Annotated in this window: 42 protein-coding genes and 8 pseudogenes (2 of these 50 cut by a window edge); 20 read left to right on the top strand and 30 right to left on the bottom strand. The window is 32.9% G+C overall.

Annotated features, from left to right (window positions below; translation table 11 throughout):
* Positions 1–153, top strand: the end of a protein-coding gene (locus OOK99_RS01315; RefSeq protein ID WP_211907805.1) for a CvpA family protein. 435 nt of this gene lie to the left of the window's left edge; 153 of the gene's 588 nt are visible here — the last part of the coding sequence; its start codon lies beyond the left edge, outside the window; it ends in the stop codon at positions 151–153.
* Positions 154–284: 131 nt separating this feature from the next.
* Here the strand turns inward: OOK99_RS01315 and OOK99_RS01310 are convergent, their stop codons facing one another.
* On the bottom strand, positions 285–1,610 hold the full coding sequence (locus OOK99_RS01310; RefSeq protein ID WP_264719950.1) for a phosphomannomutase/phosphoglucomutase: 1,326 nt from the start codon (positions 1,608–1,610) through the stop codon (positions 285–287).
* Between the two features lie 129 nt (positions 1,611–1,739).
* On the opposite strand from OOK99_RS01310, the pseudogene OOK99_RS01300 reads away from it, so the two are divergent.
* The 4 genes and pseudogenes from OOK99_RS01300 (at position 1,740) to OOK99_RS01285 (ending at position 7,191) form a co-directional block, all read left to right on the top strand.
* A pseudogene (locus OOK99_RS01300) lies at positions 1,740–3,744 on the top strand (hypothetical protein).
* Between the two features lie 190 nt (positions 3,745–3,934).
* The gene (locus OOK99_RS01295) at positions 3,935–5,476 is read left to right on the top strand and encodes an actin-bundling T4SS effector WalE1 family protein (RefSeq protein WP_264719946.1); all 1,542 of its coding nucleotides are present in this window, start codon (positions 3,935–3,937) and stop codon (positions 5,474–5,476) included.
* Positions 5,477–5,701: 225 nt separating this feature from the next.
* Positions 5,702–6,409, top strand: coding sequence for a uroporphyrinogen-III synthase (locus OOK99_RS01290; RefSeq protein ID WP_264719945.1), 708 nt, complete (start codon positions 5,702–5,704; stop codon positions 6,407–6,409).
* Positions 6,409–7,191: an exodeoxyribonuclease III gene (locus OOK99_RS01285; protein WP_017532452.1), complete on the top strand. Its 783-nt coding sequence runs from the start codon at positions 6,409–6,411 to the stop codon at positions 7,189–7,191. The genes OOK99_RS01290 and OOK99_RS01285 overlap by 1 nt, the downstream gene beginning before the upstream one ends.
* Positions 7,192–7,199: 8 nt before the next feature.
* Here the strand turns inward: OOK99_RS01285 and OOK99_RS01280 are convergent, their stop codons facing one another.
* Positions 7,200–8,084 (bottom strand): hypothetical protein, encoded by an 885-nt coding sequence (locus OOK99_RS01280; RefSeq protein ID WP_406719361.1) that lies wholly within the window; start codon positions 8,082–8,084, stop codon positions 7,200–7,202.
* 696 nt (positions 8,085–8,780) lie between these two features.
* Here OOK99_RS01280 and OOK99_RS01275 point away from each other — a divergent pair.
* Positions 8,781–9,800 (top strand): IS110 family RNA-guided transposase, encoded by a 1,020-nt coding sequence (locus tag OOK99_RS01275; RefSeq protein WP_114517104.1) that lies wholly within the window; start codon positions 8,781–8,783, stop codon positions 9,798–9,800.
* Between the two features lie 561 nt (positions 9,801–10,361).
* Here OOK99_RS01275 and OOK99_RS01270 read toward each other — a convergent pair.
* Positions 10,362–10,925 (bottom strand): annotated as a pseudogene (locus tag OOK99_RS01270) (transposase); the annotation flags it as partial.
* A gap of 279 nt (positions 10,926–11,204) precedes the next feature.
* On the opposite strand from OOK99_RS01270, the gene OOK99_RS01265 reads away from it, so the two are divergent.
* The 6 genes from OOK99_RS01265 to OOK99_RS01240 all read left to right on the top strand — a co-directional run bounded on the left by OOK99_RS01265 (position 11,205) and on the right by OOK99_RS01240 (position 16,528).
* Positions 11,205–12,319, top strand: a protein-coding gene (locus OOK99_RS01265) for an IS3-like element ISWpi17 family transposase (protein WP_214303219.1) whose coding sequence is annotated in 2 segments (ribosomal slippage) — positions 11,205–11,478 and positions 11,478–12,319 — 1,116 coding nt in all. Because the reading frame shifts where the segments join, the coding sequence is not laid out codon by codon here.
* Between the two features lie 124 nt (positions 12,320–12,443).
* Positions 12,444–13,481, top strand: a complete 1,038-nt coding sequence (locus tag OOK99_RS01260; protein ID WP_319803439.1) for a recombinase family protein — start codon at positions 12,444–12,446, stop codon at positions 13,479–13,481.
* A gap of 79 nt (positions 13,482–13,560) precedes the next feature.
* Positions 13,561–14,148 carry an L-threonylcarbamoyladenylate synthase gene (locus OOK99_RS01255; RefSeq protein ID WP_006013379.1) on the top strand — a complete coding sequence of 196 codons (588 nt, stop codon included), beginning with the start codon at positions 13,561–13,563 and terminating at the stop codon, positions 14,146–14,148.
* A 17-nt stretch (positions 14,149–14,165) separates the two neighbouring features.
* On the top strand, positions 14,166–15,017 hold the full coding sequence (locus tag OOK99_RS01250; protein ID WP_264719944.1) for a DNA polymerase III subunit delta': 852 nt from the start codon (positions 14,166–14,168) through the stop codon (positions 15,015–15,017).
* 36 nt (positions 15,018–15,053) lie between these two features.
* The gene (locus OOK99_RS01245) at positions 15,054–15,848 is read left to right on the top strand and encodes a hypothetical protein (RefSeq protein ID WP_064085273.1); all 795 of its coding nucleotides are present in this window, start codon (positions 15,054–15,056) and stop codon (positions 15,846–15,848) included.
* A 29-nt stretch (positions 15,849–15,877) separates the two neighbouring features.
* Positions 15,878–16,528 carry a VirB8/TrbF family protein gene (locus OOK99_RS01240; protein WP_063631112.1) on the top strand — a complete coding sequence of 217 codons (651 nt, stop codon included), beginning with the start codon at positions 15,878–15,880 and terminating at the stop codon, positions 16,526–16,528.
* Here the strand turns inward: OOK99_RS01240 and OOK99_RS01235 are convergent.
* Positions 16,506–18,008 (bottom strand): proton-conducting transporter transmembrane domain-containing protein, encoded by a 1,503-nt coding sequence (locus OOK99_RS01235; protein ID WP_264337249.1) that lies wholly within the window; start codon positions 18,006–18,008, stop codon positions 16,506–16,508. The two genes, OOK99_RS01240 and OOK99_RS01235, sit on opposite strands and share 23 nt — an antisense overlap.
* Positions 18,009–18,296: 288 nt before the next feature.
* Between OOK99_RS01235 and OOK99_RS01230 the strand changes: the two are divergent.
* Positions 18,297–19,158: pseudogene (locus OOK99_RS01230) on the top strand (transposase); the annotation flags it as partial.
* On the opposite strand, the gene OOK99_RS01225 reads toward OOK99_RS01230, so the two are convergent.
* From OOK99_RS01225 to OOK99_RS01185, 9 genes and pseudogenes are all read right to left on the bottom strand, one after another.
* Positions 19,131–20,171, bottom strand: coding sequence for a hypothetical protein (locus OOK99_RS01225; protein WP_264719942.1), 1,041 nt, complete (start codon positions 20,169–20,171; stop codon positions 19,131–19,133). The pseudogene OOK99_RS01230 and the gene OOK99_RS01225 sit on opposite strands and share 28 nt — an antisense overlap.
* A 202-nt stretch (positions 20,172–20,373) precedes the next feature.
* Positions 20,374–20,478: pseudogene (locus OOK99_RS01220) on the bottom strand (Rpn family recombination-promoting nuclease/putative transposase); the annotation flags it as partial.
* A gap of 112 nt (positions 20,479–20,590) precedes the next feature.
* A pseudogene (locus OOK99_RS01215) lies at positions 20,591–21,510 on the bottom strand (IS3 family transposase); the annotation flags it as partial.
* 6 nt (positions 21,511–21,516) lie between these two features.
* A protein-coding gene (locus OOK99_RS01210; RefSeq protein WP_264719384.1) for an IS630 family transposase occupies positions 21,517–22,528 on the bottom strand; the annotation gives its coding sequence in 2 pieces (ribosomal slippage) (positions 21,517–22,065 and positions 22,067–22,528; 1,011 coding nt in all).
* A gap of 77 nt (positions 22,529–22,605) precedes the next feature.
* Positions 22,606–22,812: pseudogene (locus OOK99_RS01205) on the bottom strand (transposase); the annotation flags it as partial.
* A gap of 48 nt (positions 22,813–22,860) precedes the next feature.
* Positions 22,861–23,043 carry a helix-turn-helix domain-containing protein gene (locus tag OOK99_RS01200; RefSeq protein WP_264719940.1) on the bottom strand — a complete coding sequence of 61 codons (183 nt, stop codon included), beginning with the start codon at positions 23,041–23,043 and terminating at the stop codon, positions 22,861–22,863.
* Between the two features lie 34 nt (positions 23,044–23,077).
* A complete protein-coding gene (locus OOK99_RS01195; RefSeq protein WP_264719938.1) occupies positions 23,078–23,410 on the bottom strand; it encodes a helix-turn-helix domain-containing protein in 333 nt (110 codons plus the stop codon).
* Between the two features lie 103 nt (positions 23,411–23,513).
* Positions 23,514–24,173, bottom strand: coding sequence for a JAB domain-containing protein (locus OOK99_RS01190; RefSeq protein WP_264719936.1), 660 nt, complete (start codon positions 24,171–24,173; stop codon positions 23,514–23,516).
* 127 nt (positions 24,174–24,300) lie between these two features.
* The gene (locus OOK99_RS01185) at positions 24,301–24,771 is read right to left on the bottom strand and encodes a hypothetical protein (RefSeq protein ID WP_019236353.1); all 471 of its coding nucleotides are present in this window, start codon (positions 24,769–24,771) and stop codon (positions 24,301–24,303) included.
* A gap of 75 nt (positions 24,772–24,846) precedes the next feature.
* Here OOK99_RS01185 and miaA point away from each other — a divergent pair, with 75 nt between their 5' ends.
* Positions 24,847–25,731, top strand: a complete 885-nt coding sequence (gene miaA, locus OOK99_RS01180) for a tRNA (adenosine(37)-N6)-dimethylallyltransferase MiaA (protein WP_264719934.1) — start codon at positions 24,847–24,849, stop codon at positions 25,729–25,731.
* A 366-nt stretch (positions 25,732–26,097) separates the two neighbouring features.
* On the opposite strand, the gene murE is transcribed toward miaA, so the two are convergent.
* From murE to OOK99_RS01155, 5 genes are all read right to left on the bottom strand, one after another.
* Complete coding sequence (gene murE, locus OOK99_RS01175; protein ID WP_264719932.1) at positions 26,098–27,681, bottom strand: UDP-N-acetylmuramoyl-L-alanyl-D-glutamate--2,6-diaminopimelate ligase; 1,584 nt, start codon at positions 27,679–27,681, stop codon at positions 26,098–26,100.
* Positions 27,656–28,897: a cystathionine beta-lyase gene (gene metC / locus OOK99_RS01170; RefSeq protein ID WP_264719931.1), complete on the bottom strand. Its 1,242-nt coding sequence runs from the start codon at positions 28,895–28,897 to the stop codon at positions 27,656–27,658. Before metC ends, murE begins: the two co-directional genes overlap by 26 nt.
* Before the next feature lie 7 nt (positions 28,898–28,904).
* Positions 28,905–29,189 (bottom strand): BolA family protein, encoded by a 285-nt coding sequence (locus OOK99_RS01165; protein WP_226080382.1) that lies wholly within the window; start codon positions 29,187–29,189, stop codon positions 28,905–28,907.
* Positions 29,190–29,261: 72 nt separating this feature from the next.
* A complete protein-coding gene (gene dnaK / locus OOK99_RS01160; protein ID WP_264337021.1) occupies positions 29,262–31,175 on the bottom strand; it encodes a molecular chaperone DnaK in 1,914 nt (637 codons plus the stop codon).
* Between the two features lie 73 nt (positions 31,176–31,248).
* Positions 31,249–32,997 (bottom strand): Rne/Rng family ribonuclease, encoded by a 1,749-nt coding sequence (locus OOK99_RS01155; RefSeq protein WP_264337020.1) that lies wholly within the window; start codon positions 32,995–32,997, stop codon positions 31,249–31,251.
* A gap of 149 nt (positions 32,998–33,146) precedes the next feature.
* On the opposite strand from OOK99_RS01155, the gene rpmG reads away from it, so the two are divergent.
* Positions 33,147–33,347, top strand: coding sequence for a 50S ribosomal protein L33 (gene rpmG, locus OOK99_RS01150; protein ID WP_012481745.1), 201 nt, complete (start codon positions 33,147–33,149; stop codon positions 33,345–33,347).
* A 709-nt stretch (positions 33,348–34,056) separates the two neighbouring features.
* A complete protein-coding gene (locus tag OOK99_RS01145; RefSeq protein WP_007302708.1) occupies positions 34,057–34,353 on the top strand; it encodes a hypothetical protein in 297 nt (98 codons plus the stop codon).
* 360 nt (positions 34,354–34,713) lie between these two features.
* On the opposite strand, the gene OOK99_RS01140 is transcribed toward OOK99_RS01145, so the two are convergent.
* Positions 34,714–35,589 (bottom strand): zinc ABC transporter substrate-binding protein, encoded by an 876-nt coding sequence (locus OOK99_RS01140; protein ID WP_264719927.1) that lies wholly within the window; start codon positions 35,587–35,589, stop codon positions 34,714–34,716.
* Between OOK99_RS01140 and OOK99_RS01135 the strand changes: the two genes are divergently transcribed.
* Positions 35,581–36,312, top strand: a complete 732-nt coding sequence (locus OOK99_RS01135) for a metal ABC transporter ATP-binding protein (protein ID WP_007302706.1) — start codon at positions 35,581–35,583, stop codon at positions 36,310–36,312. The two genes, OOK99_RS01140 and OOK99_RS01135, sit on opposite strands and share 9 nt — an antisense overlap.
* Positions 36,309–37,730: a 2-polyprenylphenol 6-hydroxylase gene (ubiB, locus tag OOK99_RS01130; protein ID WP_012481747.1), complete on the top strand. Its 1,422-nt coding sequence runs from the start codon at positions 36,309–36,311 to the stop codon at positions 37,728–37,730. The genes OOK99_RS01135 and ubiB overlap by 4 nt, the downstream gene beginning before the upstream one ends.
* 143 nt (positions 37,731–37,873) lie before the next feature.
* On the opposite strand, the gene OOK99_RS01125 is transcribed toward ubiB, so the two are convergent.
* The 7 genes and pseudogenes from OOK99_RS01125 to OOK99_RS01095 form a co-directional block, all read right to left on the bottom strand.
* Positions 37,874–39,364 carry a TomO hydrophobic C-terminal domain-containing protein gene (locus OOK99_RS01125; protein WP_264719925.1) on the bottom strand — a complete coding sequence of 497 codons (1,491 nt, stop codon included), beginning with the start codon at positions 39,362–39,364 and terminating at the stop codon, positions 37,874–37,876.
* A gap of 91 nt (positions 39,365–39,455) precedes the next feature.
* A complete protein-coding gene (trxB, locus tag OOK99_RS01120) occupies positions 39,456–40,403 on the bottom strand; it encodes a thioredoxin-disulfide reductase (protein WP_264719923.1) in 948 nt (315 codons plus the stop codon).
* Positions 40,390–40,989: a peroxiredoxin gene (locus OOK99_RS01115; RefSeq protein WP_010401485.1), complete on the bottom strand. Its 600-nt coding sequence runs from the start codon at positions 40,987–40,989 to the stop codon at positions 40,390–40,392. The genes trxB and OOK99_RS01115 overlap by 14 nt, the downstream gene beginning before the upstream one ends.
* A gap of 157 nt (positions 40,990–41,146) precedes the next feature.
* Positions 41,147–42,331 (bottom strand): hypothetical protein, encoded by a 1,185-nt coding sequence (locus OOK99_RS01110; protein WP_264719922.1) that lies wholly within the window; start codon positions 42,329–42,331, stop codon positions 41,147–41,149.
* A gap of 237 nt (positions 42,332–42,568) precedes the next feature.
* Positions 42,569–43,593: pseudogene (locus OOK99_RS01105) on the bottom strand (IS481 family transposase).
* A 206-nt stretch (positions 43,594–43,799) separates the two neighbouring features.
* Entirely contained in the window at positions 43,800–44,687 is an 888-nt protein-coding gene (locus OOK99_RS01100; protein ID WP_264719921.1) for a hypothetical protein, read from the bottom strand.
* 35 nt (positions 44,688–44,722) lie between these two features.
* On the bottom strand, positions 44,723–45,331 hold the full coding sequence (locus tag OOK99_RS01095) for a hypothetical protein (RefSeq protein ID WP_264719920.1): 609 nt from the start codon (positions 45,329–45,331) through the stop codon (positions 44,723–44,725).
* Positions 45,332–46,108: 777 nt separating this feature from the next.
* Between OOK99_RS01095 and OOK99_RS01090 the strand changes: the two genes are divergently transcribed.
* Complete coding sequence (locus tag OOK99_RS01090; protein WP_264719919.1) at positions 46,109–51,835, top strand: OTU domain-containing protein; 5,727 nt, start codon at positions 46,109–46,111, stop codon at positions 51,833–51,835.
* Here the strand turns inward: OOK99_RS01090 and OOK99_RS01085 are convergent.
* A pseudogene (locus tag OOK99_RS01085) lies at positions 51,832–52,023 on the bottom strand (Rpn family recombination-promoting nuclease/putative transposase); the annotation flags it as partial. The gene OOK99_RS01090 and the pseudogene OOK99_RS01085 sit on opposite strands and share 4 nt — an antisense overlap.
* A 73-nt stretch (positions 52,024–52,096) precedes the next feature.
* Here OOK99_RS01085 and OOK99_RS01080 point away from each other — a divergent pair.
* Positions 52,097–53,211, top strand: a protein-coding gene (locus OOK99_RS01080; RefSeq protein WP_214303219.1) for an IS3-like element ISWpi17 family transposase whose coding sequence is annotated in 2 segments (ribosomal slippage) — positions 52,097–52,370 and positions 52,370–53,211 — 1,116 coding nt in all. Because the reading frame shifts where the segments join, the coding sequence is not laid out codon by codon here.
* A gap of 197 nt (positions 53,212–53,408) precedes the next feature.
* Here the strand turns inward: OOK99_RS01080 and OOK99_RS01075 are convergent.
* The 3 genes from OOK99_RS01075 to OOK99_RS01065 all read right to left on the bottom strand — a co-directional run.
* Positions 53,409–53,579, bottom strand: coding sequence for a hypothetical protein (locus tag OOK99_RS01075; RefSeq protein WP_264719918.1), 171 nt, complete (start codon positions 53,577–53,579; stop codon positions 53,409–53,411).
* A 51-nt stretch (positions 53,580–53,630) separates the two neighbouring features.
* On the bottom strand, positions 53,631–55,874 hold the full coding sequence (locus OOK99_RS01070; RefSeq protein WP_064085298.1) for a coiled-coil domain-containing protein: 2,244 nt from the start codon (positions 55,872–55,874) through the stop codon (positions 53,631–53,633).
* A gap of 579 nt (positions 55,875–56,453) precedes the next feature.
* Positions 56,454–57,671, bottom strand: the 3' portion of a protein-coding gene (locus tag OOK99_RS01065) for a hypothetical protein (protein WP_264719917.1). The gene runs 969 nt beyond the window's last position; 1,218 of the gene's 2,187 nt are visible here — the last part of the coding sequence; its start codon lies beyond the right edge, outside the window; the stop codon is at positions 56,454–56,456.

The raw sequence follows: 57,671 nt of genomic DNA, 5'->3' as shown, positions 1-57,671 counted from the left end.
TGGATAATAAATTCACACTCTTATCAGGCTTTATTTGTGACAACAGAAGAAGTAATTAACATGTATGTGCCAGAATCATTGATACTAAAAATAAAAGAGATCGGTGAGGAAATGGTTGATCAAGAAAAACCTCAAAACAATAAAGAAAAGTGAGTGTTGATTTTCTATAGCTAAACTAGCGTAGACAGCTATTATCCACAGCAATTCGCCATAGGTTACCAATTCCTATGACTAATCAAACAAAACTGCAAACATTGACGAATAAGTAAACCATCAAAAAAAATTTAAATGTATAATTTTAGTGCATCAATGTAATAAAACAAAACTTTTTTAGTGAGTTCAAAATCTTCTAAGGTATTTCCTTCACATCTTGCTGTAATGCAGTTTTGCGTATTTGATACTCTAAGAAGCCACCAACCTTTATTATCGGTTACCTTAATACCATCAAGCTCTGAAAATACAATATTTTTCTGCTTTAGTGTCTCCTTTACTGACTCAATTATTTGAAATTTTTTCTCATCCTTCACTACAATTTTCACTTCATGAGTGATATATAACTTTGGCAAATCTTCAATCATCTCAGATAGGCTGTGGTTTTTCTTAAGTAAAATGTTAATGACTTTAACAGCAGAATATAGTCCATCATCGAAACCCAGCTCAGAAAAGAAAAAATGCCCACTGAGTTCACCGGCAAATTTTGCCCCTTCTTCTACCATCTTTTTCTTAACTAGTGAGTGTCCAGTGGCACAGGTAATTACTTGCCCCCCTAATTTGCTAACGAAATCATGCACTTTCATACTCATTTTTACGTTGGCAATAACTTTGCTTTTTGGGTGTTCCGCCAATACTTCACGTGCAAAAATCATAAACAAGTGATCATTGGAAACAACATTACCTTTATTATCAATCAAGCGTACCCTATCACCATCACCATCAAGTGCAATACCAAGATCACATTTATCTTTCTTGACAATATCTATTAACTGAGCAAGATTTTTCTCTTCTATGGGATCTGGGTCGTGCAGTGGAAACGTTCCATCGATAGAATTATTGGTTATGATGTGTATATGACTTGGTAAAACTTTTTCAATATACCTTACAATTGTTGGACTATTGCCAAAATCCCAGGCTATTTTTAGTTTTTGTGTAGCGTTATTCTTGAGCACATCTTTTAATATGTTAACGTACTCACTATATATATTCGTGTTAATTAAGCTTCCAATTTTCGTGCTGTTTTTAATTGTATTGCCTATAATTTCCTTCATTTCTTGATCTGAGTAAACTTTTTTACTACTGAAAAATTTAAAGCCGTTATATTTTCTGGGATTATGAGAAGCAGTGATCATAATCCCAAGATCTGCATTCATTGTTGCAGCATAGAGCATAGGTGAAGAACAGAGACCAACTCGTATAACATTTGCACCGGATAAAATTAAGCCTCTGATCAATTCTTTTTCTATGCTTGGTGAATCTATCCTGCTGTCATAGCCTACACAAACGTTAGCTGCAGTTTGACCGAATTTTCTACCTATTTCATACCCATCACTGATTTGCAGATCTCTGCCTACCACACCTCTAATATCGTATTTTCTTATAATAGTATTATCCATAGTGCACTTCTTGGAGTAGTTAATATATAACATTCCCGACAAATACTCAAGTTTATTTAACTATAAGATTAGTTGATTTTTTAAGAAAATATGCTAATATTATAATACAATTCTCTAAAAATAGAAATTATGCTAAAAGAAAACTTATTTATAGCTGAAAATCAAGGTTTAGATGTAGATGAGCAAAAGAAAAATGATATTTTAAGTTTCATTAAATCTTGCAAAAATTTTCAGGATTTTATCAGAAAAGTAGAAGAAGAAAATTTAATCTGGTACTTTATTGGTCCTTTACACAAAGATGAGAACATTAAAGAACAGGTAAGTTCAAAGTGGAAAGAGGAGTTTCAAAAGTTTGAGCAATCAATAAATGCAACACATAAAAAATTCGCAGAATCTCTACCAAGTGAAAATTTCTTAGTATATACAACACAAGATAATGAATTTAAAATTAGATTTGAAAATAAAGAAAAACCAATAGAGATTAGCACCCTTTTAAGAGCCAGTGACGAAGGCAAGGTTTATAACCTATCTTTAGGGAAAGATAGTCAAATAACTGCAACCAAAAAAGGCAGCGAAAGGCACTATGATTTTACTGGTTCAAGCTCATGTGAGATGACCATTAACTGGCAATAAGGATTCTAAAGGCAATAGCATAGATTGTAGCATGACTGTAGAAGTAAGTTCTAAGGGCATAAAAAGAGTGATTGATGAACCAAAATTTGGAGAAATAACTGACCCAGAAGAGGTATTAAAATTAGTTGAGCAGAATAAAGAAGTTTTTATCAACGGAAAAACTCTGCATCAAGCTTTTACTGACATGGGCAAAAGTGTGAACAATCAGCAAACACCAGCAGAGGAAACATTTACAAAAGATTCACTGCAGTCACCTATACCAAGTAGCAGTGGGTATTCTTCTCTTAGTACACCTTCTTCACGCAGAAGTTCTTTGTCTATTAGTAGTGAATTTAATGGTGAAGATGAAACATTTGAGAGCAACACGTTTGATGAAGAAGAGAACAAACAAGAAGGAAATGAGTTAGAGGATAGAATAGGGGAATTAGAGGAAGAAAACACATATCTCAAGGAGCAAAGCGCAAAGTTAAAAAAACATAATACAAGGATAACAGAAGAAGGTGATGAGGAACTAAATAAATTAACCAAGGAAAAGCAAGATTTGGAAAAAGAAGTCACAAGACTTAAAGATGAATTGAAAAGAAAGGAAAAAGAGTTAGCTGAAAAGGATCAAGACATTAAGCAATTAGAACGAAAGGTAAGCACACTAGAACAAAGTCAAAAAAATAAAAATGCTAGAATAACAAATTTAATTAATCAATTGAAAGATAAAAAAAGTGAGGTTCAGTCAACAAATAGAACAAATGAGGAACTACAGAAAAAATTGGAGCAAAGTGAAGCCAAGTTAAGTGCACTAGAAAGAAAGAATGCAAATTTGGAAAATGATCTAAAGAGAATATTGGCAGAAGGTTCAAAGGATAATCATGAAAGGCAGTTGGCAGAACAATTGACGGAAGCAAAAGAGAAAAACAATACATTGACTAAAGAGCTGAAACAATTGTCTCAAGAATTCAATGAACTAAAAAAAAGAAATGAAAATTTAGAGAGGGAAATTTGGCAACTTGAATCTGGAAAATCACTTGCAGATGAGATGAGTGAGATAAATACGAATGAAGAAATAGATAAGCTTAAACAACAGTTTAAGGCAAAGGAGGGTATGTTACAAGAAGAGCTGAAGTCTGTTAAAGAAGCTCTAGAGAAATTGCAGGACATATTACAGCAGGAAAAAGATCTGGCAGCTATCTCAACTCAAACTGAAGTTGAATATAAAAGTAGAGGAATAGAGGCAAGTGATCACGAAACTACAGTTCCTAAAACACAAGACCAAGGTACAAATGCAGGTGTTGATGCATCATCTTCAACAGATCAAAAAGAGGCTAAGGAAGAAGAAGCTCGAACAAACATACCACAAAACATTATGGATTGGCCTGTTCCAATTCCAGACGATAAACCAGAAGAGCAGCGAATTCCATTAGAGCCAACTAAGGTAAATACAGAATTATCAGATCCAAAATCAACCCCTGCTAAGGTTCCAGAAAAATCTACTCCTTCAAAAGGATGAGTTTTTGCTTCAGCTATAGCCAGTCCAAACGAGATATTATATTGCAACAATCACTAATTTTCTGTGCTTTCAAAAAAACACATCAAGTAAAATCATTTGAGAGTAAGTGGACATTGTTAGATGAATTAACCCTAACTTAAGAATCAGATATATACAATATTAGTATATTTAATTAATAGTGAGGTTAAAAATGTTACCTAGTGCAATAAAATCTAACTCACGTCCTGTTGAAGCTCAACAAGATAATTTTGGTGTTAGTACAATTATGAAAGATTCATTAAGTGCAGATATTGTTCATGATTCTAAAAAACTAAAGGAAAGAATTACTGACTTGTTAAAAGGAGATACAGAATTCTCCAAGATGAAAAAAGGAGATCAGGCTCTTGTAGTAGGTACAGCAAGTGGATTATTTGCAGCAGTGCTACCACTTTTGGCAGTTGGTGCAACGCTTGCTATACCAGGTGCTATAGTTGGTCTTACTTTATTTTTCGCTGCGAAAGTTGCTGTAAAAGCAGTTCTATCTGGATATAAAGGACTCAAATGGTCAGCAGAAAAAACAGTTGAAGGAGCGAAGCATATTGGCGGAAAAATCAAAGATGGTGCTGTATATGCCAAGAATTCGGTAAAAGAAACTGCAAGTTCTGTAAAACAGGCAACACAAGAGAGAGCTAGCTCTACATTAAGAAAAATGGGGGATAACATTCAAAACCTTGGAAGGAAGATGAGTGATAGTGGTGCAAGCATGTCTAGTTTAGATGGCATCGCATATTCAATAGGTAATGAAGATCAAACTGTTATTTTGAAAACAAAAGAAAAAACGAGAAGTTTTAATAGTGTAAAGGAAATGTTTGTCAAGGAAGTTTTTGAAGACAAAGGTGTGAATAGCTCTGCTTTAACTAGGAAAATATTTTCTAAGCTGGGGGAAAAAATATTAGAGAAAGCTTATTCTGTTGATGGTCAACACAGTGCCAAAAAGGACCAGTTGATCAACCGATTGAAGCAGCAAATAGATTTTATCAATAAATTAGATGCTAAGAAGTTGCAACATTTGTTAGCTAAAGATAATAGCAGCCTATATGAAATTTTTTCTGAACATCATAATGAGATTAAGGAAGTTATTAGAGAATGCAAGGAAGAGCATACTCGTTTTAATACTTTAGAAAGGCTTAATAAGTTAGCAAAAAGGCATAAAGCAAGTTCTATGAATTCACTGGAAAATAGCTTATCAGGAAGTAGTTCAATGAATTCTTTAAGTAGTTACAGCACTACTAGCAGCGAAGCGGAGTTGTTAAACCCTAGTGAGCACAAGGAAGTAAAAGCACCTACTTCATTCTTTGGTAGGATGTTCTCGTCAAAAGGTAGCAAAAAGCCAGAGGAAGTTACTTATATAAGATATCAAGATTCTGAGTTGGATCAGATACAATCTGCGGAGATAGGAAATAGCCGTTTTTATGTTGCTCCGGAGAAATCGCCAAGAAGCAATTCAATGGGTTCTTTAAGCACTGACAGTACTGCTACAACTTCTAGCTTTGCCAGTTACCGTCGTAATTCTGATAGTGGGTTCAATTCACCAAGTTCTTCTACTCCACAAAGACACAGTCCTTCTCAAGAAACAAGATTTGGTCTAGGAGTTACGGAAGAGCTCACTGAGAAGTTGGCAAAACGACGTGCGATTGTAGATCAACCAAACGTAGAATCTGTTCAACAAAAAGCTGAGCCTAGTAAAGGATAAACAAAACCGCTTATCATTCTAAAAGGATGTTACTCAATGAGTAACATCCTTTTTCCATTTGATCAAAATGTTCGCTTATTTAAGATCAGTTTTCTAGCACTGGGCCAATTATTGAGTTTCTCTTGCCTTTTTTTCTAGGTTATGCAAGAAACTTGAAAAATAAAATTTTTATTCAATAATTTGTGTATAAGGGATATCATTTTACTGCTAGCGAAATAAACCAGAATGAAGTCTATTTTATTGACAAGGCCTTTATTAGATTCGTTGAGCACAAGAAGCACGCTAAAAAAATATGGATACAAAGTTTTTATAGAGCCAGTATTCACAATAAAGTACTTAAATCCTGATATATCTACGTATGAATTTGACGTTGTGATATCTACAAGTAAAAACAGTGTAAAGGCTTTCAGTCAAATATGCAAAGAGGATAACTTTTCGATTATTACAGTTGGTAATTCAACTATGCAGGCTGCAAAAAATTTGGGATTTTCCGATATAATCTCAGCAGACAGCAACGTTGATGGTCTGATATCATTCATAAAATCTCATTATTCAAATGCAATAAAGTTCTTATATATAAGGGGACAAGAAGTATCATGTGACCTAAAAAAAAGATTATCTGAAGAAGGTTTTAACGTAAGAGAAGTTGTACTCTATAAAACAATTACTAAAAGGAGTCTAACTAATAGGTGTAAAAATTTACTATTGGACGGTAAAATTGATAGCATTGCTTTTTTTTCCTCACAAACTGCAAGGGTATTTTGTTCATTAGTTCTAAAAAGTGGGCTATCTCCTGTGATGAATAATACAGTTGCATATACCATGAGTAAAAACATTGCTGATAGTTTAAAGTTAATCAAGTGGAAAAAAATTATAACATCGAGGTTGCCTACAGGGGAGAGTTTAATTGATATAATTAATAAGGATTGTTGATGCTAAAGATTGCAACTTGGAATGTAAACTCCATACGTAAAAGAATTAACCAACTTTGTAGTTTTATAGTTGATAGTCAGATAGATATAGTTTTGCTGCAAGAGATAAAATGTACAGAAGAGCAATTTCCTTATGCAGAGATAGAAGAATTAGGATATGAATATGCTGTCTATGGACAGGTTGCAAGAAATGGTGTTTGTGTTTTATCTAAATATCCAATACTGGAGAAGTTTAAAATTGATATTGTAGAGAGTCATCAAGAAGCACGTTATATAGAGTGTGTGATAAAACACACCAATAATAAGGTAAGGGTAGGAAGTGTATACGTTCCAAACGGTCAAAGCCCAGACTCTCATACTTTTGAGTATAAACTCAAGTTTTTTGATAACCTATATGAAAGGATGGGCACTTTGTTGAAAAATGAAGAGTTAACTATTATAGCTGGCGATTATAATGTTGCACTGGATGAAATTGATGTTTTTGATTCAAATTTATTAAATGGCCAAGTGTGCTTTCATATAAAAGAGCGTGAGAAATTAAGAGCGATCTTGAATCTTGGTTTTAAAGATGCATTTAGAATATCTCACCTCAACTTACAACAATTCACTTGGTGGCATTATCAAGGTAATTCACTCAGAAACAATCAAGGAATGCGAATAGATCATATGCTGCTATCGCCACAAGCTGCAGATAAATTGGAAACATGTTACATAGATGATAGGTTGCGTAAACTAGAAAACCCATCTGATCATACTCCTGTTGTATGTGTTATAAAACAATAAAAGACCTCTTACATATTTGGTAAATCTGTTTGCTGTCCTGTACTTTTAGCTGGCTGATCTAAAGTAGGTTGTTTAAGGGTAGCAGGTGTTTCTTTTCGTGGACTGCAAACTCGCTCAGAAGCAAAATGCTGTTTATTCTCTCCGTCTCCCTGAGAAATTTGTTCAGGAATTTCTTTAATTTCGGTTTTTAAAATATCATCAATACCCTTGCAAATTTTTTCATTCAATTTTGCTCTCTTTTCTGTATCATCTTTATCTTGTGAACTAGGATCATATAAAGTACCTTTTTTGTTATTTGAAAAAAGAACCTCAACTCCTCCCTTTACGGCAAATATTGTACCAATAACAGCAGCAACTATTGCAAGTGTAGTAGGACCAAAAATTAATATTGAAGCAATTGAAAAAAGAATAGGAAGAAAAACCTTACGTAAGCACTTTGTTACCATCTCCTGATCACTAAGTGGTGGTTCATCATCCTCTTTTTTATCCCCACCTAAAAATGGTATTTTTTCTTTCACTCCTTCCATAAAGGAGCCAGAAATATTTTTCGGGTCTATTTTTATTCCCAATGGTAACCCAACAAGTTTTATTAGTGAATCTTTAGCTTCTGTACCACGTATATCATCTAAGCATGCCTCTACTACTTGCTTTACTTTACTATCTTCCTCTCCAGCCAATTTTTTCTCTCTAACTTCTTTAAATATAGAAAGTAAAAACTGACAAAAATTCTCTTCACTGAGTGGTCTTATTTTTTCCGGATTGACATTATTAAGTAGTATGTCCTTATAAACTGATATGAAAGCATTAGTTATTCCTTGATTCTCTTTGGCCTTATCTTGTAGCACTTTCACAAAGTCATCATAAATTACCCTATGTTCCTCCTTGAGGACCATCTCATTTTTCTCCACCGCCTGAACAGGTGGCTTCGAAGGTTCCTGATTCTTTGATTGTGAAATTGGTATTCCTGTCATAACTGATCTATCCGTACTAACCTATGCTTTAATTATAGCATATTTTTCGCATTAATTCAAATTTCTTAGAACCTGTCTTGAAAGGGAAAAAAGAAAAGAATAAAGCAAGAAATAGAAAAGTAACAAATGATAAGGGAATGTAAAAAATTGCTTCCATATATTTTAAATCTGATTATAATTACAGTTAGAGATATTTTAAGAGCTCAAAATCTATCTTTGTCTGCAGACTTTTCAGTCAAATTTTTAATCAAAAAGCGTAGCGTATCTTCTTCAGTGTATACACGTATACTTAATCTCTGTCGTATGTGCGCTGCACTTTTTTCTAATCTTTTTTTTATCAACTATGTTTTTTTAAAAATTTTTTATTTGTGTAATTCTATAACTTTGTTCAATCATGTGGGCAATAAAAACCCGTTTGTCGTAGAAATAGAATTTTATGTCAAACAGCTACTGCCTCAATGAATATTGTGAATAAGTACTTTAAGTCTGTGTGAGCGTACATACTGTAATTGCTATTGAATGATGGAGAGACATACTCCATTATTTTAGCACGAAGTAACAAATTCAATGAATTAGTTCTTCAAGAATAATTTAAACTTTTACAGTAGGAGTAGTCTCATGAAACATTATAGCGGGTTAGATGTCTCACTCAAAGAAACTTTTATTAGTATCATTGATGAGAAAGGAAAAATTGTTAAAGAAGGGGTTGTTGCAAGTGAAAGCAGTGCAATAGCTGAGTTTCTGCTTGGTCAAAACAAAAAATACGAGTCCATAGGAATAGAAAGCGGGCAATTATCAATATCGATGTGCAAAGAGTTGAGGAATCTTGGATTACCAGTAACTTGTGTAGATGCAAGGCATATGGCAGCAGCATTATCTGCGAGAATCAATAAGAATGATAAAAATGATGCAAGAGGCATAGCACAAATGATGAGAGTTGGGCTATTTAAGGAGGTATTAGTAAAATCAGACGAAGCTTGTCAGGTTAAAATAATACTTGGAAGCAGAAGACAATTAATACGTTGCAGAGAGCAAATTGCGGGAACAATAAGGGGATTACTGAAAATATACGGGATAAAAGTTAATCAACGTCTTAGTTCTGCAAACTTTGCTTTAAAAGTGCAAGAAATGGTTAATAATCTAGATGAAATTAGCCAAACCTCAATTGAATCATTAGTACATAGTTTAGAAATAATAGAAGAATCAACAAGAAAACTTGATAAAATGCTCTCAGAACAAAGCAAAAAAGATGAGGATTGTAAATTATTAACTACTGTTCCAGGAGTTGGTATTATAGTAGCAATGACATATAAAGCTGCAATAGATGATCTGCATAGGTTTGAAACATCTTATACAGTTGGAGCCTATATGGGATTAAGTCCAAGACAGTACGCTTCTGGTGAGATTGATCGACACGGAAGTATATCAAAAATGGGACCAGTGGACTGTAGGAATATGTTATATGAAGCCGCGCAGGTCTTACTGGTAAAATGTAAAAGGACATTTAAATTAAGAAGCTGGGGATTGAAGCTTAAAAAGAAAAAGGGCATGAAAAAAGCAATTGTTGCAGTAGCAAGAAAATTAGCCGTGATTATGCACAAGATGCTAATCGATAGAAAAGAGTTTTGCTATCAATAAACACTAAAGAAGTATAAAACGATAATTTTACTGAAAGTAAAGATAGCAATGCCGATGGAAGGGATAAGCAAGAGGATAAGTTGAAGCATAGACTTCGTGGCGTACATGTTGCCGTCCACTTCCGCCTAACAAGTATAGTGCGGCTTGGCTACAATATAAATTAGCCATATTAGACCGCGGAGAGAACAATGGAAGCATGCTACTTTTAACTTATGTAAAATCATTAAGACTATAGAGGAAAAGAATGATACCTTAGTTTTTATAAGCTTAATGAATATGTGGATAAATACTTTAAGTTTGTGTGGACGTATTTATCCACATATTCATTGGCTACATAGTTTAAAAGAGATTAATTGGAAATTAGTGTTGATGTTTTTATTGCCAATAAAACCTCTTTTGATTGAATAAGATAATACAATAATAAATAAAAGGTTGTATTAGAGCTGAATTTTACATCAAAAAATATTTTTCATGATACAAAAAATTATTGTTGACTTTTATGCAATTAGAGAACTTATTCACAATATTCATTGACCCATTTCAGTTACTGCTGTGTAAATTTTAAATATGCAAATTAATTGCTTCTTTAAGCCTGGCATTGGCAATAACTATAATTTTACGCATTAGAGCTGTTATAGCTACCATCTTCTTCTTGCCACTTTCAACAAGCTTAGAATAAAAGGCACCAAGTGCAGATTTGGACTTTGCAGCAGCCATTGCAGCCGTAAAAAGCTTTCTACGGACATTACTTCTACCACCCGTTATTCTTCTGTAGCCAATAGTTTTTCCACTTTCTTTTGGATGCGGTGCAACTCCAGCGAGACTTGCAACCTCTTTTTTGTTTAAATGGCCAAGCTCTGGCATCAGACACACAAAGTCTTGAGATAATTTTATACCTATTCCTGGTACTGTTCTTATGATTTTTTGGCGCTTTTGTAACTCTGGATTTCCATCAATAATTTTTTGTATAGAATCGTTGAGTTCATTTATCTGATTGTTAAAAAAGTCAACAGCCTTTTGGCAACTTTCTTTTATATAGTCGTTTTCAGGTGCTGCTAATCTACATTTCTCTTGAACTCTCATTTGCGTAATGTCATCACGACGTTGGCAAAGTGCGACTAAGGTTCTCTAATTGCGTACAAGTCAACAATAATTTTCACATAGATCAAAATAGCATATTTCCTCCATAATCCTTGATATAAATTAAAAATAGCATGCTTCCATGGTTCTCTCCGCGGTCTGATATGGCTAATTTATATTGTAGCCAAGCCGCACTATACTTGTTAGGCGGAAGTGGACGGCAACATGTACGCCACGAAGTCTATGCTTCAACTTATAATGCACCCCATAAACTAGACCAAAAAAAAATGGTTGATCCGAGTAGGAAGGTAAAGGGGTAAAAGTATGGCAACAAAAAAATATGAACCAGAGTTAAAAGCAAAGATAGCTTTGGAAGCAATAAAAAATCAAAAAAGCACAGCTGAGATATGTAGTGAATATAAAATACCATCAACAAATCTATATGATTGGCGTGATAGAGTATTGGCAAGGTTAAAAGACCTATTTGTTGAAGAAAGTGAAAGTGCGAGAAAACAAAGAATCTTAGCGCAAGAAATAGAAAGTTTACATAAAGTAATAGGAGAATTGACAGTGGAAAATAGCTATTTGAAAAAAAAATTACTGAAATAAGCAAAAAAGATAGAGTAAGGTTTATAGAAAAAGATTCTGATCTGTCAATTAGGAAACAGGCTGATTTATTGGGGATTTGCAGATCTAGCCTATATTATAGGCCTATAATTAATAACGAAAGTGAAGTAGCAAATTTGATTCAAGAAGTATATTTGGCTTCTGATTGCCGTTATGGATATCGTAAAATTACTGCTGAAATCATAGCGAGTGGAGTAGTAGTCAATCACAAAAAAATCTTAAGAATTATGAAAAAAATGAAGATTAGTGGGCTGTATTGTAGAAAAAGATGTAATACAAGTATTAAAGAAAAAAAGCATAAAATATATCCTTATTTACTCAAAGATTTGATTATTTGTAGAGTTAATCAGGTATGGGCTACTGATATAACATATATTATGGTAGAAGGTAAGTTTATCTATTTTGTGGCAATAATGGACTTGTATAGTCGCTATATTATTGCTCATTCATTATCACCATATCTCGATGCTGGATTTTGCCTTTATACTCTCAAAGAAGCTCTAAAACAAGGTAAACCTGAGATTTTTAATAGTGATCAGGGGGTGCAGTTTACTAGCTACAACTTTATTATGGAATTAGAGCGTGCTAATATTAAAATCAGTATGGACCATAAAGGACGTTGCTTCGACAATATATTTGTTGAGCGCTTATGGAGAACTTTAAAGCAAGAAGCTATATATTATTATAGACCAAATAGTATCAGAGATTTAAATCTTATAATAAATGATTTTGTTGCTTGGTATAACTATAGAAGGCGACATCAGACTCTACATTATAAAGTTCCTGCTGATCTTTATTATCATAAACAGTAAATGAATATATTGATAAATACTTTAAATGTGTGTCGACGTATTTATCAACATATTCATTTTAAAAATCGGATCACTTTGAAAAAAATGGTCTAGACAAATGGGTGCATTATAAGTTGTACATGAACTGAATAAGATACCGGTAATAACACGAACAGGAAAAAGGTATTGGAAAAGGAGCACTATTTGGAACATGTTAAAAAATCCTGCTTATATAGGACAAGCAGCTTATGGTAAAACTAAGACATGCTCAAAACCACAAGTAAAAAAGTCAAAAAAAGGAACTTGTGGTAAACTTAAAAGTGGTCGCTTTAATAGTGATAAAGAGAATTGGACTTATATTCCAGTACCAAAAATAATCAATGAAAATTTATTTGATTCAGTGCAAACACAATTAGCTGAAAATAGACAAAGAGCAAGAGTACGGCAAAGAAGAGAAACATATTTATTACAAGGTTTAATGGTATGCCAACGTTGTCAATATACTTATTGTGGTACAAACCACATCCATAAAAAGTCGACATATTATTACTATCGTTGCTCTGGTACAAACTCTAGCAAATTTAATGGCAATAAAATCTGCGATAATAAATCAATACGCACTGATATATTAGATGGAGTTATATGGGAAGAAGTTAAGAGTATATTAAAAGAGCCAGATAGGATTGCAAATGAATATCAACGTAGATTGTCAGAGAACAAAAAACCTTTACATAATCAAACACGTGAAAAGCAAGAAAGTAAGCTAAGATTAAGTATCAAAAAATTTATTGATAGCTATTCTAAAGGGTTTATAAGCCAAGAAGAATTTGAACCAAGAATTACAACAATGAAACAGCATTTGAAAGAAATTGAGGAGGAAAAAGAAAAAGTACTTGATCAAAAGAAATTACAACAAGAATTGAGCCTTGTTACAGATAGCTTGAAAAACTTTTCCTCAAGTGTTGAATCAAAACTTGATCTGGTAGATTGGCAGACTAAGCAAAATATTATCAGAATGTTAATTCATCAAATTGAAATCAATCACAATCACTTGTATATAGTGTTTCGCATAAAAAGTCTTGCAAATCTTGATCAAAATAGGCATAATAGAATTATGCAATGTTGTACTAGCAGTCAAAACGAGCAGTTGCTAATAAAATTTACTGTAAGTATACAACAGTAGCCATTTCGGTATCTTAATTGCTACCATATAGCGAGATAACGGTAAACCCAGAGCTATTGTAGACATAAGTTTTAGCTATATGGTATTTGAAGTAATAAATGCAATAAAAAATAATTTGTTAGCATGCTTTCCAACAGAGACAGTATATGCTCTTTCTTGTAATGCGCTAGGTAACGAATCTATAGAAAAAATATATCGAATAAAAAAGCGTTCTCAAAACAAGCCGCTCTCTGTATTTGTTAGTAATATTGATAGTTTGATAAATATAGCAAAGGTAAAGGAAGAGTATATCGATTTAATAAACTATTTTTCTCCTGGACCAATGACCTATATTTTACCACTTCAAGATAACAGTATATTACCAAATGAGTTCTTTAAAGATAGTATAGGCATAAGAATTCCTGATCATCCTATTGCGATTTCAATATTAAATGAACTGAAAACTCCAGTAGTTGCAACTAGTATTAACATTTCAGGAGAAAAAAGTATATGCAAAGCAAGAGATATACCTCAGTCTATTAAGCAACACTTATCTGCAGTAATTGAAGATGATGAATTAGTTTCTGGTATAGAATCTACTATTATTGACTTAACTGGAGACAAGATTAAGGTTTTAAGAAAAGGTAAAATTTCATTACAAACAATAAATAACGAATTTTCAAACTAAGATCTATAGGAGAAAGAATGAAAAAGGTGATAGGCCACAACCAAGCAAAAAAAAAGATAATGAACAACTTGTCTGTTCAATCTTGGCTGATCTGTGGTAAAAAAGGCATAGGAAAAGCAACACTTGCACAATCCTTTTCTAATTGGTTTCTTATCAAAAATTACGATGAAGTAGCATTAGACTTACACATTGTTGAAGGTGATACAATAGGAGTGGAAAAGGTGAGAGAAATGAAAAATTTTCTGTACCTAAGCCCCATTCAATCAGAATATAAGATAGCTATAATAGATAGCTTGGAGGCAATGACTAGCAATGCTAAAAATGCAATATTAAAGATATTAGAGGAGCCGCCACAAAATTCTAAAATATTTGTAATTAGCCATAAGCCATATGATGTACAAACCACCATCCGGTGTAGGTGTTTTCAGCTGAATTTACTTCCATTAACTTACGATGAAACAAAGCAGGTTGTTTCATCTCAGTGTAAATTCGACGATAAAATATTTAGTGAGATCATTACTTTGTTTCCTGGAACTCCGGGAGTAATAATAAATGCAATAAACAGTGGTGCTTATGAGTCACATAAGCATTTTTATACATTTTTCCGTAATCTAAATAATTCTGATATAGTTAATAAAATAATTAATAGTGAGATTGAGCTAGAACTAGCATCACATATAATTCAAACCTCCATTTTAAAAAGTATAAAGAAAGAAGTAAATAATGTTGAAATTCTACTAAGTCAATGGAAAGAAATAGATGAACTTTTCGTTGCTGCAAAGCAATTTCGCTTAGATAAAAAGCATGTTTTAGCTAATGTAGTTAACATCATGACACAAAAATATAATACTTTTAACATAAATTCATGATAAAATCCTGATAATTTAATACTTAAAGTATATAGTTTGACTGATAATAAATTAACTTTATGGCAATCAATAGAAGTTTTAACAAAAACCATATTGAACATGCAGAAAGAATTGAGTTTAATCAAGAATACATCTTTAGATCAAGACGTCACTTTAGAAAAAGGGAAGGAGCTATCAAGTGGCATCTATGAGGCAAATTTTAAGCTAAACAAGGCAATCAATATAGCTACTTTGCCAAAAATTGGCCATCGCATGCTCAGTGGCGAGTTAGTCATACTTAATCATATTACGAAAGAAGAAGTAAAGATTCCTAGAGATTTTCATTATCTTAAAGTTATTAAACTCAATCATGATGACTATAAACTAACGTTTTGTAATTTTTTAGGTAATGAGTTTTTTGAATATAAAAAGTATGATCCACAATATTCTGATCTTTCAGATGAATATAAATTCGTGGATTTTGGTAGTGTAAAAAAGACTAATAATCTAAAATTTAAGGAGTATGTTGGTCATGCACCTAAATTTTTTGCTGTAGAAGGTCTTATTGAGCCTGGATCTGAAAACCATGTAATTGATCTATTTGAGCTAGTCAGAGACGGTAAAGGCAGAAAAGTGGGAACCCTTGCTGATGAATTTGGTTATTTTGATGATCAAAATAAATTACACTACTATAATTATCACAAAAGTGCAGAAAGTAATACTTATGATCCTGAAAGCTTCAGTGTAAAAATGATAAATTTAGATGTGAAGAAAATTGATAAATTTCACCTTATTGCAGAACAAGGTGATATAATCATTCATCCTATTTTGGAAAATTTAGACATATTTTAAAGTTTTTTTAGAGTTATTATAATTAGGTTATGGAAGTTGAATCAGTAAAAAACAAAAGTTATTTCAGGAAAGCAGTAGAATGGTATTGCCACAGATACCTGTTCTGCGTTGTAGAAAGATCTTGGATGGCGTTAATAGCGTTACTTCTCTTAGTATGTTTATTTTTATCATTACTAAACATATACCTATTACTTCCTGTTAAAAAAGATTTAAATTTTGTGAAGTACACGAACCACACAGAAGATGAGTTTTCTACAATACATAAACTTAGTTTTAGTGAAAAAGAAGATGAATACACTTCCATAGCAAGGTACTTGGTAAGTCAATACGTTGAAGCATACGAGTCCTCTCAGATCGTTGAATCAAAGTATCAAGAAAATTTTATAAAAAACAATTCTATATATAAAATCTATCAAGACTTTCAGGAAAAAGTAAACGATGAAGCTGTTTCATCCACAAGAAAAATTACCAACATAAACGTAACAACATTATCTATTGACCGGTTGACCAAGAACTTAGTTACATTTGCTGGAAACGCTACTGTAATTTTTACAGCTGAGCAAAATAAGAAAACGAAAGATTATGCTGTGGAAGTTAGCTTCACTTTGTCAAATATAAAAGCAACTCTAGCTGGAACAGTACCATTTAAATTTATTGTTAATAATTATAAGTATAGATGATTACTGAAAAAATAATTACAGTACACGCAGCAGTAAGAACTGGAGGTAAAACTAGAAGGATTGGTGTCTTTTTAATAAAATAATTTCTAGAAGGTTTTAAGAAAAAAGCATTGTAAATTATCGGTAAGAAGTATAGAGCGTTGAGTATAGTACTGACAATTAACACCAGAGCTACAAATATAGAAAGTGTTACATTACTAGAGTTAAAAACAGCTTGAAAGATGAGAAATTTGCTCCAAAAGGTCGGAGCAGGAGGTACTCCTATCATGGATAATGCACCTATGGTAAATGCTGTCATGCTAATTGGCATACTACGTCCTATACCGTGAATTCTATCTATATATTTTTCACCCGTTTTTGTTATTATGCTACCTGCAACAAAAAATAAAGTAATTTTTGCAAACGCATGGCAAACTAATTGAAAAATTGCAACCCTCATACTGAGTTCACTAAAAATTGAAGCAAACAATATAATATATGACAACTGAGAGATAGTAGAATAAGCAAGCAATTTCTTTAATTCCTTTTGCTTTAATGCAATTAACGATGCAGTAATAATAGTAAATCCAGCAGCGTACGGAAGCCACCCTCCAGCAAACCAATTTTGCTGCACAAAACGTTGCATGGTATCGACGCCAAAGGTGTATAATATGACTTTTATGATGATGAAAACTCCGGATTTCACAACAGCAACGGCATGTAGTAGTGCGCTTACAGGAGTTGGTGCAACCATTGCTTTTGGTAACCAAAAATGCATCGGCATTAACGCAGCTTTTCCTATCCCATAAATTAGCATAGCAAAACACACTGCAATAAAAGTTATGAGTGAAGTATCAAATTTGAATATTCCACCACTTACAAAATCTAAAGTATGAAATTCATTATATAAAAGGCCTATTGCAGGAAAAAATAACACTAAAGAAGAGAAAAACAGCACACCAAAGTAATAGCGCCCTGCAACCACTGATTCATTTGTTGAGTTATAAGTAACTAAAGGGTATGTACTAATAGTTAGAAGCTCATAAAAAATAAATGTAGTAAGCAAATCTCCAGAAAAAGCAATAAACATTGCACAGCTAATTGATATTGAAAAAAAGCATAGAAAACTTGAGTGATTGCTATCAGCATAGTTATTCTGCATATAACATATTGCATATATACTGGTCAGCACCCACAAAAATGATATTAATAAACTGAATATTGCTCCACTAGACTCTAGCTTTAAACTAATATGCAAATTATTACCGAAGTCCATGAGAATAAATTGAGGATGATCACCATATACCAAATATAAAGTGCATAGAGATGTATATGCAAATAGAAGCATAGAAGAAGCAACAGTAACGCTATTATTCACTTTGGGCCATTTACTAGTAAAAAAAATAGCTAATGCGCTTAAAAGTGGGATCAACGCGGTAATTAACAAATAATTCTCAGTAATAAAAAGTGGCAAGGAAAGAGATGTAAAAACACAATCCATTAAGTAGTTCATCTTTCTGTTTAGGTAAAGCTAGAATTATATTCAAATTATAGAGAATTTGCTATTTTTTAGTTGTATATCGGAAGTGTTAAATAAACCATACGCATCAAGTTAAGAAGAAGTGGCGTAAGGAAGAAAGGAAATAAGAAAAAGCTATTTTATATATTAATTAATAAAGTGGAATATTCAAAAAAGCATAAGGGTCAAGTTAAGGAAATAAAGGTATGAAGAAGATAGGATAAGAAGATATAAAATTCTCTCGGATATATTTTAGTGAGAGAACTAATGATGAATAAAATAACTTGCTTATCAAATTACCTCAACAAATTTTTCAATGAAATGGCAAATAATTGAAACAGAAAAGGAAGAGAAAATTGAGTAATTGATGATTCATAAAAGCTATAATTTTGGATAATATAGGGGTTACAAACTGAATCATAGATACAATGTGCCAATTATTAAATGAAGAATCTGTGATAATAACGAAACAGGGTTTAGATTTCAGGTTTACTAAAGAAGCAGTAGAATTTATGAAAAGAATGTACAATGGCTTTATTTAAAATACCCTGCAAATTGATTGTAGAATCTTGCAGCAATTTAAAAATTGGATAGTAGCTTTGCCTAACAGCATGGAAAATCTATATAAAGGTTATGGACAAAGGTTATGAGAGTAACACTAAGTGTGGAATAAAGTTAAAATTAGTTTTTGATTACCTAAATCAGACATTGGATCAACTTAACATAACGGAGGGAGTAAGAAGGTTATAGGGAGAAGTTGCTAATATCTGACCTTGGTTCAAGTTCTTTTAAACAGATCAATGGAACGGGAGCTTATTTTATAAGTCGTTGATACCAATGTATATGCTATAGAAACAAATCAAAAAATGGAATTATTGGAATGTTTAGGAGACAAGCTATTTTTAGAAATGAAGGTGTTGTTGGGAAAAGAAGCAAAGATTAGAGTAAGAATGATATGTCATAAATTAACTGAAGAGCAGTCTCTAGCCAGAAGAAGAAAAGCTAATAAATTGGCAAAATCACATGATCTTCCAAAAGGAATCAGAAATTGTTGAACTGGTCAAAACTAATATTCCAGAGGATAAAATTAGTGCTGAGCAAGTATTACAGAGTAAGGTGGCAAATTGAGTTGTTTTTAGATTGGCAGATATTTTTATTAGCATCGAAAATTACATAATGTATATTACGTGAATAGCATAAAAATCCTCTTCGGTAAAGGCTTCTGTATCTTTTATTAAAGAGGAAGGGTAGGTGCCTCTGTACAATCAGAAAAAAATCTTTTCTAGTAATGATCCCCATGTTAGACATTCTATTTTTAAAACTATTAAAGTGATACTTTAATAACTTACATAACTTATTTTCAATGTATACTTTAAGAAGATAGCCACCACGATATGCCAAGATACCTATTCGATAAAGATTTGCACCGTGGACTTTTCTCAAAGTACAATATACTTCATGGGGTGTTGTTCCTAAATCCAATAGCTCCTTAATTCTCTCTTGATTAGTATTTTTAATTATAAGGTTAATATGGTGATCAACTTGTTCTTTCATACCTTCAAGGCTATATAAATGCCTATTATAAGTTACCCATAGATTTCTGATGTAGACCATTATTGCCTTAATTTCATGGTGATTTTGAAATTTTTCAAAAACTTTTCTTATAATATTTTCTCTGATAGGAATTAAATCCGTGATTTTTGACCTTTTAAAACTGTAAAATTTATCGGTCATTAGCTCAATAAAGTATTTAGCTGCTTCTTTTTGTGCTTGATTAGCGTAGATTTTTTTTGCTTTATGTGGATTAAAGTGCCCTGAAACATACGTGCTACGTCCTTTTAATTGAGCAGAAATTCCATTTTTAAACTCCTGTACTTCCTTGTTTTTAATAACTTGCAGTAACTCACGAGAGGTGAGATGAGTTTCATCATTGAAAGTTCTAATCGAAAGCTTGAGCTCAACTGATTTTTCTCGCGCTTTTATTCTTCTTCTGGAATTGATCTGTGCTCGAAGATGTTTGCTGTTGGTATTAATTACGTGAGAGCTACCGCGCACGTGAAAGTTATGGAATTTACAGTAAAAAGAAGTTTTCTTGCCTTTTTTTGCTTGACTTTCTTTTTTATTACAGTAAAAATTTGCATGCATGGTACTGGTAATCTTTTTTCATTGACAAGAAATGGTTACTATAAAATTTAAGTTGTGTAAAGGATAAAAAGTTATCCTTTACACAGAGTTCTTTCCCAAATTAGCGATTTCAATCTATTTCTACATGGTAAGTTTAATATAAATTAATGCTGTGTAAAGCATAATTTTATGTTTACATGAATTTTTCTTAAAGTGAGTGATTTCAGTTTAGTCTTAGCTTTTCAATCTCATCAATTGAAAGACCAGTAGATTCAGCTATTAAGTCGACAGATACGCCAGCTTTGAGTAGGTTTTTTGCTATTTCAATCTATAATGCACCCATTTGTCTAGACCATTTTTTTCAAAGTGATCCGATTTTTAAAATGAATATGTTGATAAATACGTCGACACACATTTAAAGTATTTATCAATATATTCATTTACTGTTTATGATAATAAAGATCAGCAGGAACTTTATAATGTAGAGTCTGATGTCGCCTTCTATAGTTATACCAAGCAACAAAATCATTTATTATAAGATTTAAATCTCTGATACTATTTGGTCTATAATAATATATAGCTTCTTGCTTTAAAGTTCTCCATAAGCGCTCAACAAATATATTGTCGAAGCAACGTCCTTTATGGTCCATACTGATTTTAATATTAGCACGCTCTAATTCCATAATAAAGTTGTAGCTAGTAAACTGCACCCCCTGATCACTATTAAAAATCTCAGGTTTACCTTGTTTTAGAGCTTCTTTGAGAGTATAAAGGCAAAATCCAGCATCGAGATATGGTGATAATGAATGAGCAATAATATAGCGACTATACAAGTCCATTATTGCCACAAAATAGATAAACTTACCTTCTACCATAATATATGTTATATCAGTAGCCCATACCTGATTAACTCTACAAATAATCAAATCTTTGAGTAAATAAGGATATATTTTATGCTTTTTTTCTTTAATACTTGTATTACATCTTTTTCTACAATACAGCCCACTAATCTTCATTTTTTTCATAATTCTTAAGATTTTTTTGTGATTGACTACTACTCCACTCGCTATGATTTCAGCAGTAATTTTACGATATCCATAACGGCAATCAGAAGCCAAATATACTTCTTGAATCAAATTTGCTACTTCACTTTCGTTATTAATTATAGGCCTATAATATAGGCTAGATCTGCAAATCCCCAATAAATCAGCCTGTTTCCTAATTGACAGATCAGAATCTTTTTCTATAAACCTTACTCTATCTTTTTTGCTTATTTCAGTAATTTTTTTTTCAAATAGCTATTTTCCACTGTCAATTCTCCTATTACTTTATGTAAACTTTCTATTTCTTGCGCTAATACCAATTCTCATTGTTGTGGAGTCAAATAGGAAACAGAGCAGAGTTGTTTAATTGTAGAAGTAGCAAGAGAGGTAAGAAATTTGCATAAAGTGCTCTCAAGCAAAGCAATAGTACTGTATATTTTATTGCGCAAAATGTTCTGTTTTATATATAACCAAAGCCTCTCAACAGGATTAAGTTCAGGTGAATATGGAGGTAGGTATATAATCTCAATGTTTTTAGGTACCTTTAAATTTTTTGACTTATGCCAACTAGCACAGTCCATAACAAGAACAGCTTCTCTTGTCCCTAGATATTGCAACATTTGCTCAAGAAATATATTCATGCAATCAGTGTTAACATTTGGTGCAAATAAGCTAAAACTCTCTCCATTTTTAGGATTAACTGCACTGTAGAGATAAAAATTATGCCTACCTAACTTTATTTTAACCCGAGTTCTAGTACCTTTTTTAAACCATCCATGCCCAACTTTCGAATGTGTGCCAAACCTTGATTCATCAAAGAAAAATAGCTCTTTTTCAGGATACTTTCCAATAACTTCATTGAGATTTTTTTTTGAATTCCTCTTGTTTACTTTTATCTTGTACGTTGTGTACTGGTCTTGGTGTAATATATGAAAATTTCATCTTTTGCATATGGCGGTGTACTGTAGATTTGCTAATATTTAAGTCGAACTTTTCCTGTATTCTTATTCTCATTTCTTTAATGGTAATATTAGGGTTTTCTTCTATCCATGCTTCAATTTGCTGTAGTTGAGCCTGATTTAATTTAGTTTTTCTTCGGCGTGATCGAGGAGCAAACAGTTTTTCTTCTCTGCCAAATTTCAAGAGTTTTATCCACGAAGTTAGTGCCTTTCTTGAAATGCAATATATTTTTGCTACAGACGTTATACTGTACTTTTTTGCTGCAATTACAGCGTTTAGTTTTTTTGAAACATATGCATTATTCCTTACTTTCTTCAGCATCTCTTTTGCTGATTTTACTACTTCTTCATCCAATAATTTTGATCTGAGTGCCATTTATACCTAAACTATTTCACTTATTTCATTATGGCTTTTCTTCCATTATTGTCTATCTGTTTCCCGTGTAACGGGAATTGGTATAAGATTCTTTGTTTTCTCGCACTTTCACTTTCTTCAACAAATAGGTCTTTTAACCTTGCCAATACTCTATCACGCCAATCATATAGATTTGTTGATGGTATTTTATATTCACTACATATCTCAGCTGTGCTTTTTTGATTTTTTATTGCTTCCAAAGCTATCTTTGCTTTTAACTCTGGTTCATATTTTTTTGTTGCCATACTTTTACCCCTTTACCTTCCTACTCGGATCAACCATTTTTTTTTGGTCTAGTTTATGGGGTGCATTATACTATCAATTACAAGCCTTACCTCTCCAGTTTCATATCCTTGTATATGCTGAAATGAAATTCCAAGCTTTTTTCCCAAATCCCTTTGACTAAAACCACACATTAACCTTCGCTTTCTTATTCTTTCACCTATTTGTTTATCAATAGGATGTTGTGTATCCATTTGTTAATGTCTTAATTCATATATACAAACAATACTAACTTTCATTGTAACCTTGAGAAAAAGATTTTACTAACGTATAAACTACACTACGCAGCCTTTTACTCTTAATTTTATTATATTCTTTAACTAATTTTAGTATTTCTTCATCATAACTTTCATGTGAGTCAGTATGCATAACAGTAAAGAAATCAGCAACATCTATCGATAGTGCTTTTGCTAAGTCATATAATCTACTGGCCAAAACACAATTTGAACCATTTTCGTACCTTTGTATCTGCCTATATGAAACACCTATTCTTTTTCCTAACTCAGTTTGTGTTAAACCACAGTATAACCTAAGTTCCTTTATTTTTTTGCCTAATTCCACTTTTTATTACTAATTTTAGCTGTTCAAGCTTATATTGAATTTTTTAATTTATGAAGTGGAAAAAAAGAAGGAAAGCTAGAGAACTTTCCTTCCAGTCTAAAGATTACAATAAACCACTGTTATAAAAACTAAAATGGCTCTTCTGTGTTACGATTATATGATCTATTAATTTCATTCCTACATTTTCACAGGTTGCAGCTAATGTAAGTGTGTTATCTTCATCCTCTTTAGATGGCTCTATATCTCCACTTGGATGATTATGTGAAATTGCAACAGATGCTGCGTCAATCAGTAATCCCTGTTTGATTATTTCCCTCACATATAGAGGGACTCTATCTATAGTTCCACAGTCTTGAACATACTCATATATTAAATGACCACTTCGATCTAAGTATACCACTCGTAAGCTTTCCTTTCTTGACTGTCCTATTGCTGCTTTAAAGTATTTTAGTAGCTCTTCTCTATTATCAAGAATCGACAGCTTTTTTAACTTACCTTTCAATATCCTATCGAAAATCTCTTTCAGGCAAAAGATATTTGCTATTGCTCCATCGTTCATTCCTGTAACATTTTTTAGCTCGTGAAGATCAGCATTAATTACCCTTCCTAAACTACTAAAGAGCTCCATTAGCTTTTTGGCAACTTCTCTTCCTTCTGTGTATGCAGATAGATTACGTTCCAGTAGCTCATGGTCAAGCAAAGACCTACCTCTGCTTGATAGAATACGAGTTTCTAATTTTTCTTTTCTCTCACTATTATTCATAAAAACCTCCAAGATCAACATTATATACAAATTCAACGCCAGCTTTCTGACGCAGGAGTTCTCGAGGAATAACCCTCTTGAACTCTAAATTTGCAATGTTGTCCTTGTTGCTTTTACAACAGATTTACTACAATCCGAACTCCTCATTGATTTTATCGACTATCGTCTGTGGTGGATCATCTCCCCATCCTGAATATAAAATCTCTCCATAATCTGCAACATCTATAGAGCCAGTTCTACTTTTTGCCAGAAACATTTCTCTTTTATCTTTATCAACTAATACATAGTGCCAAGCTGATCTTCCTCGATCTTTACCACGAACTAGATATATGAGATCTGATCTACTTCTTCTTGTTGCATCAGCAAAGGATCTTTCATTGATAGTTCTGCTTTTACTCTTTATGCCGCCACTTTCAGAAAAAGCTTCCTTGGCTTCAGCTTTTTTGTTTGCCAATTCAGAAATTTTTCCTTTTGCTCCTAGTGCATGTTCTTTGGTATTTTGAGATGAATACTTACTGGAAAAACCTCCTCTTGTCTCATTAGAAGTCCTATTTGTAAAACGCTTAGTAAACGAGTTATCGTTATCATTTTCTGCCATAAAAGTCTCCAAATTTTAGATTGTAGAATCCAAATTTTTACTACACCCTATCATAGGTTAGTTAAATTAATATAAATGAAAGATAATATAGTAATTATTACAGGAATTACAGCCTCAGGTAAATCAGAATTATGCGATAACTTGATAAAAAAGCATAAAAACATTAGCATAATAAACTGTGACTCAAAGCAGGTATACAAAGAGATTCCCGTAATTACTGCTCAACCACCAAAGCAGAAAGAATTTTATAGGCTATACGGTTATGTTTCAGCAAGAGAAAATTATTCCGTAGGTTTATGGCTAGAGGATTTAAAGAGGGAAGTTAACAACGCGCTGAAAAATTCACGAATACCCATCATCACTGGAGGAAGTGGGCTTTACATTAGCAGCTTAATCAAGGGATTATCATCGATTCCACAAATAAGCCAAGAAGTGAGAGAAAACGTAAATGAACTTAGAAAAAATTTAAGTAAAGAGGAATTCTACAAATTAGTGCTAAGCAAAGATCCAAGGATTCAAGGTAAAATATTTATTAATGACTCACATCGCCTCTCAAGAGCACTTGAAGTTATCACTGAAACTGGCAAGACAATCTTTGTATGGCAAGAAAATAGACAGCCTCCTTTGTTCAATAATTTTAAGGTATATACAATTCTACCTAAACGTGAGGATATATACCGAAAAATAAATTCTCGTTTTATTGAAATGGTTGAAAATGGAGCAATTGATGAAGTAAAAAACCTACTTAGCATGAACCCATCTCCACATTTGCCAGCTATGAAAGCACATGGAGTGCCAGAAATTATAAGATACTTAAAAGGGGAGATTACTTTAGACGAAGCAATACAGATTGCTCAAACAAACACAAGGCATTATGCAAAACGCCAGTACACTTGGTTTAAAAATCAATTTCCGAATTCTCAAGTGATTGACTGTGCAAATAAATTGACAGGATTTTAGATATTTTGATTATTATGTATTATATTGCTATGCCTATGCAAACTTTTCTTGATAGTATTAAACTTTTTTCTTAAAGAACTTTCATCATTGCCTAAATTGTGATTATTAAATTCTTTGTAAAAATATTCTTACTTATGAAGCGCTACTATACCTGTAAGAGCCTTTATCACTAAATGAACTATATCACGCATATTTCATCCTCAATTTTTCTATATTCTCTCACTAATCTTGTAACCACAATCTCCACTTTCATATCCTTGTATAGCTCTTCTCATAATAGTAGGAACAAGATAAGATAGTGATTTAGTGTAACAAGAAGGTAAAAATGCCAGCAGCGTACAGTTATGACTTAAGGAAAAAAGCCATTCAGGCGTTGGATGAAGGAGAGAGCAAAACAGCAGTAGCAAATTTTTGGCCCTCTCTAACAACTTCAACATCACTGAATTCAAGGGCTTGGCCTTCTATTATTTGGAATCTTTCATGTCCTTTTCCTGCAACTAGCAGAATCATATTTTCATCATGTGCTATATTTATACCTTTCTCTATAGCTTTTTTTCTATCTCCTATCTCCAGTGCATCAGGGCAATGTAACAAAATATCGTAACGAATTTTCCCTGGATCTTCATCACGCGGATTGTCATCTGTGACTATAACTTTACCTGCAAGCATTTGTGCTATTTTACCCATCTCTGCACGTTTTGTTTGATCACGATTCCCGCCACAACCGAACACTAGAACTATCTTTTTATTGAAGTGCCATTTTAAAGACAACAGAGCTTGTTTGAGTGCACTTGGAGTATGAGCGTAATCGACAAATGCAAAAGTGTTCACTTTTTCCATTCTTCCAGGTGGAGAAGCGAGTTTATCTATACACATTCTTTGATAGTCCATACCAGATGAAATAACTATACCGATTGCACACAACAAATTATATGCTTGAAATTGCCCAAAAATCGGAAAAAATGCGTTATAAATTTCATCACCGATTTGAATTGTTAGGTATTGACCATTGGCAGTGGGTATCTGCTTTAATAAAGTAATATCAGAGTTTTTTTTTCCATAGGTTATAACTTTGTTGCCACGCTTTTCAGCTATGTTGAGCAACTCTCCATATTCGCCTATATCTGCATTTAAAATCGCTGTTTTTTCTTTTGGCAATACCTCATCAAACAACCTTTTCTTGGCCTCAAAATACTCATCGATACTTTTGTGATAGTCCAAATGATCTTGAGAGAAATTAGTAAAAGCTGCAGCATTGAACCTGAGTCCATGGATTCTGTATTGATCGATTCCATGGCTTGAAGCTTCTAATGCTAAGTGTTCTACGTTCTTATTATTTATGTCACGCAATGTGGAATAAAGATCATCTGCACTTGGCGTTGTAAGGCTATTATCTTTTCTATTATTATTGACACATGTTCCCAGTGTTCCTATAGACGCTGCATTATCTTGCCAAATCTGGCGACAAAATTCCACCACTGAAGTTTTACCATTCGTACCAGTTACAGCAGCAACATATTTAGGTTGTTTGAATTGATAAAACCTGCTGACTATTTCACTGTATATTCCTTGAGGGTCCGAGTGGTAAAGCACTGCAAAACTTGGAGTACTTGTCATTCGAGTAGCGGACACTGAAATCCAGTTTTTATTATACAATTGCCTAGTGTGCTTGTTTACAATTAAATTTTCTGGATCCCAGTGTCTGGGCACTGGGATGACATCTTTCTTGGCCCCTTGTATCACAACGTCTACACAGTTGTGTACGTAGCACTGTGATTCAGTAGGAAGGATATGGATTCCAGTATCGCATGTTGCGTATTCTTTACTCCTTTCTGACACACAAACGAAAAGATAACCTTCCCTGACTCTCTTGGGATTACATGTAACGCCCTTGATTTCAACGTCAAAGTTAACATCAACAATATCATGCAGTAATTCTCTCAGTTTCATGTCCTACTTCATCGTTTTGAAAGTCTAAACATGGTAACCTTTTTAGTGCGTCATTAAGGTCAAAGATTAAATCTTCAGGATCTTCCAGTCCACAAAATATTCGCACGAAACTTCCACCACAATCTGAATTCATTACAGATCTTGACATAGATCTACGATCTACTGGTAATATCAAACTGTCGCACCCTCCCCAAGAAGCACCAATGCCGAAAACTTTCATGTGATCAACCATGCAGCTTAGTTCCTCACATGAATATTCTCTATCGAGTACTATACTAAATACGCTACTTGCCCCTTTGAAATAACTTTTCCATAAATCATGCTGAGAATAGGAAAAAAGTGCCGGGTATAAGACTTTTTTGATTTTTGAATGTTTTTCCAGCCACTTTGCCACTTGCATTGCTGTACTTTGATGTTTCCTCATGCGTGTTTGCAGTGTTCTAAGTCCCCTATGTGCAAGGTAACAGTCGTACGATTGAATGGTTACTCCGTAATTTTTATAGCTCTCATAAAGCAATTTAAAAATTTTACCTTCAGCAACCATAGCTCCCATCACTAAATCTGAGTGACCGGCTAGATACTTTGTCACCGCATATAGTGCAATATCAATTCCATAATCAAGCGGCTTAAACAACAAAGGAGTGGCCCATGAATTGTCACAAACGGTTACAATTCCACGTTCTTTAGCAACTTTTACTATATGCTCTACATTCGAAATCTCAAACGTTATAGAACCAGGAGTCTCAATCATGATGAGTGAAGTGTTACTCTGAACTAAATCAGTTATATCCTGTGTCGGATCATAAAAAGTTACTTCTACTCCTCTTTTTGGTAGTTCATTTTCGGCAAATCTCTTTAGCCTATAATAACTATTATCTTGTATCAGAACATGCGAACCTGCTTTAGTGAAAGTCAAAATAGCAAAAGTAAGTGCAAATAATCCAGAAGGGTAGATGAGTGCTTGTCCCCTACCCTCAATTTCAGCCAGTGCATTTGAAAAATAATGAACAGTAGGCGTACCAACATTACTATAGCTGTAATCCCTTGCAACACCATCATTGATCACATCATATATACTCTCCCCATTCGCTGCACTTAAGTAATCCTTGTAAGTAGGAAATAATATGGTAGAAGAATGATAAACTGGTGGGTTCATCGATCCTTTATAATCATTAAATTTTCTTCCTGCTTTAACTAATAAAGACTCTTCTCTCACGTTTCTACTATTTATTTTTTAAATTATATTCACTGTGCGTATATAAGTTAAGAGAAATCGCATGTACTCGTTCTATTTCACTCTTTAATAATTCATAGATCAATTTATGCCTCTTTAAAGAGCTCATTCCAGAAAAGTCGTTAGATATTAATACTAATTTGATATGTGAAGGTAGTGTCGAAGAAGAAGCAAAATAATGATCTACATGCTTTGCTGATTCATCGATAATATTAATATCAATTACACCTATTGAATCGCGTAATTTTTCTTCTATTGTCTTAATAATATCCACAATAGTTCCTTTAAGCAACAATACGCTCCTCTTGTCATCCCACAGTATCTGGGCACTGGGATGACAATCGAATTACTTATTCTCTTCTTTATTATCCATGTCTTGATAATCAGAATCTACTACTTTTTCTTCCTCATTATTTGTTGTGGATGAGCTTTCTCCACCTTGTTGTTGTTGAGATTCCTTATACATAGCTTCTCCAAGTTTCATAGATAACTGAGAGAGGTTAGTAACTTTCTGTTGTATTGAATCAGCATCATCAATGTTGTCAGATTTACTCACTTCCTTTAACTCATTAACTGCATTTTCAATAGCAGATTTATCTTCTGGAGAAATTTTATCACCATATTCTGTCAGAGATTTTTCTGTAGAATGAACTAAACTATCCGCTTGATTCTTCACTTCAATAAATTTCTTACGCTTTTCATCTTCTTGTGCTTTTTCCTCAGCTTCTCTCACCATCCGATTTATTTCATCCTCCGATAAACCACCTGAAGACTGAATACGTATTTTTTGCTCTTTTCCAGTAGCTTTATCCTTTGCAGAAACATGCGCTATTCCATTTGCATCTATATCAAATGTCACCTCAATTTGAGGAACCCCGCGAGGAGCAGGTGGTATTCCTTCTAAACTAAACTGACCAAGCAGTTTATTATCAATCGCCAATTTTCTTTCACCTTGATGTACCTTAATTGTAACGGCTGTTTGGTTATCTTCTGCAGTTGAAAACACCTGAGATTTTTTTGTGGGAATAGTAGTATTACGTTCAATAAGTGGAGTGAACACTCCCCCTAGAGTTTCAATACCAAGAGAAAGTGGAGTTACGTCAAGTAGTAACACATCTCTTACATCACCTTGAATGATTCCCGCCTGTATTGCAGCTCCAATTGCTACAACTTCATCAGGGTTAACCCCTCTGTGTGGATCTTTGCCAAAGAATTCTTTAACTTTCTCTATGACTTTTGGCATACGAGTCATGCCACCAACAAGAACTACTTCACCAATTTGACTAGCAGACAAACCAGCATCTTCAAGAGCTTTTTTGCAAGGAATTATAGTCCTTTCAATTAAATCATTCACTAAACTTTCAAGCTTTGCTCTTGTTAGCTTCATATTTAAGTGTTTTGGGCCACTTGCATCAGCTGTAACAAACGGTAGATTTACTTCTGTTTCCATTGCACTTGACAATTCTACCTTTGCTTTTTCTGCAGCTTCTTTGATTCTTTGCATAGCCATTGGATCGTTTTTCAAATCAATGCCATTACTTTTCTTGAATTCAGCCAGTAAATAATTTACTACTGCATTATCGAAGTCTTCCCCTCCAAGGTGAGTATCACCATTTGTAGCCTTTACTTCAAAAACTCCGTCACCTATTTCAAGAACTGAAACATCAAATGTACCACCACCAAGATCATACACTACTATTGTGTGTCCGTGCTTTTTATCAAGACCATAAGCAAGTGCTGCAGCAGTTGGTTCGTTAATTATTCTGAGAACATTTAATCCAGCAATTTTTCCTGCATCTTTTGTTGCTTGACGTTGAGAATCATTGAAGTACGCCGGCACTGTTATCACAGCATCCTTTACTTCTTCCCCAAGATAAGCCTCAGCTGCTTCTTTCAGGTTTTGTAGTATAAATGCACCAATTTGACTAGGAGAGTATTCTTTACTATCAGTTGTTTTAACCCATGCATCACCATTTTTTGCTGCAAATACCTTATACGGTACACCTAGATTCTTCATTTCAGGATCGCTATATTGGCGACCTATCAATCTCTTAGTTGCAAAAAAAGTATTATTTGCATTGGTAGTTGCTTGCCTTTTTGCTGGAGCACCAATCAACCTTTCTCCAGACGAAGTAAATGCAACTATAGACGGAGTAGTTCTTGCTCCTTCTTTATTCTCGATTACTTTTGCATCCTTGCCTTGCATTATTGCAACACAAGAATTTGTTGTTCCAAGATCTATACCTATTGCTCTTCCCATAATGAATACTCCCTTTTAAATATTATCTGATGTAAAATATATAAGTATAAAACTCGTTAATTACAAGTCCCGTTTAGTTGTTAGAGCCCAAAAGGCGCGAAAGCCATTTAGTTAACCAAAAGTTGCCCGGTAGTTTACCAGCTTCTTTATCCCTGCTATTCACAATTTGACATCCAGAATTCTGCAATGGCTTATAATCATTAAAATTAATATGGTCTCCTTGCTTTAAAATAAATGTATCTGCATCTAAACTATTATCAATACTAACATTTAATGTAATATTGAACTCTTTTTCGATTGTAGAAACCATATCACGCTTATTATTAAAAATGTGCGCTATAACTGCACTGCGTGCTATTAAATCAAAGGACTTATTTTGATTTTTATTAGCAATATGTTGCAAATCCCTTAGTATCGATGCAACAATCACTTCGTTTGATTTCACTCTTCCAATACCTTTACAGTGTAAGCACTCTGTAGTATTAATTTCCTGTATATTTGGTTTAATTCTTTGTCTTGAAAAGACCATTAAACCAAAGTCATTGATAAAGCTAAATTGAACTTTAGCTTTATCATCTTTAAACGCCTGCTTGATAGCAAATTCAACATTTTTACAATACTCAAGTTTCAACATGTCAATAAAATCAACAACTATTAACCCTGATAAGCCCCTGAGATTCGCTTGCCTTGATATTTCAGATAATGCCTCCATATTAGTTCTATAAGCTGTTTCTTCTATGTTATCTTCTCCTGTCATTTTCCCTGAATTTACGTCTATTGAAACAAATGCCTCAGTTAAGGTTATCACCAAAGACCCACCAGATGGCAATTCTACTCTATTGCTATATAATTCAGAAATTTGATCTTCGACTCGATAGTAAGTAAAGATTGGAACAGAACCTCTATATAATCTAGGACGCAATTTTCCTTGTAACACATTTTTAGTGTATTTTCTTACCGCTTCACAAACTTCTCTATCAGATACTATAATTTCTGTATCATTACTACAAAAGTCACGTACAGATCTCATAACTACATCTGCTTCGTTGTAAATTAATGATGGAACATTTAAAGAAGAGAAGTTTTGCTGAATATTTTGCCATAATAAGGTCAAATTATTGTAATCTTGCTCAATTTCTTTCTTACTTTTTCCTGCACCAACAGTTCTTACTATTAAACCTGAGCCTTTTGGTAAATTTATTGAATTTAATATATCCTTTAACTGTTTTCTAACGTTGGTATCTTCAATTCTGCGAGATACTCCACCCCTACTTATGGAATTGGGCATGAAAACACAGTATCTACCGACCAAAGTTACGTATGTTGTAAATGAAGCTCCTTTATTTCCTCGTTCTTCTTTAGTTAATTGAACTAATAACTTTTGATTTACTGAAATCACATCTTGTAACTTATATTTTCTATGTAAAGGTACCCCCCTCACAAAACCACTGCTGGATTCATTACTAGCTGTAGAATCTAGGCCTTCTTCTGTGCAATTATCATTTGAACAGTCCACACCGCTCGAATAGTCTTCATCAGGGAAAATTTCCTTCTCTTTTTCTGGAATATTAAAATAATTTAGAGATATCTCAGAAAAAGACAAAAAACCTTGCTTATTTTTTCCATACTCAATGAACACGGCCTGCAAAGCAGGCTCTATACGCTTTACATAAGCAACGTATATATTACCTCTTAATTGTTTTTTTTCCTTGAATTCTTGTTCAAACTCTACAACCCTACCATTAACTAGTAGGGCAACCCTTACCTCGTTAGAACAGGTAGTACTTTCTATCAACAATAACCTTTTGCCATCACTCACCACTTATTTACCGTCTACTTTTCATTCTGAAATGTTCTTATACTACTTAATATATTATTGATTGTCAAGAATTTTGCGATCTGCATTATTGGGTTGACTTTCAGTGTTTTGCGTAATAAACTTGCATAGAGTTTATTATGTCACTAACAATTATGGCGAAAAAAAATGCTTCTTTGCTTGTCAAGCTAGTTAGCACTGCAACTAAAACAACAAAAACTGGAGAAGAGAAACTAACAGGCTATTTTTGTGTAAAAAAACGTAATCCTAAGAACCTTCCCAAGAAGCTCGAGTTTAGGAAGTATGACCCAGTGGTCAGAAGACACGTATTATTTAAAGAAGAAAAATTAAAGTAAGTATATTATCATGCAAAGCTTACAGCTAAAAGGAGTGTAGCTTATTGCTCACTAGTTATACTGTTTTGCATTAGAGAAAGTCTGTTTGAGGTTTTGAAAGATTACGGTAACTTATATAAGTTACGGGAAATTGAGCCACCTGAATAAGGGCTGAAAATGGTAGCGTTTTTGTCCTGATCTGGTCTTTTTATTGCTTAAATGGGACTTGATCTGACACTTTAAATGATCCAGATAGTCTATATACCATCACACTCTGGGACCATACACTTAGAGGTTGTTCACAAACTTTTGAATTCTTTTGTTAAACTTTTACAGAAAAAAATTGCTTGCGCATATTTTAAATCTGACTATAATCATAGTAAAAGATATTTTAAGAGCTCAAAATTTATCTTTATCTGCAGACTTTTTTCATTAAATTCATTAAAAAATGTGGCGTATCTTCTTCAGCGTACGTAGGTGCACACACATACTTAATCTCTGTCGTATGTGCGCCGCACTTTTTTTCTAATCTTTTTTACACAGGAGGATTTTATGTCCAGAATTCCAGATACTTGATCTTTACTTTAGCTAAAAACCAATAGGCGCCTATGGTTTTTATAAAGAAAGTTTAGAAAATAACCAAAAACCACTTGCCATAAAAAGTAACTATATTAGTATAATATTCACATTTATATGTTAATATAGATATAATAAGATTAAGGATTATATTATGGTAAAATTTACACAAGATTCTGCTTCATTGACATTGCATGGTGTTGATTTACTTAATTTGTGCCACAGACAGTGTGAAAATAAATACGAGGGTAATGATTTATTGACAAAAATTAATAGATCTTGGTGTAAGGCTGACTGTAATAGAAATATTAAAGCTCCTGAACACCATTCACCAGAAAAAGTAACACTTAGTGAACAGTTAACAGATATTGCAAGTAATCTCCGTTTTGAGAGCATAAAATTATCGCTTATATCAGATGAAATAGACAATTACAATTCAATGTCTTTTTAATTAGAGTAAAAGAAGATATTGGTTATCTTCTTTTTTTTTATTTCTATTATTAACTACTTGAATTTAAGTTCGTTCAGGCAAGATAATTATGAGTAAAAATAGCAGATGCAAGTAGCTGGCACACAGCTGTACGAGCATTCATTTTTGAGGGCATAGCAAATGGTGTCATTCAAGTAGCTGACATTGGCTTGCCCTAATCTCATCAAGAACGTTGTGCTTTAACATAATATTTTTATGCTTACCAACTTAACTGAATCCCAGGCTGGGATGATATACTTCTGGTAGATAATGTCGGTATAGTTGTGATTGGAATAGAAAGCACTAAGTTTGCAATGCTACCTGAATAGATAAAAGAACTCATTACTCAGTGAAACAAGACTTGAAATTTTGTGCAATGCTGCTGATTATATCTAGATATGCATCCTTTCCAGGCTCTACATCTGATCCAATAGGATCAAGAATCACCATTTTTACGTCACTAGAAAAGACATTAGGCTTTATGCTATCCTCTCGTGAATGAGAAACAATACATTTAACGTTTTCCTCTTTCATTACCTTTTTTAATTTCATTAAACTCTTCATACCTATGTAAGAATCTTCTTCTATAGAAAGAATGGCGCTTGGGTAACTTAAATCAAAATATTTTTCGAAATATTGATAAGCATCGTGAGTAACTATGTATTTTTGATTTTTTAACTCATCCAATTCTTTCGTAATTTTTTCTACTTCTTGGTCTATCTTTCTTATAGCCTCCTCTGCGTTAGTATTGTATCGATAGGCATTTTCTTTATCTATATTAGATAATGTTGCACTGATAGAAAGTATCATACTTTTTGCATTTTCAGGACTCAGCCAAATATGCAAATCTTTTTCATCTTGAATGTGACTAGAAAATGAATGTGTTCGAGCAGGAAGTAGATCGATTGCACTTGATAGCGGTATTAACTTCTTATTTTCTTTAGCGAAAGTTTTAATGAATGTTTCCAAAGAATCATCGATATAAAATATAATATTGCTAGATTCTAATTTACTTGCGTCTGAAGGCCTGAGCATGTAGTTATGTTCAGACACTACTTCGTACATTAGTAGTTCTGGCTTTGAAATTCCATCTATAACAGAAGCTACAAGTGAGTGTATAGGTTTGATTGTAGCTACAATTTTTAAATTGGATGAAAAGGCACTATTGTAGTATAATGTAAATGAAAGTAATAGAAAAAAAAACAGTAAATGTCTCATATAAATGTTGAGAAGAAGTCAATTTTTGCCAAAAAATTAAGTAGTGTCAATAACTGCATTCTAAAAATAGAAAACCTTACTCTTTCATACGGTAATAAAAAAGTTCTTGATAATATCAACATATCAGTACAAAGAGGAGATATAGTTACAATACTTGGTCCAAATGGCGGAGGTAAAACCTCTTTAGTGAAAGCAGTTGCTGGTATAAATAAAGGTTTTATTGGCAGTATTGTATTCGCTGACAATATAAAAATTAGCTATATGCCACAAAATTTTAGTATTGGTAATTTGATGCCAATAACAGTTGAGTCTTTCCTTTTCAATAGCTCCTCGAAGAAATTGAAGAAAAATCAACCCATTGTTACAGAAGCAATAGAATTGGTTGGTATCGGTAACATCCTAAAAAATCAAGTATTAGAAATCTCTGCAGGACAAACACAATTACTGCTGCTTGCACGCTGTTTAATTTCAGAATCTGATTTGATCATTTTAGATGAGCCAGTCAGTGCAATGGATATTAACGCACGATCTAAATTTTATGATATTATAAATAAAATCGCAAAAGAACGATCAGTGTCGATTCTCATGACTTCTCATGACCTTAACTCTGCTCTACCATCCTCAGATTACATAATTTGCATAAATAATACTATCTATTATCAAGGTAAACCTGATGAAATTATGGAGATAAATGAAATATTTGGCAGTTACGCAGCGAAATGATTCAAAATATTCTACGTCTTCTGCAAATAACTACAGTGCTAACACGCTACAATGTGTTACCTTATTTACTTCCACCATCAAAAAAATCAATAAATAAAATACAAGGTCATAAACTAAAGCGTGCTCTTGAAAGATTAGGTCCGGTGTTCATTAAATTTGGGCAATCCATTTCATCACGCACTGATATTTTAAATGAGGACATAACAAATAACTTGCTATTGATATGTGATAGATTGCCATCATTTTCGTATAAAATCGCAGTTAAAACTATAGAAAGTGAGTTTAATTGTAAATTAAGCGACATTTTTTCAAGTTTTTCTGAAAAGCCAATTGCAGCAGCATCAATTTCTCAGGTGCATAGAGCAGTTACAATTGAGGGTAAGGAAGTTGCTGTAAAGGTTTTGAGGCCAAATATTGAGAAAACATTCTCAAGGGATATAAAAATGCTTTCTTGGCTTGCAGAAATTGCAGAAAAATTTAGTGAACAATCAAAAAGGCTGAAGCCAGTTGAATTAGTCAAAACTTTTGCTGAAATTTGCCGATTAGAGTTAGATCTACGCTTTGAGGCTGCCCACTCTTCGGAACTGAAGGAAAATACTAAACATGACAGAGGTTTCTACGTACCTGAAATAGATTGGAGTAGAACTTCAAAAAAGGTTTTAACATTAGAATGGATGGAAGCTATACCAATATACGAAGTTGAAAAGCTGAATAACCGAAAGCAAATAGCTATCAATCTTATAGAATCTTTTTGTAATCAGGTATATAGGGATTGTTTTTTTCATGCTGATATGCATCCTGGAAATTTAATGATCGATAGTAATAACAATATTATTGCCCTGGATTGTGGAATCATGGGTAGAATAGATCGTGAGACATGCTATTACGTTATAGAGATACTCAAAGGCTTTTTAAATAGGGATTATGATCACGTTGCAAAAATGCACTTTAGAGCCGGTTATGTTCCATCACAGCATAGAAATTTTGTTACAGCTTGCAGAGCAATAGGTGAACCCATTGTTGGACAGCCTATACAGAAGATTTCATTTGCTCGATTACTTACTCAGCTACTAAAAATAACTGGTGATTTTGATATGAAAGTTCAAACACAATTGTTATTGCTGCAGAAAACTATGATTTTATTAGAAGGAACATGTAGGAAAGTCTATCCAGAAATCAATATGTGGAAAGTAGTTGAAACATGGATAAACAATCAACATGAAAGTAAAATAGGGTATAGGGAAAAAATTAAAAGCTCTTATCCCATAAAAGCAATTCAGGGAATATTTAGCCTTATAGAAAAATTAAACCTAATAGCTGACAAAAAATTACAGGTGAAAAATAAATCAAATGGAAAAGCCTACTTTTTACTTTGGTCTGTAATTATAATTCTCATCGTTAAACTTTTAATTTCTTGAACTAAAAGATAATAGAAGCAAGTTTACAACAACTATTTCAGTCTTGAAACCACTCAGGTTTACATTCACTCGAATTATCAAGGTATTTTCAGGATGTACAAAAATTTTCAGAAGAGTTTAGACAAGAAGTAAAAACCTTAACTCTATCTTAAACTGATAACATTACCAAATTCAGTGCTTATCACATCACTCAGTACTGTACTTGCTTTATATGAACAGTAGCATCCAATTGTAAGGAAGACAAATGCAGCTACAGCAAGTGAAATACATATTTCTAAATTCGATATTGTTAAACATGCACCAATAGCAAACGCTCCAGATAACACAAAAGAGGCAGAGGCATAGTTACTTTGCCTTCTATTATAAATGTTTGCTTCTGAAAGTTTTCTGTTTTTGTTCTTTAAGTCTTGATTTTGAGCTTGAAGTTCTGATCTCTCTTGCCTTAAATCCCTTTTTAACTGTGAAATTTTGTCAGTGTCTCTTGTTCTTTCATCTACGGTCCTATTCAACTCTTGCTCTTTTTCTCTAAGTAGAATTTTTGTGCTTTCAAGCTCATCTCTAAGGTTTTCAAGTCGCTGCAATTCTTGAGCAATAAACTCATCGTTTATTTCTGATTGAACATTATGTGTATTTGCTACAGGTTGCTCTGCACTTGCAGGAAATTTCTCATTGAGATAATTTTTAATAGATTCACTTGGATTATTAACATTCCTCAACACAGCGGTGACAATTGCAAGATTTATGAAGCAATTATCTTCTACTAATTTTTTTACATAATACGAATCTTTTGTATTAATAGTATCAGTTAATCGCTCTTTCATAGCTTGTTCAATGATTTGCTTCAATCTTGAATTTTGCTCTATAGCTGATATTGGCTTTATTTGACTAAAATCTAGCTCCTTATGTTTTAAAAGTTTTCTCAATACTTCTTCGTTACTTTCTGTTATTCCTTGTAAACATGATTTGATAATCAGGCTAAGTGGTGTTTCTATTTCTCCATTTGAATTTCTTTTCCAACAATTAGGGTTGAGTTCTTGATTTAATAGTTCTTTTGCTCGGTCAATATTTCTGTTAGAAAGAGCATTCAATAATTGTTTTCCTGTTTCTGCTTTTTGTATTTCTATGATCAAATGCTCAGCACGATTTTTTTTAGCACATTCCTCAGGATCTTGAAGTCTTTTATTTAGTAGATACATCATTATTCTCGGATGACTTAGTAAGAGTTGTAACACTTTCCTTTGTTGAAAGGACATTGCTAGATGCAAAGCTGTATTGCCATCACCTTTTTTTTGAATATTAACATCTATGCTTCGGTGAAGTAGAAGTAACCTAATCATACTCTGATATTCTTTTTCTTCTTCTGTTTCAGAGCCTGCAGATAAATCATAAATTATAGATATCAAAGGTGTCATGCCTTCTTCATTAAACGCATTAACATCCGCACCTTCTTGCAATGCTTGTTGAAAATGATTCAAAGCTTCTTCAGGTGTTACTCTTTCATCATCAGTGCCTTGAAATTGAATAGCTTTAAATAATTTTTTTGTTGATTGTCCTGAAGTTGTTTGATTTTGAGCTCGTAATCCTGTATCATTAACAACACTTCTTCTAGAACCTACATTACTTCTCGAAAGCATACTAAATTCTCCTCAATCTATAATTTATTGACATAATTATAAAAAAAACAAAGAAAATTGCAAGTAATTTAGTTAAAAATTTTAGAACTAATTATGATTCCAAAAATTTTTCTGCATCAAGTGCAGCCATGCACCCTGTACCTGCTGCAACTACTGCCTGGCGATATACCTTATCTTGAACATCACCAGCAGCAAACACCCCTGCCCTACTGGTTAGAGTTGTTCCAGGTTTCGTAATTATATAACCTTGCTGATCCATTTCAACAAAGCCCTTAAAAATACCTGTATTTGGTGCATGCCCAATTGCAATGAACACTCCATCCACTTTTAATTCCTGAAATTTATTGGTTTTCGTCGATTTAATTGTAATGCCAGTAACTTTTTTAGGATTTTCTTCTCCAAGAATCTGCTCTACGGTATGATTCCATATTACCTTTATCTTATCATTTTTAAAGAGCCTGTCTTGCATTACTTTCTCTGCTCTTAACTTATCACGCCTGTGTATCAGTATAACTTCCTTAGCAAATCGAGTTAAAAATATTGCTTCTTCAACAGCAGTATTTCCACCACCAACCACAGCTACAACTTTATTCCGAAAAAATGCACCATCACAAGTTGCGCATGCCGAAACTCCGTAACCTTGAAATTTCTTTTCACTCTCCAGGCCAAGCCACTTCGCTTGCGCACCAGCTGCGATTATAATTGCATTCGAATAGTAGTCACTAGTATCACCACAAGATCTAAATCTATACTCATTAGAATCCTCAAGTTGTTCAACGCTTTTTATTTCGTCATCTATTATCCTTGCCCCCACCTTCTCTGCATGCAACCTCTTTTGTTCCATGAGTTCTGGACCTTGTATAGAAATAAAACCTGGATAGTTTTCAACATCCGTAGTAATTGTAAGCTGACCACCAGGTTGCATTCCTGTTACTACAATTGGCTCTAAATTTGCACGTGCTGCATATATAGCAGCAGCATAACCCGCTACTCCAGATCCAATAATAAGAACTTTTGTACTCAATTTATAATTCTGCACTGTGTGAGTTTAGATAATCAGCCACTCCTTCATCGCTTGCCTGCATTGCTGGCTTACCTTTTTTCCACCCTGCTGGACATACTTCACCATGCTCTTCATTATGTTTTATTGCATCAATAATTCTAATAAACTCATCGATATTACGTCCCAAAGGAAAATCATTTATCGATTGATGACGTACAACAAACTTATCATCAATAACAAAAGTTGCTCTTAGTGCAATTGAGTCATCATATAAGACCCCATAGTCTCTTGATATAGACTTTTTGATATCAGACACTAAATTGTAGCTAACCTCTCCAATACCACCATCATTAACTGGAGTGTTTCGCCATTTATAGTGTGAAAATTTTGAATCTATACTTATTCCTATCACTTCAACATTACGTTTTGAAAAATCTTCTATTTTGTTGCTAAATGATATCAACTCAGTTGGACAGACAAAAGTAAAATCAAGTGGATAGAAAAAAAGGACAGCATACTTATCCTTTATATGTTTACTTAAACAGAAATCATCAACTATTTTTCCACTAGCAAGAACAGCCGAAGCAGTAAAATCGATAGCGGATTTTGTTACAAGATTCATAACTAACCTATTCATTCTTAATATTTATAATTTTATACCTTGATACATTTACATGCAAGTTTTCTTTAGCCCCAATCTTATAAAAACTTCCTCTTATGGCTGTGAAAATGTTATGATAAGAGCTAATTTTCATGAGTAGGGAAATACCCAAATATTACTATCTTTCACCTTTTCTCCCTTCAAATTTTTTAACCATTTCTTTTACACTTACATTCGTGGAAGGTAAATTTTTGCTGGCAAGATGGTTGATCGAAGATTTTTTATTCCCTACTGGAAATGAACGAGATTGTTTTCTCTTCACACTGATATCCGTTTGTGTTACTGAAGCAGTTTTGTTTTCAGCAGGCAACACGTTCTTTACTTGATTTCGCTCAAATCTTTCTTTTAATGCCTTTACTTTACTACTCTCGCGAGTCACTTCTTTTTTCATAGCAACTACTAGTACTTTTGGTCCATCAGCTTTTTTTGCTGATTCTTTACCATCTTGATTTTCAGATTTTAGTGGTAGTGTAGGGTTACTCTCAGCTGATTTTTCCACTACTATTTTTTGCTCTGTGCTTACTTTTTCGCCTAAATCTTTAGGCTTTGGTGGTACTGCAGGTTTATCTTTTTTCGGTTCTTGTCTAATTTTTTGATTGATAGTAAACATTTTCTCTGGTACTGGTGGTACTCTTGGTGGTTTTGGTGGTGCAAGAGATTGAAGTTGTTGTTTCTTCCTATTTTCTCTTTTTGCTTCTATATGTTCTTTAGGAATTGTTGCATAAATCGGCTCCTCTTTAATTGATTGTAGATTACGCAAATCTTTTGTTAAAGATTTGCTCTTTTCCTCTTGATAATTTGATATTTCTTCATACTCAGGATCTTCGTTTAATGAACCTCCATAACCTGAATCTTCTCGCTCATATAAGAGATTTTTCTTTTGCTGTCTATTTTCTAAATTTACTCCATATGACCTATATTTATCTTGACTTCTTTCTATTCGCTCTAAATCTGAAATTTTTTGAATAACATCTGTATATTCGATTACTGTTCTAGCAGTTGAAGGAGGCAATTTATCTTTTATAAAATTACTTATATTCCTAATCGAAACATCTCTTCCTAATATTCTATTGAATATCCTAAGAATTAATGGCTTTTTATTTGCCTTCTTTACACAATTATTCAAGTCATCACGTATAACAAGTTTAGCTACATCTTCTGCCTTATCTGTAAAACCCTCTAAAGCATGAGATAAATCTGTTACTGTTTTACCATATTGTTTCTCTGAATTTCCTAGCTTTATAGCTTTGATCAGAGAATCGAGATTTTTTTTATAATCCTCACTTTTAAATGGATCATTCATACTAATTGTAATATTTTATTGAAATATAGATCTAAAATATTAAGATCTAGTGAATATTACTTTTTTAGTTCATATATAGCTATAGTTATACAGCGATAATGCGTAGCAGAATAACGATTTCGTCATTCTAGTATCTGCTGTTACCCCTTATCTAGGTGTGTAAAAGTGAAATCTAGTTTCGCTATATTAAAGTGTAATGAAAGTGTAATAGTTTAGACTTGATCTGACAGGCATGAATTAACTGACAGAAGAATCGACGAAGTCAAAACCGATATCAGAATCTATTTTAATGTTATCAATATTTTTTTGGTAAGCAATATGCATACTATCAAAAAAGGTCTGCATAGCAGTACTTACCGGAATGAGGTCTAGTTCTGTTGTAAGAATGCAGCCAATCTAACTGAAGCTCCTCCAAAGTACTATAAATCTTTTTCCTGAAGATAATATTGTAACATTCATCTTGCATAGTTCTATGAAACCTTTCACATATACCATTAGTCTGTGGAGAATAAGCTTTGGTTCTAGAATGATCAATATTTTCTACTCCCAAATATAACTGGTACGCATGATTCCCTGGTTTGCCACAATACTCTGTACCCCTATCAGTTAAAATGCGTAGCAATGGAACTTTCTGTTCATCAAAAAATGGTATATTGAGAAGATCTGCAGCTGTGATAGCAGTTTTCTCCGTATAAAGCTTAGCGAAAGCCACTCTAGAGTAGGTGTCAATAAAAGTTTGTTGATACAATACCTTTGATATTGCCTACATAATAGGTATCTTGACTACCTAAGTATCCAGGGTGTTGTGTCTCAATTTCGCCATTGGCTTCTTTTTGTTCCTTAGTTTTTTCTAAAGCAGCAACTTGCTCCTCTGTTAAAATTATACCGTCTTGGACCACCTTTGCTTCCAGGGCTTTCAATCTCTTTTTAAAATTTTCGAGTTTGCCATATTGACCTTATGCCGCTAGCAGATATTAGAATTCCTTTTTTCTTTAATTCATTAGCTGCTCTTTCTTGTCCATATGCTGGAAACTCTACTAACTACTGCTTCTTCTGTATCCTTTGGTACTCTATTGGCAAGTAATGGTTTGCTTTTGTTTATCTCGTATAATGCTTTTTCCCCTCCTGTTTCATACAGCTCTTTGAAGCGGTAAAATGTATCCCTTCATTACTCTACACGCCTGTGATACATTTCCTAATTGCTTTGCAAGTTCTAGCAACCCCAACTTTGGTTTTAGTATTTTTTCTTGTGTTTTACTCATATCTGACACTCCTTTAAAATTTATTTATATTTTTATCTTACTTTGTTAATCTGTCAGATCAAGTCTAAACTATTACACAATAATCCCAGCTTTAATGATCTTCTTTTCTATGGTTTATAGATGCAACAGAACTGTATTTTCTCCTAGCTTTCTAAACTAAAAATAACAACGCAGTCTAAAGTTGTATTATATAGGTGTTTTAAGTATTATATACTTTTCTCAAATATTTGTTTCTTCATGCTATTTTCTCTTGAGAGCTGTATTTTATTCACCCAATAATTACCGCTATTTTGAGAATCTTCCTTCACAATTTTTTCAGCATTTTCAGAAAATTGACATAGCTTCTTATGCTTTTCAAAATACCCCTGCTTAATAGCGTCATAAACTGAGTATCCACCAAGTAAACAATCTTCTCCTATTTCTTTCTTATTCTTTAATTGATCAAAGTTCTTTCTGTCCTTGTCACTTATCTCCACTCTTATATTGTTGCTATTTTTCTCACTAGGACTTAATTGAATATTGACTTCTCCTACTTCAGTGGTAAAAGTCATCTTGATACTGCTTTCTAAGATGTCTGTATAGTTCCTTTTTCCCTCTACACTCTTGACTGTTACTATACTTTTTCCAATCTGTAACACATAAAATTTTAATTCTGGATTACTTGTAATTTTTGCAGAGTTAACAACACTATCGTGTGAATACTCTATAAAAAAATATTTATTATCTCTGCATATTCTTAATACAGATTTGATCTGATTGCTTTTGTTTACAACACTTCCATATGCTAAAATTTTTAGCTCATCTTTAACTTTTTGGCATTGTATATAAATATGATCATCAAATTGGAAACCTTCATTATTCATAAATGCTTCAGTTGCATACTGCATTTCATCATGATAAAAGAGATCTCGTCTTACCTTTCCACCTTTTAATAATAAACTCTCAGCAATTTTTTGTATTGTATCTAAACTGCCAATTGATAATCCATCTGCATCGCTATAGCTATACCCACCCTTAGATGTTGTGGTACTGGATCTTACACGCACAATATTATCAAGAATATCTGTTATTTCTTCAAATATAAGATTTGTCACAGTCTCGCCACAGTTACTATAACATAAGTTTAGCCTTATACCTTTTCTAAGTATTTATCTGTTATACATTGAATACGATTTAAAGCACTCTCTGTTTGACTATATTTCTCTTTAACGTTTTTTACTTTCTCATAAAACTCATCCATCAGCTTTCTATCATCATTACTTTCAATTAACAACATGTCTAAATTTGCTAAAATTGAATTATGCACAGTTCTCTCATCGCCATCTGCTGAAATTTGATCATGTACAGTTTCATCATCATCATCTTCTTCATAGTCAAAAAAATCATCATTTTCGATAAGAGAGTCATTATCCGAAGATGTTAGATCCATTAAACCCCAATCACCTACATCATCATTTCCATCTGGAAGATATTCAGAAAAACCACCCTTTTTGACAAGGGAATTATCATCTGAAGATGTCAGATCCATTAAACCCCAATCACCTACATCATCATTTCCATCTGGAAGATATTCAGAAAAACCACCCTTTTTGACAAGGGAATTATCATCTGAAGATGTCAGATCCATTAAACCCCAATCACCTACATCATCATTTCCATCTGGAAGATATGAAGAGCTCCATGAATCTTCATTATTTCGCTCTTGAGAAAAAGAGCCCTGAAATTTACCTGTAAACATTACATTCTTTATTAAAACATTTTCACAACAGTGTAACTCTCTAGATGATGGACTTATTTTTGTATCAGAAACTTATTTAGGATTAAAGATACCTTTGACTTTCCACCATTACAAAAAGACATTATATGTTATGTAAAATAAAAAACCTAATGCAAGTATAATTTTACTCATTTTAGTGTTTTTTTATATTTTCTCTTCTTGAAAAGATACTGACCTTCCAGAAAAAGTGGAGAAAAAGTTGGGACGTTTTTAGTAAAAAATGTTTTTATAAAGGGGTGTAATATGACAAATGGAAGAGAGTATACAGCAGAATTCAAAGAAGAAGCTGTAAAACTTTTCAGAGAAACATTTTAAAACATGCATCTCATTTAGCATCAAGTAAAATTTACTTATTTACTTTTCCTAAAATCGCAAAAAGGTACGTATCCTTGCGAGAACGGCTTAAATAAAAGCAGCGTTGTGCAAATAAAAGTGTAAAATTTGTAACAAAGCTAAGCCGATCAGTTCATATCTAAATTTGACTAAAGTAGTCTATTATGGCTAGTTATAAGGTATAACAAAGTGATTATAAATAAAAGTTCATATGGATCACGTGGCAGACCAACGCACCCCAAAACAAAAAGTTCTCACGGTTATTATTTTTAATTAAACAAAAGCGACCATGTTATTAATTTAATGACAAAAAATATCGAAATAATGTTATTAGTTATAAAAAGATAACTTTACTTTGTTGATTTTTTCAACTATCATGTGAATAGTGTAGTATAGTGAGTCAATATGTTAGCAGGGAATAAAGAGTCCGGTAAATCACCTAATAGTAAGAGCACTCTAGAAAAGTCAGATTTTGTTACTAGAGAACCTATTTCCATTTTCAGTGGGATAAAAAATGCAAAGAATGAAGAGGAAAAAAAGAAGCTTAATCAACTTTTAGAGACACTAAGGAAGAAATTGCCTGAGGGCTTTAAGATAGGAGCTGCTATAGGTGAAGGGGATTGTTTCTTTGATTCCATAGCTCAAGGATTGAACGAGCTAAAAGATAAAGGTCTGATTGCAGGTAGTAAAGGATTTAGTGTAAAGTCTTTGCGGGAAAATTGTAAGCAATATGCACAACAAGTTAATCAATCAAAAAAAGGTTCATGGTTGGGTAGTGCTTTAAAAGGAGAAGGTGAAAAACTTTGTGAATATATTCCGCGTATTGAATTTACTGCAGAAGACATTGAAAATACAAGCTCTGATTCAGAAATAAAAATTCTAAAGTTGGAAAACGCTATATGGGGAAGACCTGAAGTTGAAGGAAAAATGATATGCGAAAAGTATGGCGTGAAAGTTAGGACTATAGAATTGAGAGATAAAGAGATAGATGGATTACATGTTACTAAAGGTAAGGTAGGTACAGGTAATAATATTATTTACATAGTGAATTACAGGAACCATTTTGTACCACTTCTTAGTAATATTGAAAAAGATATAAAGAGAAGCATAAAAGTTTCTAGAGAGGAAGCTTACGGTAATGTGGTAGGTTCAAATTCAAACAATATTTCTCAATCTTACATTTCTACACCATTACAAGATATTGAAAACTCCTCGCATAAACAAGGTAGTCATTCAAGGGGTCCAGGTAAGAAAAATCATAAAACAAGTAGAAAACGTGGGCGTTCTGTTATGGATAAAGATAATAAAGCACCAAAAAGGGCGCGCATGGATGTAAATGTTGCTAATAATGAAGATTTAGAATCTCCTAGTGATTTACAAGATGAACCTAGACAGAATGAATTAGATAATACTTGTCAAACTAAGCAATACATTCCTCATCATTTGATAGGGCTTATGTATCGATTAGACTTGTCAGTGCTTTGCTCACTTAGAAAGTCTACGTATGAACATAAATATCCTTCATTGTCATTAGCGTTTGAAGATTCTGAAATTGATATGTTTAGTAATATTGTTCTTCGTTACGAAAAGAAGTCTATTCATATACGAATTGAAAATGTAGACGAATATTATATAGATAATGATATTAGCTATGCTAAATTATTTACTAAAGAAAGACGAAGTTCTTCTATTAATAGTTACTTTGGTAGTTTTGTTAAACATCTAATCTCTAAATCAGATAGTTTATCAAATAATGTAGAATATCTTATTGTCTATACTAATTCAGGCTTGGATCTTACAGAAAAAAAGGAATTAAAAAAAGGACAGTTGAGAAATTTTTATCCTTTTAAATTTGATAGCATAAATACAGAGGAATGTGACATTTTAAAAGACTTTTTGTTTACAAATGATAATACGCAAGGGAGTGGTTTTTATCAGTTTTTGCAGGATGATGCAACAAGAGAAGAACTTTTAGGACAATTAGAATTTTCTCCTGCTATGCGAAAAGCAATAAAAGGGAGAAAACTTTCTCAAGAGTTTGAAAAAGAAACAAAAAAAGCATTTTTAGATAAATTAGTACTTGCAGTTAATCAGCCTAATAGAGAAGAACTGAACAACATCGTTAAAAACGAAATAAAAAAAAATAGTAAAGTTCAAGACGATTATATAGCATTACAAGAAAGAATATTGTGTGATTTAACAGCTCCAGAAAAGGATAAAAAACTTAAGAATTATATATCTGGAGTTATATATGAATTCAATTTATTAATACTCTTCTTGCATGAAATGTTCTTGAATAAAAACATGCTTTCCATAAGTTTTGAGGAAAAAAGCCGTGATACATCTAATAATATTACTATTAATTATAAAGATAGAGTTACTTATGTAAAAGCTCATAATGCAGATAGTAATATTGGTTATGATCAGTTATTTCCCTCCAAAAGACAGGAAAGAAAGAATACGTTTTCTATTAATAAATATTTTACTCTTTTCATTGAAAAATTAGAAAATGATAAGGATATAAAATATTTTATTATCTATACTGATGCAGATCTAGACCTTACAGAAGAAAAAAAATTAAAAAAAGGGCAATCTAAAGATTCTTATCCTTTAAAATTTGATAGTATAGATATTCGAGAAAAAAGATATAAAATTTTAAGAAATTGTTCGTGTATAAATGGGAATGGTTTTTATCAATTTGTGCAAGAAGGAACAACAAGAGAGAAACTTTTAAGTCTATTAAAGCTTCCACCTTCTTTGCAGAAAGAAGAAGAGAAAGGAAGACTCTCTGATGAGAATGAAATAGAAATAAAAGAGAAATTTTTAGATAAACTAATACTTGCAGTTAACCAACCTAATAGGGAAAATTTGAATAGTGTTATTAGAAATGAGATAGGTAAGTCTGATATTCCATATAATTACGAGAAATTACATGAAGTAGCGTTACGTTGGTCAGAATCTCATGAATTTGGCCCTATTACGAAAGGAATAATGGAAAAGCTTTTGGAAGATATAAAAAATAATAGATCTAGTTATCAGAAAATTCAAAATAAAAACATTGATGAAGAAATTAAATTTGCTAAAAGTGTGGTTGGTAAAAAAGGAACACCTGCATTTAATCAGTTCTTAAGTTTTTTAATTAAAGGAGAAGGAAAAAAATATCTGAAAGTCATGAAAAAAGAAGGAATAAGCTTAACTAATGTGTCCAGTATCTTAGGCGGAGCGAGAGGTAAAGCTCCTACAGCATTTAAAGGCTTATATCGTCTATGGTTTGATAAAGAGGGAAACAAAACTCAATATTTAAAAACCCTAGAAAAAGAGGGAATAAATCTAGCTAATATATCTAGTATTTTGAATAGAGCAAGAGGTAAAGCCCCCACAGCGTTTAAAGACTTATATGATCTGTGGTTTGATGAAGAAGGAAATAAAACTCAATATTTAAAAACTCTAGAAAGAAAAGGAGTAAATTTGGCTAGCACGTCTAGTATTTTAAGTGGAGCAAGAGCTAAAGCTTCTACGGCATTTAAAGACTTACATGATCTATGGTTTGATAAAGATGGGAATGAAACTCAATATTTAAAAACTCTAGGAGAAGAAAAAATAAATTTAACTAATATGTCCAGTATTTTAAGTGGGGCTGGGGCTAATGCTGCAACAGCATTTAAAGGCTTGTATGATCTGTGGTTTGATGAAGATGGGAATAAAACTCAATATTTAAAAACTCTAGGAGAAGAAAAAATAAATTTAACTAATATGTCCAGTATTTTAAGTGGGGCTGGGGCTAATGCTGCAACAGCATTTAAAGGCTTATATGATCTGTGGTTTGATGAAGGTGGAAATAAAACTCAATATCTAAAAACTCTAGAAGAGGAAGGAATAGATCTAACTAATATGTCCAGTATTTTGCATGGAGTAGGAGCTAATGCTACAAAAGCATTTAAAGGCTTATATGATCTGTGGTTTGATGAAGGTGGAAATAAAACTCAATATCTAAAAACTCTAGAAGAGGAAGGAATAGATCTAACTAATATGTCCAGTATTTTGCATGGAGTAGGAGCTAATGCTACAAAAGCATTTAAAGGCTTATATGATCTGTGGTTTGATGAAGATGGGAATAAAACTCAATATCTGAAAACTCTAGAAGAAGAAGGAATAAGTCTAACTAATATGTCCAATATCTTGCATGGAGTAGGAACTAATGCTGCAACAGCTTTTAAAAACTTATATAATCTATGGTTTGACGTGAAAGGAAATAAAACTCAACATCTGAAAATTCTGGAAGAAAAAGGAATAGATCTAACTAATATGTCCAGTATTTTAGGTGGATCAGGAACTAATATTGCAACAGCTTTCAAAGACTTATATGACCTTTGGCTTGATGAAGAAGGAAATAAAACTCAATGTTTAAAAACTCTAGACAAAGAAGGAGTAAGTCTAACTAATATGTCCAGTATTTTAGGCGGAGCAGGAGCTAATGCTGCAACAGCTTTTAAAAATCTATATTACCTATGGTTTGGTGAAGAAGGAAATAAAACTCAATATTTAAAAACCCTAGAAAAAGAGGGAATAAATCTAGCTAATATATCCAGTATTTTGCATGGAGTAGGGACTAATGCTGTAACAGCTTTCAAAGACTTATATGGTCTGTGGTTTGATGAAGAAGGAAATAAAACTCAATACTTAAAAACTCTAGAAGAAAAAGGGATAAACCTAACTAATATGTCTAGTATTTTGAATGGAGCAGGAGTTAATGCTGCAGCAGCTTTCAAAAGCTTGTATGATCTGTGGTTTGATGAAGAAGGAAATAAAACTCAATATTTAAAAATTTTAGAAAAAGACGGAATGAGTCTAACTAATATATCCAGTATTTTGCATGGAGCAGGAGCTAATGTTTCTAAAGCTTTTAAAGAACTATTTGATACTTTTTTTGATGAGCAAGGAAATAGAAAACAGCATTTAAAGCACTTTTTTATTGAGGAAAAAGGTGGAGAAAAAAGCTTTAAGCCAAGTAACTTATCCAGTATTTTAAGTAAAGCAGGAACTAGAGCTAGATATGCTTTTGAAAAATTGCATAATGTCTGTTTTAATGATGAAGGAAAAAGAACAAAACTTTTAGATGATTTCTATAAAGCAGGCTTTAGGCCAAGTAACTTATCCTCTGCATTATGTGGAACAGGAGCTCGTGCTTCTTCTATCTTAAAAAGATTGCATATTGTTTGCTTTAATGAGAAAAGAGAAATAACAAAACTTTTAGATGATTTCTGTAAGGTAGGTTTTAGGCCGGGTAATTTATGTAGTATGTTGAGTGGAGCAAAGAATAATCTAGAAAAGAGTCTGAAGAGGTTTCATGATTTTTGTTTTATAGGAGACACAAAAAGATACTTAAATCGTTTCTTAAGCGAGGAAGAAAGTTTTACGCTGAGTAACTTATCTAAGATATTGCATGGAGCAGGAGCTAATATTTGCCCTGCTTTAAAAAATTTTCATGATGTTTGTTTTGATGAGAAAGGAAACGAAACACAGCTTTTAGGTGACTTTCGTAAGGCAGGTTTTACGCCAAGTGATTTATCTAATATATTATCCATGTCGGGAAATAATGCCACTTTTATTTTAAGAAACTTTCATAAAGTTTGTTTTAATGAAGAAAATTATTTAAATCACTTCTTGGCCGAGAAAAAGCTTTTTACGCCGAAAGATTTATCTAGAATACTACATGGAGTAGGAATTGATGTTTGTTCTATTTTTGAAAGATTGCATGACCTTTGTTTTGATAAAGAGGGAAACAAAACAAAATATTTAAACAATCTCATCAAAAATGGTCGTTATAAGATATCTGATATATTACATGAACAAGTTAAAAAAGCTTCTCCTATTTTTTTAGATAAACAGAATATTAGTAAAGGAGACAAAGTAACTAATGCATCGAGTAATTCATCCGGTAAAACGGAGCAAGAACAAAACTTGGGTAGTTTACAACAAGGTGATTCTAAAATTAAGAGAAAAACCCGGAAGAGTACCGTAAACTGGAGCAAAAACGGGCAAGAAACTGATGACGTAATAGATGATAACCCTGAAACTTATTTAAGTGATACAACAATAGATAATCAATTAATAAGATCACCAAGTTTTTAAGCTATTTCTTTCTTGAGTTGTAAAATTTCAGCTTTAGAAAGTCCAGTAGATTGGGCTATCAAGTCAACAGATAAGCCGGCTTTAAGTAAGTTTCTAACTACAGCTATTTTAGCCTGTTTTTTGCCCTCTTCCCTACCTTCCTGCTTACCTTCAGCTCTGCCTTTTTCATGACCGATTTGGATACCTTCTAGTATAATGCACCCCATAAACTAGACCAAAAAAAAATGGTTGATCCGAGTAGGAAGGTAAAGGGGTAAAAGTATGGCAACAAAAAAATATGAACCAGAGTTAAAAGCAAAGATAGCTTTGGAAGCAATAAAAAATCAAAAAAGCACAGCTGAGATATGTAGTGAATATAAAATACCATCAACAAATCTATATGATTGGCGTGATAGAGTATTGGCAAGGTTAAAAGACCTATTTGTTGAAGAAAGTGAAAGTGCGAGAAAACAAAGAATCTTAGCGCAAGAAATAGAAAGTTTACATAAAGTAATAGGAGAATTGACAGTGGAAAATAGCTATTTGAAAAAAAAATTACTGAAATAAGCAAAAAAGATAGAGTAAGGTTTATAGAAAAAGATTCTGATCTGTCAATTAGGAAACAGGCTGATTTATTGGGGATTTGCAGATCTAGCCTATATTATAGGCCTATAATTAATAACGAAAGTGAAGTAGCAAATTTGATTCAAGAAGTATATTTGGCTTCTGATTGCCGTTATGGATATCGTAAAATTACTGCTGAAATCATAGCGAGTGGAGTAGTAGTCAATCACAAAAAAATCTTAAGAATTATGAAAAAAATGAAGATTAGTGGGCTGTATTGTAGAAAAAGATGTAATACAAGTATTAAAGAAAAAAAGCATAAAATATATCCTTATTTACTCAAAGATTTGATTATTTGTAGAGTTAATCAGGTATGGGCTACTGATATAACATATATTATGGTAGAAGGTAAGTTTATCTATTTTGTGGCAATAATGGACTTGTATAGTCGCTATATTATTGCTCATTCATTATCACCATATCTCGATGCTGGATTTTGCCTTTATACTCTCAAAGAAGCTCTAAAACAAGGTAAACCTGAGATTTTTAATAGTGATCAGGGGGTGCAGTTTACTAGCTACAACTTTATTATGGAATTAGAGCGTGCTAATATTAAAATCAGTATGGACCATAAAGGACGTTGCTTCGACAATATATTTGTTGAGCGCTTATGGAGAACTTTAAAGCAAGAAGCTATATATTATTATAGACCAAATAGTATCAGAGATTTAAATCTTATAATAAATGATTTTGTTGCTTGGTATAACTATAGAAGGCGACATCAGACTCTACATTATAAAGTTCCTGCTGATCTTTATTATCATAAACAGTAAATGAATATATTGATAAATACTTTAAATGTGTGTCGACGTATTTATCAACATATTCATTTTAAAAATCGGATCACTTTGAAAAAAATGGTCTAGACAAATGGGTGCATTATACTCCCGAGCTTAATAGACAAATGGTAGGCAAAAAGCTTGTTACACCACCTCCAACGTTTCCATTACCCTTTTTCCTTAAGTCATAACTATATGCTACTGGCATCCTTACCTTCCACTACTATCAATCCATATCTTACTCTTTTTGGACTATTATGAGAAGGGCTATAGTTCCTTCTTTCTTTATCATTTATTTTGATAGTTCCAATCCTATGTTTATCACTATAACCAACACTGCCTGGCTCTAAATTAAAAAGCATCTTCGCTCCTCTTGTTTTTACATTTTAGTATAATGCAGATAATTTGTATTATCATAATCCTGGACCATATCCCCTTGCATTTACTTTGAGTAGTTGATTTTTATTAACCCCCTCTAGAAAGCTAGATGGATTTTCTATTGTATAATCTGACTGTTTAATAGCCTTATCTAACTCTTCAAATACGCTGCTATTTCTTTTAAAATACCCATATTCTATAGCTGTTAAAACACTTTTCCCCCCTAATAGACAATTTAGCCCTAAACTTGATTTATTCTCTAATTTGTTAAATCTTACTTCATCGACAAGCCTCACCTCTATTTTATTACTATCTTTCTCATTAGGACATAGATGAATACTGATCTCTCCTACTTCAGTGGTAAAAGACATTTCAATGATATCTCCTGAGATGTCTGTATAATTTCTCCTTCCTTCTATGTTTTCAACTCTAATTATACTTTTTCCAACTTGAACTATACCAATATTTAGATTTAAATCTTTAGCTTTTTGATTATTGAATATCTTTGCAACTTCAATAGTACTATTTTGTGGGTAATCTATACAAAAATATCCATTATCTATTTCTAGTTCAAAGTCATGTTTATCAATTTGCTCACTTTTACTTATAATACTTTCAAGTGCTAACTCCTTCAGCTTTGAAAGGTTTGCTTTTCGCTGACCTAAGGTATCTTTATCTGAACAAATTACGTTTACTACATCTCCATGCTCTTCATCGCTAAATCTGTTTAAAGATGCACCTTCTGATATTATCTGAAATATTTTTTTCTTGTGTAAAAACTCATAAATTCGAGTAGTGTCAGCAGATAAATATAGCTTTGGGAATGTGTCAGCTATACGATCTATCAAGGACATATCAGATTTATATGGAAAAGTGAACATTATTCCTTGTTTCAGTGCTTCGTTTATAACTTTATCAAGTTCTTTTTCGCACTCCTCATAATCTTCTTCGCTACCAGAGTAACCTAAAATGTCCAGATAATCATGGATCTTATTTATTTTTTGCCAAATACTTTCATACTTTTCTTCTTCTCTTGTATTCGGTTTTACTTTCGCTAAAGAAAAAGAATCTTTTTGACGAATTAAAACAAAAGTATCTTTTTCTTTATGAATTATGGCTTCATCATAGAATAGTTGACTGTAACGCCTACCAAAACTTTCATCATAATCAGGGCAAGGGCTAACATTGTTGTCATCGTCACTTTCACTATCCGTTTCGTTCCATACTTCAATTGGGAAATCATTATTTTCAAGGTTTTCATCTTCACTTGTTCGACAATTTTCTGTTTTTCCATATAGCCAGGTTGATTTCTGGTCATCGCTACTTTCATCGTCAGCTTCATTCCATACTCCAATCTCGAAATCAGTATTTTCAAGGTTTTTATCTTCACTTGTTCGATAATTTTCTGCTTCTCTATCTGGTAAGGTTGATTCTTGGTCATTATTATCAATAATATGTTTAATTTTCACTTCAGGTACAAACTGAAGCTTTGCTATTTCTTCTCTTACGTTTTCTTTGTTTATTTCATCTGCAAGAGACACTTCATTACTAATATAGAAATTTTTCTGTTTTAAACTTTCGTTTTCCTTCTGCAGTCTATTGAATTCTGCAAATAGTTCTTTATACTCTGATAAATAAATACAAAATTGATCTCTTACATCATTAAGCTCCTTCTCTTTTTCTAATATCTGATTTTCATAATCACCTTTCAAATCCTCTATACTGTTTATCAGCACTGTACTTTCTTTTCTTACTCTATTTAACTCATCTTCAGTCAAAACCAGTTTTTGCTGTAATTCTTCATTTATTTTGTCTGTTAACTGAATTTCATTCTTTGCCTCTTTTAATTGATTATTTAAGTTCTTAATTATATCACTTTTGTTCTGAGTTTCTAATAATAATATTTCTACTTTCTGTTTTAGCTGTTCGATGTCTTGATCATTTTCAGTTAAATTTCTCGTCCTTCTTTGTAATTCAACTTCAAGCCTTTTAATTTTCCCTTCTAGGGTTTGCATTTCTCTGGTAAGTTCACTTACTTCTTCGTAATACTCTTCTACTCTTTTCTTATAGTGTTTTTGTAACTCTACATTTTTTTTAAGATCAAAATTTTCTTGTTGTAGATTTTCTATTTTACTTTTCAAACTATCTATTGCTTGATTTTCTTCATTGCTAATCTCAAATACCTCTTCAGGAAAATCTTCAAATTCACAAGATGAATTGCCTTCAAGGTCGTTACTACCAAATAAATTATATTGTACTACCTGCTTTAAACTAAACATACCTATACCCCCTACTAAAATAAACAAGTAATATATTGTATGCGCTATATATCATAAATACAATCAATTTGAATATAATCTATTTACTAATTCGTATTGTGAATTTTTATAGAGTAGGTTTAGGTGTAAAATATTATAATACCATTAAAGCAGGTGAATAAAGCACAGTCTTTTTGAGAGGATAAATTTAATGAAAAGACCATACTAATTAGTGTTATAAGGAATTGAATTATTGACTCTTCTGAAATTGCAAAAAAGGTCATATATTTGTGAGAACACGTTGCGTAAAAATAAGGTTATAAAAATAGAAGATTTAAATTATTTCCATAAGCTTGAGCAAATTAGTTCGTATATAAATTTGGTGAAAGTAGGCTAAAATAGCTAGTTTCGTGTTGTATTAAAATTACTATAAAGGAAAGTTCGCACGGATCTAGCGGCAGACCAACGCATCCCAAAACAAAAAGCTCTCACGCTGGCTGGTTTTGGGCGCTGGAAATGGCTGCATTGTTTAAGTTTTTAACGTTATATGCTGCTGAATTAATAGCAGTTCATTTTTGACATATAAACTCTCAGTAACCCTCATCTACCAGGAAGATCATCTGCAGAACTGTGTCCTAAGTTGTCCTTTATACGAAGAACATCCTTAACTGATATAAGAGTATTTGGCCCCTGTGCACGATCATTCCATATGGCATACGATAAAACTACTGTGTCTCCATCGGTAATACGCTTATAACCTCTACAATGCATATAATCATCTAGTTGGTTATTTGCCTCCCGCTTTTTACTCTGTAATTCACCAGTACCAGCAAACTTCAACTCTATTCCTATCGGGTGAACACCATCTCTACTATCTGGAGACCGTAATAACACCAGATCTAATCTCTCTCCTCCTCCAAGTTGAAATTCAATAATTACCCTAGCTGGATTATCACAGGCGTAAAATAACCCATGCAGTATGGAATGAAATCCAGCCTCTCTAGCGTTATCCCTATTTACTATCCACCTTAACGGAAATAGCACATTAGAAATTGCTTGAAACATTTGTGCATGACGATTTTGTACTTGCCAACCAGTATTCATCATTATACCTGCAGCGCTGTGTACATTACTGACACCACTTATCTGCGAAAGCTCACCTTGAAAATGTTGATTACCTCTATCTCGTAAGTAGTCAGCAGGTGAGTCGAACGTTTCTATAGCAACAGTCAAACCAAGATCATCCTCAGCTCTTCTCACTGGGTCTAATTCACATAATACCTCACGCACTCTAGCATTTGGCCAACGTGATAGATCTAGGCCTCGTTCTGGAAATTGGTGCGTTGCTAGTACATGACGTACATTAAGTATAATAACTCTTTCCTCTCTCCCTAATAATGCATGTAAAATCATGGTAAAGGCACGATTTCCAACATTTACCTGCGTAACCCCTCCTTGCAGATCTAGCATTTTATCGTCATCGTGGTATCTGAGCAAGTACTTATTTACATATACTTCACTTCCATCTTCCAACTCAATTCTTCTTTTTGCAAAAGTAGCATTCCCAAAGGTAAACCCAGTTGTATAGAGAAATATTCTCCTATCCCTAGCACTGACACCATCCCTATTTCTAATGCCAGGTACAGCAGGTACACCAAACGCTGGGTATAGTAAATAATCTCTAACGTTTTCCTCAATTCCTTCTTCTGCCACAGGCTCAAATAGTCTTTCCACTAAGGACAGTTCTTTCTCTAAAAAATCCTCTATACTAGTCCTAAAACGCCCAAGCTCAAAATTCAGCCCGACACAAACGGCATT

Origin of the sequence: Wolbachia endosymbiont (group B) of Eucosma cana (assembly GCF_947250645.1) — a bacterium.
Taxonomy (GTDB): Bacteria; Pseudomonadota; Alphaproteobacteria; order Rickettsiales; family Anaplasmataceae; genus Wolbachia.
Note: the sequence above shows the minus strand (reverse complement) of the source record. Positions and strands in the feature narration are given on the sequence as shown.

What these genes read in the sequence shown, in the direction of transcription:
- OOK99_RS01310 (WP_264719950.1), bottom strand. Translation starts at nt 1,610, where the DNA reads ATGGATAATACTATTATAAGAAAATACGATATTAGAGGTGTGGTAGGC.
- OOK99_RS01295 (WP_264719946.1), top strand. Translation starts at nt 3,935, where the DNA reads ATGTTACCTAGTGCAATAAAATCTAACTCACGTCCTGTTGAAGCTCAA.
- OOK99_RS01290 (WP_264719945.1), top strand. Translation starts at nt 5,702, where the DNA reads ATGAAGTCTATTTTATTGACAAGGCCTTTATTAGATTCGTTGAGCACA.
- OOK99_RS01285 (WP_017532452.1), top strand. Translation starts at nt 6,409, where the DNA reads ATGCTAAAGATTGCAACTTGGAATGTAAACTCCATACGTAAAAGAATT.
- OOK99_RS01280 (WP_406719361.1), bottom strand. Translation starts at nt 8,084, where the DNA reads ATGGTCCTCAAGGAGGAACATAGGGTAATTTATGATGACTTTGTGAAA.
- OOK99_RS01275 (WP_114517104.1), top strand. Translation starts at nt 8,781, where the DNA reads ATGAAACATTATAGCGGGTTAGATGTCTCACTCAAAGAAACTTTTATT.
- OOK99_RS01255 (WP_006013379.1), top strand. Translation starts at nt 13,561, where the DNA reads ATGGTATTTGAAGTAATAAATGCAATAAAAAATAATTTGTTAGCATGC.
- OOK99_RS01250 (WP_264719944.1), top strand. Translation starts at nt 14,166, where the DNA reads ATGAAAAAGGTGATAGGCCACAACCAAGCAAAAAAAAAGATAATGAAC.
- OOK99_RS01240 (WP_063631112.1), top strand. Translation starts at nt 15,878, where the DNA reads ATGGAAGTTGAATCAGTAAAAAACAAAAGTTATTTCAGGAAAGCAGTA.
- OOK99_RS01235 (WP_264337249.1), bottom strand. Translation starts at nt 18,008, where the DNA reads ATGGATTGTGTTTTTACATCTCTTTCCTTGCCACTTTTTATTACTGAG.
- OOK99_RS01225 (WP_264719942.1), bottom strand. Translation starts at nt 20,171, where the DNA reads ATGCATGCAAATTTTTACTGTAATAAAAAAGAAAGTCAAGCAAAAAAA.
- OOK99_RS01200 (WP_264719940.1), bottom strand. Translation starts at nt 23,043, where the DNA reads ATGGATACACAACATCCTATTGATAAACAAATAGGTGAAAGAATAAGA.
- OOK99_RS01190 (WP_264719936.1), bottom strand. Translation starts at nt 24,173, where the DNA reads ATGAATAATAGTGAGAGAAAAGAAAAATTAGAAACTCGTATTCTATCA.
- OOK99_RS01185 (WP_019236353.1), bottom strand. Translation starts at nt 24,771, where the DNA reads ATGGCAGAAAATGATAACGATAACTCGTTTACTAAGCGTTTTACAAAT.
- miaA (WP_264719934.1), top strand. Translation starts at nt 24,847, where the DNA reads ATGAAAGATAATATAGTAATTATTACAGGAATTACAGCCTCAGGTAAA.
- murE (WP_264719932.1), bottom strand. Translation starts at nt 27,681, where the DNA reads ATGAAACTGAGAGAATTACTGCATGATATTGTTGATGTTAACTTTGAC.
- dnaK (WP_264337021.1), bottom strand. Translation starts at nt 31,175, where the DNA reads ATGGGAAGAGCAATAGGTATAGATCTTGGAACAACAAATTCTTGTGTT.
- rpmG (WP_012481745.1), top strand. Translation starts at nt 33,147, where the DNA reads ATGGCGAAAAAAAATGCTTCTTTGCTTGTCAAGCTAGTTAGCACTGCA.
- OOK99_RS01145 (WP_007302708.1), top strand. Translation starts at nt 34,057, where the DNA reads ATGGTAAAATTTACACAAGATTCTGCTTCATTGACATTGCATGGTGTT.
- OOK99_RS01135 (WP_007302706.1), top strand. Translation starts at nt 35,581, where the DNA reads ATGTCTCATATAAATGTTGAGAAGAAGTCAATTTTTGCCAAAAAATTA.
- OOK99_RS01140 (WP_264719927.1), bottom strand. Translation starts at nt 35,589, where the DNA reads ATGAGACATTTACTGTTTTTTTTTCTATTACTTTCATTTACATTATAC.
- ubiB (WP_012481747.1), top strand. Translation starts at nt 36,309, where the DNA reads ATGATTCAAAATATTCTACGTCTTCTGCAAATAACTACAGTGCTAACA.
- OOK99_RS01125 (WP_264719925.1), bottom strand. Translation starts at nt 39,364, where the DNA reads ATGCTTTCGAGAAGTAATGTAGGTTCTAGAAGAAGTGTTGTTAATGAT.
- OOK99_RS01115 (WP_010401485.1), bottom strand. Translation starts at nt 40,989, where the DNA reads ATGAATCTTGTAACAAAATCCGCTATCGATTTTACTGCTTCGGCTGTT.
- OOK99_RS01110 (WP_264719922.1), bottom strand. Translation starts at nt 42,331, where the DNA reads ATGAATGATCCATTTAAAAGTGAGGATTATAAAAAAAATCTCGATTCT.
- OOK99_RS01095 (WP_264719920.1), bottom strand. Translation starts at nt 45,331, where the DNA reads ATGTTTACAGGTAAATTTCAGGGCTCTTTTTCTCAAGAGCGAAATAAT.
- OOK99_RS01090 (WP_264719919.1), top strand. Translation starts at nt 46,109, where the DNA reads ATGTTAGCAGGGAATAAAGAGTCCGGTAAATCACCTAATAGTAAGAGC.
- OOK99_RS01075 (WP_264719918.1), bottom strand. Translation starts at nt 53,579, where the DNA reads ATGCTTTTTAATTTAGAGCCAGGCAGTGTTGGTTATAGTGATAAACAT.
- OOK99_RS01070 (WP_064085298.1), bottom strand. Translation starts at nt 55,874, where the DNA reads ATGTTTAGTTTAAAGCAGGTAGTACAATATAATTTATTTGGTAGTAAC.